The organism is Veillonella rogosae JCM 15642 (assembly GCF_002959775.1).
Lineage (GTDB): Bacteria > Bacillota > Negativicutes > Veillonellales > Veillonellaceae > Veillonella > Veillonella rogosae.
Map to the genome: position 1 here is coordinate 57672 of NZ_PPCX01000006.1, position 40383 is coordinate 98054.

General features: G+C 37.8%; 38 protein-coding genes (1 of these 38 cut by a window edge). All 38 read left to right on the forward strand.

The window, feature by feature from the left end; all coding sequences use genetic code 11:
• On the forward strand, window positions 1-452 hold the 3' portion of the coding sequence (locus tag VRHSUH09_RS03225; RefSeq protein ID WP_105081360.1) for a hypothetical protein. It extends 115 nt beyond the left edge of the window; 452 of the gene's 567 nt are visible here — the last part of the coding sequence; its start codon lies beyond the left edge, outside the window; its stop codon occupies window positions 450-452.
• An 8-nt stretch (window positions 453-460) separates the two neighbouring features.
• The gene (locus VRHSUH09_RS03230; RefSeq protein WP_009372087.1) at window positions 461-973 is read left to right on the forward strand and encodes a biotin transporter BioY; all 513 of its coding nucleotides are present in this window, start codon (window positions 461-463) and stop codon (window positions 971-973) included.
• Between the two features lie 59 nt (window positions 974-1032).
• Window positions 1033-2139, forward strand: coding sequence for a thiolase family protein (locus tag VRHSUH09_RS03235; protein ID WP_105081361.1), 1107 nt, complete (start codon window positions 1033-1035; stop codon window positions 2137-2139).
• Between the two features lies 1 nt (window position 2140).
• Window positions 2141-3436: an AMP-binding protein gene (locus VRHSUH09_RS03240; protein WP_105081362.1), complete on the forward strand. Its 1296-nt coding sequence runs from the start codon at window positions 2141-2143 to the stop codon at window positions 3434-3436.
• Window positions 3437-3462: 26 nt separating this feature from the next.
• Window positions 3463-4461: a nucleoid-associated protein gene (locus VRHSUH09_RS03245; protein WP_054747704.1), complete on the forward strand. Its 999-nt coding sequence runs from the start codon at window positions 3463-3465 to the stop codon at window positions 4459-4461.
• Window positions 4462-4564: 103 nt separating this feature from the next.
• A complete protein-coding gene (gene ybaK, locus VRHSUH09_RS03250) occupies window positions 4565-5056 on the forward strand; it encodes a Cys-tRNA(Pro) deacylase (protein WP_105081363.1) in 492 nt (163 codons plus the stop codon).
• A gap of 9 nt (window positions 5057-5065) precedes the next feature.
• Window positions 5066-5791, forward strand: coding sequence for a ribonuclease H1 domain-containing protein (locus VRHSUH09_RS03255; protein ID WP_105081364.1), 726 nt, complete (start codon window positions 5066-5068; stop codon window positions 5789-5791).
• A gap of 22 nt (window positions 5792-5813) precedes the next feature.
• Window positions 5814-6737 (forward strand): NAD-dependent epimerase/dehydratase family protein, encoded by a 924-nt coding sequence (locus tag VRHSUH09_RS03260; RefSeq protein ID WP_105081365.1) that lies wholly within the window; start codon window positions 5814-5816, stop codon window positions 6735-6737.
• A 20-nt stretch (window positions 6738-6757) separates the two neighbouring features.
• Complete coding sequence (locus tag VRHSUH09_RS03265; RefSeq protein WP_009372056.1) at window positions 6758-7036, forward strand: DUF1294 domain-containing protein; 279 nt, start codon at window positions 6758-6760, stop codon at window positions 7034-7036.
• A gap of 84 nt (window positions 7037-7120) precedes the next feature.
• The gene (locus VRHSUH09_RS03270; protein WP_105081366.1) at window positions 7121-8557 is read left to right on the forward strand and encodes a phosphoglucose isomerase-related protein; all 1437 of its coding nucleotides are present in this window, start codon (window positions 7121-7123) and stop codon (window positions 8555-8557) included.
• A 9-nt stretch (window positions 8558-8566) separates the two neighbouring features.
• Complete coding sequence (gene galE, locus VRHSUH09_RS03275; RefSeq protein WP_105081367.1) at window positions 8567-9556, forward strand: UDP-glucose 4-epimerase GalE; 990 nt, start codon at window positions 8567-8569, stop codon at window positions 9554-9556.
• Between the two features lie 129 nt (window positions 9557-9685).
• The gene (locus tag VRHSUH09_RS03280) at window positions 9686-10438 is read left to right on the forward strand and encodes a hypothetical protein (protein ID WP_105081368.1); all 753 of its coding nucleotides are present in this window, start codon (window positions 9686-9688) and stop codon (window positions 10436-10438) included.
• A complete protein-coding gene (locus VRHSUH09_RS03285) occupies window positions 10420-11685 on the forward strand; it encodes a type II secretion system protein GspD (RefSeq protein ID WP_105081369.1) in 1266 nt (421 codons plus the stop codon). The genes VRHSUH09_RS03280 and VRHSUH09_RS03285 overlap by 19 nt, the downstream gene beginning before the upstream one ends.
• A gap of 28 nt (window positions 11686-11713) precedes the next feature.
• Window positions 11714-13633, forward strand: a complete 1920-nt coding sequence (locus tag VRHSUH09_RS03290) for an ABC-F family ATP-binding cassette domain-containing protein (protein ID WP_105081370.1) — start codon at window positions 11714-11716, stop codon at window positions 13631-13633.
• Window positions 13634-13754: 121 nt separating this feature from the next.
• The gene (locus tag VRHSUH09_RS03295) at window positions 13755-14903 is read left to right on the forward strand and encodes an ABC transporter substrate-binding protein (protein WP_105081371.1); all 1149 of its coding nucleotides are present in this window, start codon (window positions 13755-13757) and stop codon (window positions 14901-14903) included.
• A gap of 14 nt (window positions 14904-14917) precedes the next feature.
• Window positions 14918-15799: a branched-chain amino acid ABC transporter permease gene (locus tag VRHSUH09_RS03300; protein ID WP_009350906.1), complete on the forward strand. Its 882-nt coding sequence runs from the start codon at window positions 14918-14920 to the stop codon at window positions 15797-15799.
• Entirely contained in the window at window positions 15799-16812 is a 1014-nt protein-coding gene (locus tag VRHSUH09_RS03305) for a branched-chain amino acid ABC transporter permease (protein ID WP_105081372.1), read from the forward strand. The genes VRHSUH09_RS03300 and VRHSUH09_RS03305 overlap by 1 nt, the downstream gene beginning before the upstream one ends.
• A gap of 11 nt (window positions 16813-16823) precedes the next feature.
• Window positions 16824-17585: an ABC transporter ATP-binding protein gene (locus VRHSUH09_RS03310; protein WP_054747712.1), complete on the forward strand. Its 762-nt coding sequence runs from the start codon at window positions 16824-16826 to the stop codon at window positions 17583-17585.
• A 1-nt stretch (window position 17586) separates the two neighbouring features.
• A complete protein-coding gene (locus VRHSUH09_RS03315; protein WP_009372121.1) occupies window positions 17587-18297 on the forward strand; it encodes an ABC transporter ATP-binding protein in 711 nt (236 codons plus the stop codon).
• A gap of 418 nt (window positions 18298-18715) precedes the next feature.
• On the forward strand, window positions 18716-19459 hold the full coding sequence (locus tag VRHSUH09_RS03320; RefSeq protein ID WP_105081373.1) for a polysaccharide biosynthesis/export family protein: 744 nt from the start codon (window positions 18716-18718) through the stop codon (window positions 19457-19459).
• Between the two features lie 36 nt (window positions 19460-19495).
• Window positions 19496-21322, forward strand: coding sequence for a polysaccharide biosynthesis protein (locus VRHSUH09_RS03325; RefSeq protein ID WP_105081374.1), 1827 nt, complete (start codon window positions 19496-19498; stop codon window positions 21320-21322).
• A gap of 164 nt (window positions 21323-21486) precedes the next feature.
• Complete coding sequence (locus tag VRHSUH09_RS03330) at window positions 21487-22932, forward strand: GumC family protein (protein WP_054747714.1); 1446 nt, start codon at window positions 21487-21489, stop codon at window positions 22930-22932.
• 1 nt (window position 22933) lies between these two features.
• Window positions 22934-23545, forward strand: a complete 612-nt coding sequence (locus VRHSUH09_RS03335; RefSeq protein WP_054747716.1) for a CpsD/CapB family tyrosine-protein kinase — start codon at window positions 22934-22936, stop codon at window positions 23543-23545.
• 76 nt (window positions 23546-23621) lie between these two features.
• The gene (locus tag VRHSUH09_RS03340) at window positions 23622-24821 is read left to right on the forward strand and encodes a DegT/DnrJ/EryC1/StrS family aminotransferase (protein ID WP_054747719.1); all 1200 of its coding nucleotides are present in this window, start codon (window positions 23622-23624) and stop codon (window positions 24819-24821) included.
• Window positions 24815-25501, forward strand: a complete 687-nt coding sequence (locus VRHSUH09_RS03345) for a sugar transferase (protein ID WP_054747721.1) — start codon at window positions 24815-24817, stop codon at window positions 25499-25501. The genes VRHSUH09_RS03340 and VRHSUH09_RS03345 overlap by 7 nt, the downstream gene beginning before the upstream one ends.
• Window positions 25502-25512: 11 nt before the next feature.
• Complete coding sequence (locus VRHSUH09_RS03350; RefSeq protein WP_105081375.1) at window positions 25513-26379, forward strand: LicD family protein; 867 nt, start codon at window positions 25513-25515, stop codon at window positions 26377-26379.
• A gap of 9 nt (window positions 26380-26388) precedes the next feature.
• Entirely contained in the window at window positions 26389-27111 is a 723-nt protein-coding gene (locus VRHSUH09_RS03355) for an IspD/TarI family cytidylyltransferase (RefSeq protein ID WP_009372083.1), read from the forward strand.
• Window positions 27104-28153: an NAD-dependent epimerase/dehydratase family protein gene (locus VRHSUH09_RS03360; RefSeq protein ID WP_105081376.1), complete on the forward strand. Its 1050-nt coding sequence runs from the start codon at window positions 27104-27106 to the stop codon at window positions 28151-28153. The genes VRHSUH09_RS03355 and VRHSUH09_RS03360 overlap by 8 nt, the downstream gene beginning before the upstream one ends.
• Window positions 28150-29217 (forward strand): glycosyltransferase, encoded by a 1068-nt coding sequence (locus VRHSUH09_RS03365; protein ID WP_105081377.1) that lies wholly within the window; start codon window positions 28150-28152, stop codon window positions 29215-29217. Before VRHSUH09_RS03360 ends, VRHSUH09_RS03365 begins: the two co-directional genes overlap by 4 nt.
• A gap of 19 nt (window positions 29218-29236) precedes the next feature.
• On the forward strand, window positions 29237-30478 hold the full coding sequence (locus VRHSUH09_RS03370; protein WP_105081378.1) for an O-antigen ligase family protein: 1242 nt from the start codon (window positions 29237-29239) through the stop codon (window positions 30476-30478).
• On the forward strand, window positions 30456-31388 hold the full coding sequence (locus VRHSUH09_RS03375) for an ATP-grasp fold amidoligase family protein (protein WP_009350911.1): 933 nt from the start codon (window positions 30456-30458) through the stop codon (window positions 31386-31388). The genes VRHSUH09_RS03370 and VRHSUH09_RS03375 overlap by 23 nt, the downstream gene beginning before the upstream one ends.
• Window positions 31366-32505: a CapA family protein gene (locus VRHSUH09_RS03380; RefSeq protein WP_105081379.1), complete on the forward strand. Its 1140-nt coding sequence runs from the start codon at window positions 31366-31368 to the stop codon at window positions 32503-32505. The genes VRHSUH09_RS03375 and VRHSUH09_RS03380 overlap by 23 nt, the downstream gene beginning before the upstream one ends.
• Window positions 32505-33956, forward strand: a complete 1452-nt coding sequence (locus VRHSUH09_RS03385) for a lipopolysaccharide biosynthesis protein (protein WP_105081380.1) — start codon at window positions 32505-32507, stop codon at window positions 33954-33956. The genes VRHSUH09_RS03380 and VRHSUH09_RS03385 overlap by 1 nt, the downstream gene beginning before the upstream one ends.
• Before the next feature lie 26 nt (window positions 33957-33982).
• Window positions 33983-35080, forward strand: a complete 1098-nt coding sequence (locus tag VRHSUH09_RS03390) for an NAD-dependent epimerase/dehydratase family protein (protein WP_105081381.1) — start codon at window positions 33983-33985, stop codon at window positions 35078-35080.
• Complete coding sequence (locus VRHSUH09_RS03395) at window positions 35081-36247, forward strand: nucleotide sugar dehydrogenase (RefSeq protein WP_105081382.1); 1167 nt, start codon at window positions 35081-35083, stop codon at window positions 36245-36247. It begins immediately after the preceding gene.
• Between the two features lie 36 nt (window positions 36248-36283).
• Window positions 36284-36730 (forward strand): VanZ family protein, encoded by a 447-nt coding sequence (locus VRHSUH09_RS03400; RefSeq protein ID WP_105081383.1) that lies wholly within the window; start codon window positions 36284-36286, stop codon window positions 36728-36730.
• Window positions 36731-36996: 266 nt separating this feature from the next.
• Entirely contained in the window at window positions 36997-37800 is an 804-nt protein-coding gene (locus tag VRHSUH09_RS03405; protein WP_054747736.1) for a CpsB/CapC family capsule biosynthesis tyrosine phosphatase, read from the forward strand.
• Window positions 37801-38044: 244 nt separating this feature from the next.
• Window positions 38045-40195, forward strand: a complete 2151-nt coding sequence (gene nrdD / locus VRHSUH09_RS03410; protein ID WP_105081384.1) for an anaerobic ribonucleoside-triphosphate reductase — start codon at window positions 38045-38047, stop codon at window positions 40193-40195.
• Window positions 40196-40383 lie beyond the last annotated feature (188 nt).

The window sequence follows — 40383 nt, forward strand, 5'->3', positions numbered from 1 at the left end:
TATCTCAAGTTGCTAAAACTACGACTATTGGTATTATGGACAAATCGGGATTCTTGATGGTTGATTTACGTCCAGTGCCGAAACAATTTAGCATTCGCACTACCGTACATCAAGAGGAAATCAGTGGCGCTATATCGTTCTCTAAGAATGATATAGTACAATTCGTGAATGATATTAATGACACGAATCCAATTCATCGAGAGGCTCCTTATGTCGTACCTGGGTGCATGATTCTTGAAACATTGTGGAATTATTGGAATATTAGTAAATCTGCGCTGCAAATGGCGATTTACTTTCATGCCCCTGTCATTGCAGAGGATATGGTGACCTTAGTGGAAGTCCCTGAGGATGCTCATGTAGAAGGTTATGTAGGTGATACATTGGTATTTTCTGCTACTTTTTTTGGTGAAAATGAAGATTCAACATCTTTGAAACAAAGATCTATTAGTTAGAGGTAATTATGGAAGCAAGACGTTTAACAAAAATGGCTTTATTAACAGCCTTATTATGTATTTCAGCATATATTTCTTTTCCTTTGCCATTTAGTCCAGCCATGGTAACGGCATTGACTTTGGTGGCTACATTAACTGGTTTGCTGTTACAACCAAAAGATGCATTTATTGTATTTATCATTTATGTTTTACTTGGTGCTGTAGGTTTACCAGTATTTGTTGGTGGTACAGCTGGTCTTGGTAAATTATTAGGGCCTACAGGGGGCTTTATCTTCTCTTGGCCAATAGCTTATACATTATTAAGTGTATTTAAAGGTTCTAAGAAGAGCTTTTTCTCTTATGCATGGCGTTCTATTGTAATTACAATTCCTGTAGTATACCTATTTGGTGTGGCAGGCTTTATGATAGTTACAAAAACAGAACTTTGGGCAGCGTTGCCAGTAGTAATGTTCCCATTCATTCCAGGGGACATTGTAAAATGTCTCGTTGCTTCTTGGTTAGCAACTAAAATTAAAATTTAGAACCTAATAAAAGGGGCATTCCTAGGGATGCCTCTTTTATTTTAATATAAGGAGTTCATATGTCAGTATATATTCACGACGGCCTTCGCAGCCCTATTGGCGTTTTAAATGGACAATATAAACATATGAGACCTGAAATGTTAGGGGCTCAACTTATTAACGAATTAGTCAGACGGCATGCTATTTCACAAGTAGATGGAATCTTTTGTGGCAACGCAGTTGGCACTGGTGGTAATATTGGTCGTCTTATGGGACTAATGTGTAATTTACCGAATTCTGTTCCTGCTATTACCGTAGATATGCAATGTGCATCAGCTTTAATGAGTATTGAAATGGCCTATACGCACATTGCATCAGGTGTTATGGATGCTGCTATTGCTGGTGGTATTGAAAGCTCCTCCTTACAACCCGATCGAATCTATGCAGCTAGAGATGATCGAGAAGGTTTATATAAGGTAGCTCAATTTACCCCTGAAGATCGGTCTCCTTTAGCTATGCTTGAAGGGGCTGAGCGAACGATACATAAGCATAATATAACGAAGGAAGATTTATATCCCTACATTATTAACAGTCATCGACGTGCTTTTGGAGCTTTAGATAATCCACATTTACAGTCTTATATTATGCCCATTACGCTAGATGGCAAAGTTTGTGTAGACGAATGTATTCGTCCTAAGATGAACGAGAAACTCTTGTCTAGGATGAAGCCTTTATTGGGTCCTAATTCCATTACAAATGCAGGCAATGCTTGTTTAACCCATGATGGAGCGGCATTTGTATACGTATCTAATACAAAGGGACCCTTTAGAATACATAGTGTTATGCCTTGGGCTGGAAATCCTCAGTTTAGTCCAGAAGGAGCATTAGAAAGTACTGAAGCTATTTTAAAGCTGACTGGCTTAACTATGGATGATATAGACGTAGTGGAATGGAACGAAGCCTTTGCCATCATCGATGTGCTTTTTAATAAGGCGTATCCGAATCATATGGAAAAATATAATACGTTAGGCGGTGCGTTGGCGTATGGACATCCGTATGGTTGTTCTGGTGCTATTTTAGTACTTCATTGTATGGCAGCCCTAGAATCGTGTAATGGTAGATATGGTTTATGTGCCATTGCAGGCGCAGGCGGTACAGGTACAGCTTTGATTATGGAGCGTATGTAATATGACAATCATTGAACGCTTGCAACAACATAAAGACTTACAACCATATAAAATTGCTCTCATAGTTGATGAGGAACAGTATACATATGGTCAGCTATATGATGCTATTATCTCTATGGAGTTTAACAATACAAGTAGAATAATTAATTTAGATCAGTTTAATGATGGTCAGAAAAATAAGGTACTCTTAATTCAGAGTCTCTCTTTTGTAGAACAATTATTACAGTGGTTATGGGGGTTATATAAAGGGTATATCTCCATGGTGTGCCATAATGAAATGGATGTGGCTTATATCGATGAGCTAGCTCGGATTATAAGTGTTGAAGGCGTTCCTACATCTGCAGACTTTGGTGTCCTTACCTCTGGAACTACGGGGCGCCCCAAACCTTTGTGGCGCAGTGAGAGCTCGTGGCGAGAGTTCTTTGATATTCAAAACAATATCTTTTATATAAACAAAGATACAAAAATCTTCTTACATGGTAGCTTTAGCTTCACAGGTGTTAGTAATATGGTTGTCGCTGTGCTATGGTCTGGTGGAACCGTTATTACAACGAGTTCGTTGCGTCCAATTCGATGGATACAGCTTATTGATAAATATCATGTGGACCATATATATGCACTGCCAACAAAATTACGATTATTAGTACGTCATTGCAAAAGTAAACTAGACTGTATTAACTATATCATCGGAGGCTCTCAAGTACTGGATCGACAGTTGATGGAACAGTTAGAACTAATATGTCCGAATATGGAGTTTATTCTCTATTATGGTGCATCTGAACTTAACTATATAACATATTGTACAGGTAAAGAGTGGTTAGATAGAGAAGGTACTGTGGGAAGACCCTTTCCATCTGTCAAGATTGCAGAGCAGAACAGCGTTATTTATGTGACTACAAAGCATCATATTGAAGGCATTCCCGATACATATACTGTAAATGATTGTGGCTATATAGATAGCGATGGGTATCTCATGTTTAATGGGCGGCGAGGTGATGTGATCAATAAAGGGGGCTATAAAATTTCTATCCCCGAAATGGAATTATATTTACAATCCTTACAGGGCGTTTCTGAAGTGGCTGTTATTACAATTAATGATGAAATACGCGGGGAAGACTTTGTTGCCTATGTGGTATTAGAGGATAATGCTGAATTAAGTAAAATTATAGAATGCATTCATCATGAAAGACCTTCAGTGGAGTGGCCAAAAGCAATACTAGAAATTCCTATAATACCCCTTACGGAATGCTCAAAAGTTGATAAACGAAAACTAAAAGAATGGTATAATAAAGGGTAATCGTTTTTCTATTAAAAGGAGGCATCATGCAGATTAATAAGGCTGCGCTAGAGATTTTTGACTTTACGTCCTCTTTAGCCGTATATTCTGAACATGAACTAAAGGTTGGCGATCAAGCTATACAAGATTATATTGCTAATCATGTAGCTAAGGCGTTCAAAGACCCAGGTGCTAGAACAGGTACTTTACATGATGCAAGTCCATTTGGTAAACAGCTTGTGGAGTATAAAAAGGGAGACCTCAAGTTTATAGATTTATCTAAGAATTTAGGTGAAAGCTTATTTGCCTATATGAAACAAGCAACGGACTCCGTAGTAATCGATACGATTATTTGTGAAGCTGTTACAGATACGACTTATATTTGTATTCTTTTGTGCCAAGCTCATGATGCTTTCACCCATCAACTATTTAGTGAAGATGATGGTACATTAGCTACAGAACTTGTTTCTCATAAGGCAGTACTACCTATGCCATCTCAAAAATTACGTGCCTTTGCATCTATTAATTTACATGATTTTAGTGTTCGTATTTTTGAACCAAAAGGTGAGTTTGATGGTGAAGTATCCTACATCTTAGCGGATAAGGTATTACAATTAGGTACTAATCAATCCTCCCGAGATACAGTAAAAAAGGTGAAAGCCATTGTAGATAAGGTGGCTCAAGCGCATGAGTCTGATGGCATCATTGAATTGACGACTGCAAAGTCTATGATTGCTAAAAATGCTGAAGTATCAGATACAGTCGATCCTGTTCGTATAGTAGAAGAGGTATTCAAAGCGAATCCGATTCAACAAGAGGCGGCTAAGAAAGAATTAGCTGATGCAGATATGATGCGGCCTTTACCGGTGAACCGTGAGTTTGCTACAAAGGTTGGAGAACATCATAAGATTAAAACCGATACGGGCATTGAAATCTCTTTCCCTGTGGAATATATGAAAAATCGCGAGTTTATTGAAATCAAAACTAATGATGATGGAACGTTGCGCATTGAATTAAAGAATATCAATAAAATTATGAATAAATAAGAATGTTGAGTTAGATATAAATTTATGGCCATATATAATATATAGAAAAATATTATATATTGATTAGATTTATTTGTTACGCTAATATATAAGGTGGGATATAGTGAGTAAAGAAAAACATAAAAAGACTAACGCATTGCGTATCTTAGATACCCATAAGGTACCTTATAGCATTAGTGAGTATGAATGGTCTGAGGATCATGCCGCAGGACTTCATGTAGTAGAGGCACTAGGCCTCGAGGAAAAGGAAGTTTTTAAAACGCTAGTGGGTAAAGGTGATAAAACAGGTTACGTTGTATTCTGTATTCCAGTGGCCGCTGAACTAGATATGAAACAAGCTGCCCGAGTTAGTCATAATAAGTCTGTAGAGCTTGTTCCGGTTAAGGATTTGTTGGGAATTACAGGTTATTTGCGTGGTGGCTGTTCCCCTGTGGGCATGAAAAAAGCATTTCCTACGTACTTTGATGCTACTATGGAGTCTCTAGAGTTTGTATATGTTAGTGCAGGCCTACGTGGTATGCAAATGAAGGTAAATCCAAAAGATTTAGCATCTGTTGTAAATGCTGAATTTATTGAACTTACAATGGATCATTAAGAGGTGTGTATGGCTAAAAAGTTTTATGCAGTTCGCAATGGTCGTGTGCCAGGTGTCTATATGACTTGGGCTGACTGTGAGAAGCAGGTAAAGGGCTTTGGTAGTGCTATCTACAAGTCTTTCCCTACGGAAGCAGAAGCTCTTGCTTTTGTGGAGGACTCAGGCTTATCCTTAAGTGATTTTATGAGTGCTAATAAGAGCGAACCTAAATCTTCTCGAGACGTGAAGTCTAAATCAATAAGCTCTAGATCAGTAAGTTCTAGTTCTAGGACTCAAAGTAAAGTGACAGCAAGTGTTGTGAAACCAGATTTTACTAAGCCAAACCATGTGGTTGCTTATATTGACGGTAGTTATAATAAAGGGACAAACACCGTTGGAGCAGGTGGTGTTATCTTCTTGAATGGGAATAGGGAGACCTTTTCATTTCCATCTACTGATGAACGATATACATCATTTTGGAATGTAGCTGGCGAGTTATTAGCTGCTATGTATGTTATGAAATATGCTGTTGATCGCGGCGTTCCTGAATGTTCACTTTATTATGACTATATGGGCATTGAAATGTGGGCTACGAAGGGGTGGAAACGGAATAATGCGCTTACTCAACAGTACGCAGCATTTTATGACTCCATAAAAGACCGTGTGCGCGTATACTTTCACAAGGTAGCTGCTCATACGGGCGATACATATAATGAAATGGCCGATGCACTAGCTAAACAAGGTGCAGGTATTTAGAAATATAAGAAGGGAGGGTACTATGAATATATGTGTTACAGGTGGGGCCGGATTTATTGGCTCTCATCTTGTGGATCGATTAATTGAATTAGGGCACAATGTGCTTGTTATAGATAATTTGTCTACTGGTATGCGTTCTTTTGTACATGAAGCAGCTCAATTTATTGAGATGGATGTACGAGATCCTAAACTAGTATCTATTTTTGAAGAGTTTAAGCCCTCTATCGTATTTCACGAGGCAGCGCAAACTATGGTTCAATCCTCTATGGAGAACCCTAGTTATGACTGTGATGTGAATCTATTGGGTCTTATTAATGTTTTAGATGCATGTCGTCAGGTGAAAGTTGAACAATTCTTAATGCCTTCGTCCGCCGCTGTTTATGGGGATTTAGCAGTATTGCCGTTAACTGAGGAATTAAGTGGGATGCCGTCTTCCTTTTACGGACTAACAAAGCTTACTGCAGAAGGTTATTTACGTATTTATCGTGAAGCCTTTGGATTAAATACAGTGTGCTTTAGATATGCCAATGTATATGGACCACGTCAAGGTGATGGTGGTGAAGGTGGCGTTATCAGTGTCTTCAACCGTTTAATCGTTGAAGGCCAGCCTTTAACCGTATACGGTGATGGCGAGCAAACTAGAGACTTCATTTATGTAGATGATGTGGTAGATGCTAATATTAAGGCTATGGGGAATAGTCAATGTACAGGTATTTATAATGTATCTACCAATAAGGGAACATCTGTTAATGAGTTGATTACGCGATTCCGTGCTATTAGTGGTGCAGACTTTATGGTGCACTATGAGTCTGAGCGAGTAGGGGATATTAAGCATTCTCGTTTAAGTAATGCCAAGGCAGAACGCGATTTTGGCTTTGTTGCCACAACTACACTAGAGGACGGCTTACAAAAAACATTAGAATATTTTAAAGCTCATCATAAGTAAGGGATACAAGGTTTGGGGATATGAGTGATACACAATTTTGGGTAACTGTAGGTGTCTGGAATCTCATCGTATTTAGTATGTATGGATATGATAAATTATGTGCCATCAAGGGATATGGACGGATTTCAGAGTTTACTTTATTATTTTTAGCATTTTCCTTTGGTGGTGTAGGTGCTTTGTTAGGCATGGTTCTGTGGCGCCATAAGACGTTAAAGGTTAAATTTAAGCTGGCTATTCCTATTGCGTTGCTGTGGTCTGTCTATGCAGTAGGCTTCGGTTATGGTTTGTGGGTAAACTGATTGCATAAACTAATATTTTATTCATTCTTTTATGATATAATGGGTAAAATATTGTACATAAAATGTCAGTGAAGGAGATATTTGATGTTGCGATTACAATCGGGGTTCGAGTTAGATTACGCTAACATATATAATGAAAGTTGCATACAAGAGCGAGATGTAAATAATTTTGAACGAGCTATACAGAATGTGTGGCGTCATACAAATATTTTACGTTCTACCGGCTTTGAAGAAGGCCATGTTTCTAAAGATGGTTTACCTGAACCTGTATTGTTTTATCAGCTTCCATACATTTCGGAAGACGGTATTAATACACCAGATATGTTGAAACGTCTTTACGAATTGCGTGACTATGCTCGTCATAATATTGATACAGTTGTGTCTGTAGGCATTGGCGGCTCTTACTTAGGGAGCAAGGTTATTTTTGATGTTCAATGTGGTGCATTTTGGAATAATCTAAGTACAGAAGAACGCGATGGATATCCACGGATGTACTTTGCTGGGTTTAATGTAGATGGCGACTATTTAGCAGGTCTTATCCGTACCTTAGAGTATCAAGCTCAGAAAAAAGGTCCTGACTATAAGGCGATGCTCGTTATTACATCCAAGTCTGGTTCTACAATCGAACCAATGGCTAACTTCATGATTTTGGAGAAGGCTTTACAAGATCGCAACATTAACTATGAAGTAGTAGCTGTAACAGATGTATCTGATGATGAACATCCTACAATTTTAAGGGCTATGGCTCTAGAAAATAATTGGAAGACATATAGTATTCCATATGGCGTTGGTGGCCGTTTCTCTGTATTTACAGAAGTAGGCTTTGTGACGGCTGCACTTGTGGGCTTTGATATTGAAGGCTTCTTAGCTGGTGCAGCGTCTATGGACGTAGCATGTCAAGAAGAGGATATTTTCAAAAATCCTGCTTTATTAAGTGCTTTATTAAAATATATTGCATCTGAACGGTATGGTCGTATTATTGAGGTGTTTATGCCATATAGTGACGCGCTTCACTCTTTATCCGACTGGTATGTGCAGCTTTTATCTGAATCGCTTGGTAAGATGAGTAATACATGTTTGCCATATGGTCGTACTCCAGTAGCTGCAGTAGGCACTATGGATATGCACGCTCAAGTGCAGGAACATCAAGAGGGGCGCCTTAATAAAGTCGTTCAATTTATTAAGGTTAAAGACTGGAAACATAATCTCATCGTGCCAGATACATATAGTGAATATGAACGTTTACACTCTCTATCTGATGTAGGGATTTGTGATATTTTAAATATTGCCTTAGATGCCAATAGAGAGGCCTTATCTAGTGACAATCGCTTTAACATGACTATAACTGTTCCAACGCTTAATGCATTCCATTTAGGGGAAATTATGTTTATGCATTGTTGGGCGGTTTATTTCGAGTCTATTTTTGCTGGTGTTGATGCCTTTGACCAACCTGGTGTTGAAGTCTATAAACGTCTCATCGGGCCTAAATTAGCTCGTGCAAAGGATACACATAATTCATAAGGGGGAACTATGAATATTTTAGTAACAGGTGGGGCTGGCTATATTGGGAGTCATACTGTACGTGCCTTACAACAAGCAGGTTATACACCAATCATTGTAGATAATTTATCTCGCGGACATGTAGAATCTATTCCTGAAGGGGTTACATTCTACAATATGGATATTGCAGATCCTAAGTTAGTCGATATTATGAAAGACCATAATGTCACTGGTGTTATGCATTTTGCAGCCCACTCTCAAGTTGGAGAATCCATGGTAAATCCAGCTATTTATTATGAAAATAATGTGGTTGGTTCTTATCACCTTATTGAATCTGCTCGTGCTGCAGATGTGAAGCATTTCGTATTCTCTAGTACGGCTGCAGTATATGGTGAGCCTGAGGTGGTACCAATTCGAGAGGATGCTCAATTGCAACCAACGAATGTATATGGTCGCACTAAATTGATGATTGAAGAAATGCTATCTGATTACAGTTCTATTTATGGTTCTACATACGTAGCATTGCGCTACTTCAATGCGGCAGGTGCCGATCCATCTGGTACGATTGGGGAAGACCATCATCCAGAGACTCATTTGATTCCCCTTGTGCTCGATGCAGCTCGTGGTAAAAGAGAACATATAACTGTATTTGGTACTGACTATGATACAGCTGATGGTACATGTGTGCGCGACTATATTCATGTTAATGATTTAGCAGCTGCTCATGTATTAGCTATGGACTATTTACGTAAAGGAGGGGAATCCCAAGTATTTAATCTTGGTAGTGGTAATGGCTTCTCCGTAAAAGAAATCATCGAAACTGCAAAAGAGGTTACAGGCATCGATATTCCTGTTCAATATGGTGAACGTCGTGCTGGTGATCCAGGTACTTTAATTGCTTCTTCTGAAAAAATCAAAAATTTACTAGGTTGGGATCCTAAATTCAGCAATGTAGCTGATGTTATCAAAGATGCTTGGAAATGGCATACATCTCATCCAGATGGCTTTAACAGTAAATAAAATAAGAGCAAATCTTTTTGATTTGTCAATATAATGAATGACTCTATTAGTCACCTAGGTGACTGGTAGAGTCATTTTTTTGTAGGGATTTAGAAGGGGCTCCTAGAAATAGTTCGAAGGAGGTGAATTATGAACTTACAAGACTATATAGAACAGATCAAAGGCTGGATTGGTAGACAATGTTTTCTTGTACGACACTATCGAATTGCGATTTTTATATTCTTTATACTGGCTTTAGCAATGATAGTAGTTGGCATTTTTTACCCTCACGAAGAGGAACATATCAATATTAATTCAGCTCAATCAGAGGGGACTATTGATAATCAAAGGAAGGTAGATGACTCTATTGTTAAAGGACGCTTACTATATGAGGTGAGTAGTGTAGAACGGCATCATCCTTGGCGAGAGGTCTTTAAAGATATTTCTAGTACCGATTTATTAAGCCAAAGTGATGAGATGAAAGATATGGATAATGATTTAGATACTATTAGCGATGATGAAACATCACTTAGTGATAGCAAGAAAATAAGTAATAAAAGAACTTCACGGCAACATAGAAGTACTAAGAATCAAACTATAAAGACTGATAGAAAGAATAAAGATTGGAATAGCAATATGCCCCATGATGATACCAATAACTATAGTAATAAAAGTGTTCACTCAAGAACAGGTATTAATTCTAACGCGTTGGCTCTAGAACAACAGATTGAACTTGTAGGAATTATTGAAGGAAATCAAAAGATTGCTATTTTACGCAGAGGCTCAGAGGAGCAGATGGTTACAATTGGAAGTAGTTGGCAAGGGATATCAGTTTCTACTATTACTGAAAATAGTGTAGAAATTGTCGAAGGAGGTTCATCACGATGGCTAAAAATCGAGTGATCATAAAAATAGTTACACTAATAGCTATACTGACATATTTATTATTAGGAGGACCATTAGTTGTATTAGGAAATACTACAGAAGAAAATGTAACAAATAATATAAGAAATAATATAACTAATAGTGTAACCAATAGCGTTGAGAGTAATAAAGATAAAGAACCAATTACAATATCTGTACGGAACGGATCATTAAGAGAGACTATATTAGGCATTTGTCGAAGTTATGGTATATCAGTTATCGGTGTAGAGTCATTAAAAGGAAATATTACGGCAACCGTAAAAGGGGAGTCTCCAGAAGAGGTTATTAAAGAGCTAGGAAGGATATATCATTTTTCTGTATCAAAGCAACATAATACATTACTTATTGAATCTGAAGAAGCAACACTGGAGAACAGAGAACTCTATGTACTGTCCCCAGAACACTTACCAGCAGAATCTTTGAAAGCTGTAATGGGCACCGTAGTAAAGAATGATAAAATGGCCGTACTTTCAGAACAAAATGAGATTATTATGCATTTAACGAGCGGAGAAAAAAGGCGGATAGAAACCTTAGTCCGTGCTATCGATAAGGAGCCTAAACAAGTACAATTAGAAGCTACGATTATTGCTATGGAGCGATCCTATGCAAAAGAACAAGGTTTTCGTTGGTCTTGGCTCAGTTTGACTGGTCATGGTGAAGATAAGACTAATTCGTATGGGGCTGTTACCTTTGGTAAAACATCAAGTGGAGAAGCTTATAAGTTTTTTGTGAAACCAGAACTAAGTCTTATGGAAAGTTCTGGAAAAGCTGTTCTAATAGCTAAACCATCTATTATGGCCCTCAATGGTCAGACTGCACACATATTAATAGGTGAACGTATCCCTGTTATAGAAGAGTCAGAGGTGAATGGAGAGCGCAAGCGATCTACTCGTTATGAAGAGGTGGGGATTAAGTTAAACTATACTCCTATTATTACTGCAGATGGCGGTGTAGACGCAAAAATACATGCCGAGGTAAGTACACCGATTATGGTTTCGGAAATGAAAGCTTACAAAATTAGTACAAGGCAAGCTCATACTAGAGTACGTTTACAACAAGGGGAAGTCCTTGTTATAGGTGGGCTCATGGATAATCGAGATCAGCACCAAATACAAAAGGTTCCTATATTAGGAGACATCCCTTTGTTAGGTAAATTATTTCGCCATAGCAGAAAAATAAAAGATTCTATAGAGATGTTGGTGTTAGTACGGGCAACTGTGGTATAATAAAGGGTAAATGATTAGGAGGTTGTGAATGGAACGCATTCGAATGATAGGCCTTGGAAAATCATTTGGGGTGCGCCAAGTATTTTCCAATGTGTCCTTTGAAATAAAAGAGGGGGATAGACTCGCTTTAGTTGGGCCTAATGGGGCCGGTAAATCTACCTTGTTGAAATGTATATTAGGTTATGAGGAGCTTGATGAAGGTAATGTAGTTAAGTCTCCTGTGGCAAGCATTGGCTACTTACAACAAGATGTAAATCTTGGTGATGATAGCTTGGCTACTGAAATCGAAAAGGCTTGGGCTGATGTACATGCATTGGAAGAACAACTTAAAGAACTTACGAGCCGATTAGAAACTGAAGAGGCTAGTGAAGCTGATTTACAACGCTTAGATTATTTACAAAATCGTCTAGAATGGCTTGGTGGGTATGACTATGAGCAAAAGACAAAGCGCATTGTTTATGGTTTAGGTTTTACTGATGAAGACCTAGACAAACCAGCTAATGCTTTTTCTGGTGGTCAAAAGACGCGTATTAACTTAGCAAAGGCCTTGGTTCGTCGTCCAGATTTTCTGTTTTTAGACGAACCGACAAACCATTTAGATATGGATATGCTCGAGTGGCTTGAAGGATACTTATCCGCCTATCCTGGTGGCATTCTCATCGTCAGCCATGACCGCTATTTCTTAGACCGTATCGTCACTGGCGTTGTGGAGCTAGATAATCATAAGACTACAACGTATCGTGGCAACTATAGTCGTTATATTCAACAACGTGATGAACGGTTGAAGGCTGATATGGTGGCTTATGAGAAGCAACAAGAGTACATCAAGAAAACAGAGGCTTATATAGATAAATACCGTGCAGGTATCAAGTCTAAAATGGCGCGTGGTCGACAGTCACAACTTAATCGATTAGAGCGTCTTGAGGCACCTGTTACTTCGCATCATTTACAATTTTCCTTCCCTCCAGCAGCTATGAGTGCTGATAAGGTTCTAGTCTTAGATCACTTATCTGTTGGGTATGGTGAAAGTCGCATCATTGATGATATATCTCTCGTTGTTCGTCGCGGTGAGTCTGTGGCTCTTATCGGTCCTAATGGAGCAGGTAAATCGACTCTAGTAAAAACTATTGTAGGCGAACTATTCCCTGAATCTGGTCATGTAGATATTGGCAATCGCGTACAAGTGGGTTACTTCTCACAAGAGCACGAAGAGTTACATGATTCTTGGCAGGTAGTAGACGAGATTATGAATCACTTTAATTACAGTGAAGATAAGGCTCGTAATGTACTTGGTGCATTTCTCTTTAAAGGGGATGATGTGTTTAAACTGGTTGGTGATTTATCCGGTGGTGAAAGAGCGCGTTTGGCATTACTGAAATTATTCCTTCAAGGTGATAATTTCCTTATTTTAGACGAACCGACAAACCATTTAGATATTCCTACGCGAGAAATTGTGGAAGAAGCACTGCAACAATTTGAAGGAACCTGTTTCATTATTTCTCACGATAGATATTTCTTGGATCAAGTTTCTACAAAAACAGTAGTTCTAGATGATGGAAAAATCACTGAGTATCTCGGTAATTACTCATACTACAAGGAAAAGCTAAAGGAGCAAGCAGATTTATTGGCGATAGCTAATGAGCAAAACTTAGAAGCTGATAAGGTTCAGAGCAAATGTGATTCAGCTGACGAGCCAGCACTTTCAGCATTAGAATCTACAGAGGAAAATCAGAAGAAACCGAATGCCTATATGGTGGAAAAACAATTAGCAGAGGTAGAATCTGAAATCGCTCGCCTTGAGGCAACAATGAAGATGTACGAGGTGCAATTAGCGAATCCTGTAGTGCAACAAGATTTAGATGAAATGTCCAAAATCTCTATGCAAATTGAGGAAACTCAAAGTGAGTTAGATTCATTGTATGAGAAGTGGGAAAGATTATCTGAATAGCTTATTTAATGTATATATTATTGGGGAATTAAAATCATTATCTTTTAATTGACAAAGTATTTTAGATTCTCATAATATAGGAATAGATTTAAAGTTTTATGTTTTTAAGGAAGGGTGTAACATGAATAAATCCATGTTGAAAAAAGCAGCCATTTTTGGTCTTGCTGGTGTAATGGCAGTTGCTGCTGGTTGTGGTAGCAATAAAGATGCAGGAAATGCAAATAGCAATGAAGCTAAAATTGCATTATTGACAACAACAACTGGTGGTGCCGCAGCATATGGTGAATCCATTAAAGCTGGTGCAGAATTGGCTGTAAGCGAAATCAACGCTGATGCAAACGCTGTAAAAATTAATTTGTTAGTAGAAGATACTAAAGGTGATAAAAACGAAGCTATCAATGCGATGAACAAAGTAATTGCAAAAGATAAAGTTGTAGCAGTTATCGGTCCTATGCTATCTGGTGAAATGATGGCAGCTGGTCCTGTAGCAAATAAAAGCAAAGTAGTAGCGCTTGGTACATCTACAACTGCTGAAGGTATTACAGATATTGGGGATTATATCTTCCGTAATGCTGTACCAGAATCCTTGGCTGTAGACACAGCTATTAAAGAAGCTCATAAAACATTGGGCTTTAAAACAGCAGCTATTATGTATTCTAACAACAATGACCAAATGGTATCTGTAAACAATACAGCTCGTAAAGCATTGGAATCTGTAGGCGTACAAATCGTTGATACTGAAACATTTGCAGATAAAGATACTGACTTCTCTGCTCAATTGACTAAGATTCAACAAGCTAAACCAGATGTAATTATCGTTGCATCCCTTTACCAAGAAGGTGCCCTTATCATGAAAAAAATGCGTGAAATGGGTATGAATCAACCTGTAGTTGGCTCCAACGGCTTCAACAGCCCACAATTCATTAAAATTGCTGGCGATGCGGCTAACGGCGTTATCGTTGGTACACCTTGGTTCCCTAATAAAGAAGACCAAAAGGTTAAAGACTTCCGTAAAGCTTATGTAGCTAAATATGGTAAAGAACCTGACCAATTCGCAGCACAAGCATACGATGCCGTATATCTTTATGAAGCAGCGTTGAAAAAAGCAGGTTCCACAACTGATCGTGAAAAATTCCGTGAAGCATTGAAAAACATTGCTGACTTTGTTGGTGTAACTGGTCAATTCAAGTTCAACGAAAAACGCGATCCTTCCATGGAAGTTCAAGTATTACAAATTAAAAACGGTCAATTTGACGCATTAACAAAATAAGTTGAGGTAGTATAGTGTTTTTACAACAATTAGTTAACGGGTTAACCCTCGGTAGCTTATATGCTGTACTCGCTATTGGCTTAACACTTGTGTTCGGTGTTTTGAATATTATCAACATGGCTCACGGAGGCATCTTCATGATAGGTGCCTTCGTTGGTCTTTTTATGGTAACAATTTTTAACGTTAACATTTTTGTAGCCCTTATCGTAGCTATGGCAGTAGGTGCTATCCTTGGTTATCTTCTAGAATTTGTGGCCCTTCGTCCACTACGCAAGAAAAAGGTGTCTCACTTGGCACCACTTATTAGTACCATTGGTGTTTCCATCTTTATTGAAAGCTTGGCATTATTGCTTTGGGGTCCTCAAACAAGATCTTTCCCACCAGATTATATTGGTGGTCTTATCGACTTTGGAGCTTTTAAAATTTCCATGGTACAAATCATTGGCTTAGGTGTTTCTATCGTTTTAATGCTCATTTTAAATATAGTTATTAAGAAAACTAAAATTGGTAAGGCTATTCGCGCCGTATCAATGAGTACTGAAACGGCTGCACTTCTAGGTATTAACCCTACGATGATTATTTCTGTTACAGTAATGATTGCCTCTGCACTAGGTGCAGCTGCAGGTGTATTAGTAGGCTTATCCTTCAATGCTATTGAACCTACTATGGGCGTTATCATCGGATTTAAAGGTCTTGCCGTACTTATCTTAGGTGGTCTTGGTAATATTACAGGTGCCATGGTTGGTGGTTTTATTCTTGGTGTAGCAGAGGTATTCTCTGTTGCCTATGGTGCTTCTACATTCCGTGATGCCGTAGCATTTGGTCTCATTATCCTATTATTGTTCTGGCGCCCACAAGGCTTGTTTGGTTCTAAAGATAAAGGGGGGAGACCGTGATGGATTTATTAAACCCGTATTATCTACAGATCGTGATGTTCTTCATCATCAATGCCATCATGGGTATTTCTATTTACTTTACACTTGCCAGTGGTCAGCTCTCTCTTGGGGCAGCAGGCTTTATGAGTGTAGGTGCTTATGTAGGCGCTATGCTTTCTTTGAAAGCTGAATTGCCTATCGTTGTTGGCATTTTAGTAGGTGGCTTAGTTGCAAGTCTTGTAGCAGTTATCATTGGCTTGCCAACAACAAGACTTAAAGGCTTGTACCTAGCTATTTCAACCCTTGGTTTTGGTGAAGTAGTACGCGTTATTTTCTTGAATTTAGATGTTACAAATGGTGCCTTAGGTTTATCTGGCATCCCTTCTATTCCTCAAGAATTGACAAACTATGCCTATGAATTTGATATGGATGGCCTAATGGGCCTTGATGCTGTGACATGGGGGAATTTGATAGCTATCATTATTTTGTTGGCTATTTTAGTTTTGATTATTGCTTTCTGTGTACGCATTAATAATAGTCGTGTTGGTCGAGCTTTTGCGGCAATCAAAGCTGATGATCATGCGGCAGAACTAATGGGGATTAACGTTGTATACTACAAAATGATGGCCTTTATTATTGGTGCATTTATTGCTGGTATCGGTGGTGGTTTGTATGCTCACATTACAAACTTTATTAATCCTACAGATTTCAGCTACCATAAAGTAGTACAAATCTTGTTATTCCCTGTATTTGGTGGCTCTAATGTAGTGTGGGGTTCCGTACTTGGCTCCTTTATTCTTACATTATTGCCAGAAGTATTGCGTTTCTTGTCCGATTATCGAGATATCATTTATGGTGCTTTACTTGTTATCTTGATGGCTGTTCGTCCAGATGGTATTTTAACAGAATCTATGGTGGACAAAATTAGCCGTAAGTTAGGCTTTAAAAAAGCTCCTTATATTCCAGAATCACAAGTATTAACAGAACGCTTTGAAGCATACAAACGCAAACAACAAGAAGAAAAACAAGGATAGGAGGGAACTGAATGCTATTAGAATTAAATGAAGTAAGTAAAAGCTTTGGTGGCGTTGCAGCTCTCACTGGTGTATCCTTTGGTGTTAAACAAGGTGAAGTATTTGGTGTTATCGGTCCAAATGGTGCCGGCAAGACTACACTTTTTAACTTGATTACTGGTGTATTTCCAGCAAGCTCTGGTGAAATCGTTTTTGACGGCATGTCTGTAGTAGGTATTAAGCCGCATAGAACTGTTGAAATGGGGATTGCTCGTACGTTCCAAAATATTCGTCTTTTTGGTAATATGACAGCTCTTGAAACTGTATTAACTGGTATGCATTGTCGTACTGGGTCTGGTTTCTTGTCTAGCTTCTTGAAAACAAAACGTCAACGCATCGAAGAAGAGCGTTGTCGTGGCATTGCTTACGAGTTCTTAAAGCTTGTAGGTCTAGAAGAAGATGCTGAAGAAGTTGCTACATCACTGCCATATGGTAAGCAACGTCGCCTTGAAATTGCTCGTGCTTTAGCAACACATCCACAATTGATCTTGCTCGATGAACCTGCGGCGGGTATGAATGATAGTGAAACTGAAGTTCTTCGCCAACTAATCGGTAAGATTCGTGACTTAGGTATTACTGTTGTAGTTATTGAACATGCCATGGAATTAATGATGAATATCTGTGATCGTATGGTAGTTCTTAATTTTGGTAAGAAAATTGCTGAAGGTACACCTCAAGAAATTCAAAATAACGAGGCTGTAATTGAAGCATACTTAGGTAAAGAGGAGGTGTAATATGTTAAAACTAGAAAATATTGTGGCTGGTTATGGACATATTACAGCCTTAAAAGACGTGAGTTTAGAAGTGCCACAAGGTTCTGTTGTATCTCTTATTGGTGCCAATGGTGCTGGTAAAACTACAACCATGAAAACAATTATGGGCCTTGTAAAACCAACTTCTGGTCGAGTGATCTTTGAAGGTCAGGATATTACTGGTCGTCAAACCCATCAGATTGTACATGGTGGTATTTCCTTAGTGCCTGAAGGGCGTCAAATTTTACAAGATATGAGCGTTTATGAAAACTTAGAAATGGGCGCTTATATTCGTAAAGATAAGGAAATCGAAGAGGATATCAAAAAGGTATTTAAACGATTCCCAATTCTTGACGAGCGTAGCTACCAATTAGGTGGTACGTTATCTGGTGGCCAACAACAAATGCTTGCCATTGGTCGTGCACTTATGGCTCGTCCAAAATTGTTATTATTAGACGAACCATCTATGGGCCTTGCTCCATTGGTAGTTAATGAAATTTTTGAAACTATCAAAGAAATCAGTGCTGAAGGTACAACAGTTCTCTTAGTAGAACAAAATGTGCGTCAAGCATTAAAAATTGCTGATTACGCTTATGTATTAGAAACAGGTAAAATGGTCTTGTCTGGTCCAGCTGATGAAGTGCGCCATAACCCACGTGTTATGGAAGCTTACTTAGGTGGTCGGGTTGAGTAAATTATAGTAAATAATGACCATATTTATCTAAAATTTTAAATAAGGTGTATATACTAATTTTTTAGTATATACACCTTATTTTTTTTTGTTTATCAATAAAAGTGATGAGTGAGCGGTGAAAACGTGAGCCAATAGTGAAATGACTTTACATATATTTAATTATTTTACTAAATTTTAATAAAAAACGGAGTGAATTATCTATGAAATGTGTAAAAAATCACTCATGAAAATGCCGTGAAAACACTGTGTTTACTACATTTATTGTTGAAGGTTTAATGAAGTTCACTCAGAATATCTTAGGTTTATAGAAGTATATTTAAAAAAATGATAAAATAGCTTAACCGATTTTTTAGTATTAACAATACTAATAATCATGTGATGTATTGAACATGTTGAATGTAAAACAAAGAGGTAAAGTATGAATAAAAAACAGTATGTGATGATGGCTGCATTCTTATGTGCAACGACAACCACTATGGCAGCACCAGTAAGTGTAACTACTGAAGAGGGCTATAATACTAAAACTGTACAATTGGAAGGTCATGCACCTTTGGAAACTAGTGCGTCTGTAATTAGCTCTGACAAAGAATATCGCCTACGCCAAGGGGATGAATTAACGATTCAAGTCGTACAACAAGCCGATCTTGGTACTCGTAATGGTAATGACATTATGTATTCAGTTCGTCCAGATGGTTATGTATCTTTCCCTATGGTAGGTGCCGTAAAAGCAGACGGTTTAACTGTTGATGAGTTTACTGCTGAATTGCAACAAGGGTTATCTCGATACATTATTAATCCAGATATTACTGTAAATGTTACAAAACTTGGTGGTGTACGAGTATATGTATTTGGTGAAATTAATCGACCAGGTGCTTATACGCTAACGAAGTCTAGCACAGTAATTGATGCGATTGGCGCAGCAGGTAGCTTTAACTGGGATACAGCGAAGAAGAAAATTTATTTAATTCATCAAGATAACCCAGAAAAACCAATCCCAATTAATCTAAATCGTATCTTACAAACTGGGGATATGACTGAAAATTATATTATGAGAGAGGGCGATGTTCTTTACTTAACTAAAAACAGCCGTATTAACTTTGCTCGTGATATTGCACCAATCTTAACTGGCGCTTATATGGTATCACGCATAGGTAAGGATTAAGGATAAGAATTATCTGTCATATAAGGGGGCGTTCTTTTGCGTTCATATTTATTACCAGCCATATTGTTTATTGCCGACATTGCAACTATTGTTATTGTTGCTTTTGTCAGTCTATTTATTCGATTTGATGGCTACATAGAACCTCAATATATTAACCAAATGGTAGATGCCTTGCCCATCCTACTTGTTTCCTATATGTTGATGTTCTTGCTTATGCATTTGTACACGCGTATTTGGCGTTATGCAGGGATGCGAGAGGTATTGGCAGTATTTGTCGCTACGACAGTAGGTACAGCAATCTTTTACTCCTCTATGTTTGTGTTCGGTAAATCTTTACCAAGATCAATCTATTTTATTACCTGGTTCCTTACAACTGGTGCAGTAGGTATGGGGCGGATGTTGCTACATTATGTGGCGCTTCATTATAGCAGTGGGGATGATGGTGAAAGTGGTCAAGTGAATACGTTGATCATTGGTGCTGGCGATGCAGGGGCGACTATTGCTCGTGAAATAGAGAGATATCATAAGCGATCCCGCCGAATCATTGGCTTTGTTGATGACGATATGTTCAAACATAACCGTCTTATGAATGGCTTTAGAATTTTAGGTAATCGTGAAGATATTCCTATGTTGGCAGCTAAATATAAGATTGAAGAAATCATCATTGCCATGCCGTCGGTTAAGCGCGATGTTATCCGCGAGATTATGGAAATTTGTTCTCCTCTTACATGTAAGATTAATACCTTGCCAGGGGTGTACCAGTTGCTCGATGACGAAGTCCTTGTATCTCATCTACATCCTGTTTCCATTGAAGACTTATTAGAACGTGATGAAATTCACCTCGATACTTCTAAGGTAGAACCATATCTTAAGGATAAAGTAGTTCTTGTTACAGGCGCTGGTGGCTCTATCGGCTCTGAAATTTGTCGCCAAGTACTACGTGTAAAACCTAAAAAATTATTATTACTTGGCCATGGTGAAAACAGTATTTATATTATTCACCAAGAATTGCGCAGTGTTGTACCAGAAGGCACTTTGGTACCTATCATTGCAGATATTCGAGATAAGAATCAATTAGAGCAAATCTTTAAAGCTTATAATCCTGAGGTAGTATTCCATGCTGCAGCTCATAAACATGTACCGCTTATGGAAATTCAGCCGATAGCAGCTGTGCTTAATAACATTTACGGTACCCGAAATGTAGCGGATGTGGCTGGTGCTTATGGGGTTGAACGATTTGTTATGATTTCTACGGATAAAGCTGTTAACCCTACTAGCGTTATGGGGGCCACTAAACGGGTGGCAGAGAAGGTTGTACTAGGTATGAATCATAAATATGATACCAAGTTTATTACTGTTCGTTTTGGTAATGTACTTGGTAGCCGTGGTTCTGTTATTCCCTTATTCCGTAAACAAATTGAAGCAGGCGGTCCTGTAACTGTTACAGATCCAGAAATGACTCGTTATTTCATGACTATTCCAGAAGCAAGCCAACTAGTGCTACAAGCTGGTGCCATGGGTAAGGGCGGCGAAGTATTCCTTTTAGATATGGGCGAACCAGTTAAGATTGTAGATTTAGCTAAAAATATGATTCGTCTTTCTGGTTTTGAACCAAATAAGGATATTCGTATTGAATTTACAGGTTTGCGCCCAGGGGAAAAACTATACGAAGAGTTATTAACTGCTGAAGAAGGTACGAATACAACTACGCATAAGAAAATCTTTGAAGCTGCGTTAGAAGATGTTGACCAAGAATGGCTAGGCCGTGAAATCGAACGCTTTGAAACATGTAAAACTGATATGGATGTAATCAATGTGTTACAGGATATCGTTCCTACATACCATCCAAATCATAATATCTAAATTGTCACTATATTAGTTATTGATTCACGTATATTTCTACATCGTTATATAGCTATTTTATATTTATTTATACTGTGCTTTGCTTCAGAGAGATAGACACAGTTCATAATCCTTAGAGGGAGAGACCCTGTTGTTTGTATACTTTCACAGAAAGGGGTATATGGGTGGAACAAATTATTGATTTAAAAGAGGTAGGTAAAGTCCTCGTTAAAAAGCGCCGTAAAATTATTAATGTTACGGTAGCCTGCATGGTACTAGGTGGTGCCTATGGTTTTCTAGCGCCATCTACATATCAATCTACATCTATGTTGCGCATTAAGCAGGCTCAAGGTTTGAGCAATTCTGTATTATCAAGCTCCAATGGCTATTCTGACGCTATGTCTCGTCAATTGATGAACACAGATGCAGAAATTTTAAAAAGCCGTAATGTAGTAGAACCAGTTATTGCTGCTATTGAAGATCCTGAAGGTACAGGAAAAGCGCCGACATACGAAGAGTTTGTTAAAACGCGCATTGAAACAAAACCATACAAGGAAACTGAGTTGTTACAAGTGAGCGTAACAGGTAAAAGTCCTGAACAAGCTCAAGAAGCTAACAAATTGCTAATTGATAACTTCTTGAAGCGCCTTGCTGAAATTTCTCATGTTGAACAACGTGCTACTCGTGAATTTTTACAAAAACGTGTTGTAACTGCTAAAACTGAATTGGAACAAGCAGAAAAGAAATTACAACAATTCCAAGTTGATAACAAAGTTTACTCCACAGCCGATCAAATGAAAGGCTTAACAGATAAGATTACACTTATCGACCGTGAAAAAGCGCAAAATCAACTTGATTTAGAAACGGCACAAGCTGCACTAGGCAGTATCAATGAACAATTGGGTTCTGCTGGTAAAAGTATTGCTGATAGTGCTACAGTTCAAGCTTACAAAGGTCAATTAGCGGATCTTGAATCCCGTAAGGCTTCTTATGTTGGTAAATATACTGATGAACATCCTGCTATGAAAGAAATTAACCAACAAATTGAAGAAGCTAAGAGTGGTCTAAATGCTGAAATTAATGCTATTGCGTCTCAACAAGCACCTTCTAGTAACTCTGCACAACAAGGTTTGTTAGCTGATAAATTTAGAAATGAAGCCGCTCTTGCAGTAGCTCAAGGTAAACAATCTACATTAGCTGAACTTGATAAAGCAAACGAAGAAGCTATGAAAGGCTTGCCTGAAAAAGAACGTGGCTATATCCAAGCAAAACGTGATGTAGATGTGGCACAAGATATCTACCAAATGTTATCCACTCGCTTAGAAGAAGCAAAGGTAGCAGAGGTGATGGTGCCAAATGAAGTTCAAATCGTAGATGCTCCTACATTGCCAGAAAAGGCAATTGCTCCGCGTAAGGTTCTCATTCTATTAGGCTCTGCAATTTTAGGTCTCATCCTTGGTTGCCTCTACACATTGGGTCAATTCTTCTGCAATCGCAAAGTTCAATCTGTACAAGAAATCAATGATGTTCTTGGCATTGAAAACTTAGGTGTGATTCCAAATCATGAAGAGAAAGAATACGAAGAACCTAGTAATCGTATCGTAGCATTGTTGCGCAAAGTGAGAGGTTAATATGATCAGACTAATTTCTAATGAACGTGGTGATACAGCACTCGTAGAAGCATATCGTACATTGCGTAGCAATTTACAATATGTATGTAATCAACAAAAAGGTAAGCTTATCTGTATTACAGCCGCTACTAGCGGTGAAGGCACTTCTGAAGTAGCCGCTAACACTGCATTAGCTTTATCTAAAAATAATAATAAAGTATTACTGATTGACGGTAATTTACGCAATCCAGTACAACACTTAGCCTTTAATGTGCAAAATAAAGGCCTTACTAATGCAGTAATGATGGATGAAGACTTGACGATTCATCGTAATGTACAACCTCATTTAGATGTATTGACAGCAGGAGAAGTGGTTCAGCATCCTTCTGAAGTAGTAGACTCTAGTAAATTGCCAACAATTTTAGATTATGTACGCGATGAATATGATGTGGTTATCATCGATACGCCACCAGTATTATCCGTTACTGATGCTATTGTATTAGCTGAAAAATCCGATGGTGTTATGCTCGTTGTTAGAAACGAAGTAGCAAGCCCAAAAGATTTGATAGAAGCAAAAAAACGCCTTACTCAAGTAGGTATTCCTCTATTAGGCTCCATCGTAATTGATGCTTAATAATCTTACTTAATTCGTAATCTAATCGATTCATCAAGCGTATCAATATGGTACAGAAAGCATTGAGGTGATGTATATGAAAATTAATTTTTCTCCTCCAGATATTACCGACTTAGAAATCAACGAAGTCATTGAAGCCTTAAAAAGTGGGTGGATTACAACTGGTCCTCGTACTAAAGAGCTAGAGAAAAAGATTGCCGAACAGTTAGGCACACCTAAATCTGTTTGCTTGAATTCTGCGACTGCAGCGCTTGAAATGTCTCTTCGTGTATTAGGTATTGGCCCTGGTGATGAAGTGATTACAAGTGCTTATTCTTATACAGCTAGTGCGAGTCCTGTAGTTCATGTAGGTGCTACCTTAGTGCTTGTAGATACACAAAAGGACTCTTATGAAATGGATTACGATGCAGTAGCTCGTGCCATCACTCCAAAGACAAAGGCTATTATTCCAGTAGATATTGCTGGTGTACCTTGTGACTATGAGCGCTTGCGCTCCATTGTAGAGGACAAGAAATCTCTCTTTACTCCAGCCAATGACATTCAAAAAGCATTAGGTCATATTCCTATCGTAGCAGACTGTGCTCATTCCTTTGGTGCAACCTACAAAGGTGTGCATACAGGTAATGTAGCGGACTTCAGTAGTTTCTCTTTCCATGCAGTAAAAAACTTTACTACTGCCGAAGGTGGCTGCGCTACATGGCGCCATATTGAGGGCTACGATGATGAAACTATTTATAAGCAATTCCAATTGTTGTCTTTGCATGGTCAAGATAAGGATGCTCTTGCTAAAACTAAGGCTGGCGCATGGGAATACGATATTAAAGGCACATATTACAAATGTAATATGACGGATATTATGGCTGCTATTGGTTTAGCGCAATTTGAAAGATATCCAAAACTGTTAGCACGTCGTAAGGAAATTATCGAAGCTTATGATGCAGGTTTAAAAGATCTACCTGTTACAGTATTAAGTCACTATACTGATGAACATCAAAGTAGTGGTCACTTGTACTTAGTTCGCTTAGATGGACGTGACGCAGAATACCGTAACAAGGTAATTGAAGCTATGGCTGAAGCTGGAATTGCAACAAATGTACATTATAAACCAATTCCTATGCATACGGCTTACAAGAATTTAGGCTTTACTATTGATGATTATCCAAATGCTTATGATCAGTTTAAGAATGAGATTACATTGCCACTTCACACGTTGTTAACAGATGAAGAAGTGCAATATATCATTGAAACATTTAAAAGGATTATTACCGAATGCTAGTAAAAAACTTTCACGATCTACCTCAAGAGTTACAGTGTGAAGAGGTGCGTCCGTACTTTGAAATATTAAATCAAAGACGAACAAGTCTTTTATGTAAAAGCATTTTTGACCGTGTTATGGCGGCCGGCATGCTCATTACATTGAGTCCTGTATTTCTTGTATTAGCCATTATGATCAAACGAGATAGTGAAGGTGAGGTTTTCTTCCGCCAAACTCGGGTGACACAATATGGTCGCACCTTTGGTATCTATAAATTCCGTACTATGGTAAAAAATGCGGAATCCCTTGGTGCTCAAGTAACGTCACAAAATGATATGAGGGTTACTAAGGTGGGCAATATGCTGCGCAGTTGTCGTCTTGATGAACTGCCTCAGCTTATCAACATTCTCTTAGGCGATATGAGCTTTGTCGGCACAAGACCTGAGGTACCGCGATATGTTGCAGCCTATACGAATGAGATGAAAGCTACGCTGTTGTTACCTGCTGGTGTAACGAGTGTAGCCAGCATTGCCTATAAAGATGAAGATCAGCTTTTACAAAATGCTCAAAATGTAGATGAAGTTTACATCAATGAGGTGTTACCAGGCAAGATGGCTTGGAATTTGAAGAGTATTAAGGAATTTTCTTTTTTACAAGATATAAAAACGATGATAGATACAGTGCTAGCTGTATTACATTAAGAGAGGTCCCTATGAGTACATCTATGACAAAGGAAATACAAGAGAAAGAGCTAACTATGTTGCTGTACTTTAAAGAGTTCTGCGACAAACATAATTTGCGCTTTTATCTTTGCGGCGGTGGTCTCATTGGGGCTATACGTCATAATGGTTTTATCCCTTGGGATGATGACTTAGATCTCTTTATGCCTCGTCCTGACTATGAAAAATTAGCAGAGTTGTGGCCTAAATATGCTGATACAGAACGTTATACGTATTGTCGTACGGATCGTCATCATATTTATCACGATGCAGGCGCTTCTATTCGAGATAACAACACGACTTTTATTAATCGTCACAGTATGCACGAAGATATTTGTCATGGTTTAGCTTTGGAGATTATGCCAATTGACGGCTGTGCACCTGGCAAAATCAGCCGTGCTTTGCAGTTGATATGGGCTATGACATTTGCACTCTTTAACGCTCAACGATTACCGGATAATAAGGGGCCTATCTATCGTGCCTTAGCAGGATGTATCTATAAAGTCTTTTCTAGTCAGTCCGTGCGCTATCATATTTGGCGTTTTGCAGAAAAGCAGATGACTAAATATGATTTCAATACAAGCAAGGCGTGTACTGAGTTAATCGGTAGTTTAAAGGGCATGAAGTTAAGACATCCGCAAGAGGATTTTGCTTCTGTCGTTTATAAAGACTTTGAAGGACATCAAATACCTGTTATGAAAGGGTATGAGAGATATTTACGTCTCATTTGGGGCGATTATATGCAATTACCACCTGTGGAGCAACGTGTAGCAAAACATGACGCCGCATTTGCTGATTTGCATACGCCTTACAAAGAATATAGAGGCATTTATTATGCCCAAAATAAAGCTCAACCATAAGGAGGGCCTATGAAACGAATAGCAGTAATCTTTGCGGGTGGCGTAGGCGCTCGTATGAAGAACAGCAAGACGCCGAAACAATTTTTAGAATGGAACGGTAGACCTATTTTAATTCAAACCTTGGATGTTTTTGAACAAACAGAGGCTATTGATGGTATTGTTCTAGCCTGCAAAGCAGAATGGATTGATCATACAAAGCAACTAATTGAAAAGGCAAAATTACAAAAGGTTTTGTCCATTGTACCCGGCGGTGAAAGTGCTCTCGGATCCCAATATAATGGGCTAGTTGAGACTAAGCGTTTGTTCCCCGATGAAGATGTGACTGTGTTGATTCATGATGGTGTTCGTCCACTTGTTGATAGTGCTACTATTGAACGAAACATTGAATCTGTTGAATCTAAGGGTTCTGCTATTACTGTTACTCCGGCTATCGAAACGATTATGGTTACTCAAGATGGTTCCATCAATGGAATTTTAAATCGCAATGAATGTCTTATGGCTAAGGCTCCACAGAGCTTTAGATTAGATGATATTTTATCTGTTCATGATCGAGCAAAAGACGATGGAATACATGATTTCATTGATTCTGCATCGATGATGATGCATTATGGTTACACCTTATACCCTGTACTAGGGGAAACTGAAAACATAAAAATTACAACACCATCCGATTATTATATGTTTACGGGTATTATTAAAAACCGTGAATTAGGAGGATTAGAAGATGAGTAATTCCGTTATCCAACGTGAGTTAACGGCTTTAGTACATGAAGAAAAGTACTTTGATTTCCTCCGTCATCAACGCGTTCTTGTAACGGGTGCAACCGGGCTTATTGGCTCTATGTTTATTAAACTACTCATACTTGCTAATGAAGCTTATGGCTTGGATTTAAAAGTGCTTGGTCATGTGCGAAGCCATGATAAAGCACAAACTATTTTTGGTGAGTATTCAGATAATGAATCATTTACTATTATTGATGGCTCATTAGAATCTATCGATACGCCATGTGACTATATCCTGCATGGTGCGGCACCAACACAATCTAAATTTTTTGTAGAACATCCTGTAGAGACAATTCGTACCTCTATTCATGGTACAGAGGCTATGCTTGAGCTGAGTCGTCATAAAAAGGTAAAAAAACTTGTTTACCTATCTAGCATGGAGCAATATGGTGTTCCCTATGAATCAGGTCAAGTGATGACTGAGGAACGCTTAGGTTATCTTGATCACCTAAATGTACGTAGTTCCTATTCTGAAAGTAAACGACTCTGCGAATGTTATTGCAAGTCTTATGCGGTCGAGTATGGCGTTCCCGCTGTTATAGCTCGACTAGCTCAAACCTTTGGACCAGGTGTTCCTGTATCTGATAATCGCGTATTCATGCAGTTCACTAAGAGTGCTCTCAAGCATGAAGATATTGTTCTTCACACAAAAGGCGACTCTATGTCTAATTACTGCTATATTACAGATGCTTTGACAGGTATTTTAACCCTTATGAAATCAGGGGAAGTAGGAGAAGCATACAATATATGTCATGATGAAGAGACTCGCTCTATTGCTAGCATTGCTCATTTAGTGGCAACATATGTAAGTGATGATAAGAGTAAAGTTATCTTTGATATTCCAGAAGATGTGCAAGGGCTCGGTTATGCTCCGACAGTTCACATGTTCTTAAGCTCTAAAAAGTTAAAATCTTTAGGCTGGCAGCCTAAGGTATCAATGGCACAAGCCTATGTAAGACTAGCAGAATATATCCAAGAGGAAGGCTTATGAAAAAGGAAATAATTATTGTCACCATCTCCCTTGGTAATGATGGGGCTGAACGAATTTTAACAGAGTTAGCTCGTCAATGGGTACATGATGGTCACCATATTACGGTTATCCAAACAAGCCCTAATCGATATGGCAACGAATATGCTTTAGAGGAAGGTATTGAGCAAATCCAAATTCATACTACTAGCTCTAATAAAGTAATTCGTTTTATGCAAGAAATAAAAGAATTAATCAAGATCTTGAAGACTAGACCAAATGCTACATGCTTATCGTTCTTGTCTGCATCGAGTTTTATCTTGGCTATTAGTTCTTGGTTTGTAAATAATCGCATCGTCTTTTCTGAACGCAATAATCCGCGTAAGGTGCCTATCGGTTGGCATCAACAAGCGTTGCGTAATTTTGCGTTCCGATTCGCCGATGCACTAGTATTCCAAACAGAAGACGCTCGCTCTTATTTCCCTGAATCTGTCCAAAAGCGTGGTGTTATTATTCCAAATCCTATTAATGGTAAATTGCCACCACCAATTGAGGGAGCGCGTGAGAAGACAATCGTTACAGCCTGTCGATTACATCCTCAAAAAAACTTACCTATGATGATCAATGCTTTTAGTATGTTAGCGGACGAGTTTCCAGAGTATAAACTTGTCATCTATGGTCAAGGTGTTTTAGAAGATGAATTACGAGCTCAAATTAAATCTCTTAATTTAGAGGATAGAATTTTATTACCAGGCTTTGCTAGTAATATTTTAGAAAAAGTAGCACCTTGTTCCATGTTTGTGTCCTCTTCTGACTTTGAAGGTATTTCAAACTCTATGCTAGAGGCCCTTGGCATGGGATTGCCTGCAGTCGTTACAGACTGTCCTGTAGGCGGTGCTCGTATGGTAATTAAAAGTGGAGAGAATGGTATTCTTGTACCTGTAGGTGATACACAGGCTATGTATGAAGCTATGCGCAGTGTCTTGAAAAATCCTGAATTAGCCGCTAAGCTTTCACAAGAAGCCATCAAAGTACGCGATGAGTTCCCATTGTGGAAAATCGCAAAACGTTGGTTAGAAGTTTTATGAGTTGTAAGGAGGAGAACCATTGAAGTTAAATATAACGGCTCTTGCTGACCGCATGATATGGTTCATAACTCTAATCTTTTTAGTGTTGTCGTTGACCATTTCCTTTGCCCTTGGCGAGGCGAACTATGGTGCCTATGTATTATTTGTATGCTTATTTGGGCTCATTATTTTTTATCTTATAAGAGAGCAGGGCGTTATTAAGTTACGGCTCAATTGGATGCATAGTTATATGCTACTCTTTATAGGGGCTTGTTACCTTAGTGCGATTAATGCCATAGATACGTCTGTAGCTATGAGTCGAAGTTTTGACATCGTCAAGATATTCTTTATGCTCATCATCTTATACATGTGCTATCAAGATAAAAAATCGGTGGATACATTATTAAAGATTGGTATGTGGACAGGCTATATAGTTTGTTTTTACACTGTTTATTTTTATGGTTTAGATTATTTTATTACTGTCTTATCATCGTCGGCACGTATTGCCAATGATGCATTAAATGCGAATACAGTAGGTCTTTTGGGCGCTAATGCTATTGTAATGACCTTGTATTACATGTTATATGATCGCCCTCGATGGTGGCATATTATCGCATTACCTACATTAGGTATTCTTGCTGCTACAGGCAGTCGTAAGGCTCTTGTATTCGTTGTAGCAGGTACAGTATTACTTTTTGTTTTTAAAAGCTTACGCAGTGCCAATGTAGTCAATTCGATTGCTAAAATTATTGGTTCTTTACTAGGTCTCACTATCGTAGGTGTTGCTGTATTGCAATTACCGATGTTCGGTGAAGTATTAGATCGTATGTCTAGCATGGTGGAAGCTTTTGCCGGTACTGGCGGTGACTCATCTACTATCATTCGTATGGCTTTAGTGGATATTGGTTGGGATTTATTCTACCAATCTCCTATTACTGGGGTTGGTGTCAATAATCCATCTGTATATACATTCTTCCTATATGGTAAGGAGAATTACTACCTTCACAATAACTACATTGAGTTATTAGCCGGTACTGGTATTATCGGTTTATTGGCGTATTATTCCATGTATTTGTATATAGCATATAACTTAATTCGCTATCGTGATTTCCACAGTAATGAATATGTAATGGTACTCATTCTATTTCTTTCACAAATTGTAATGGATATGGGCATGGTGTCTTATGAAAGTAAGAGTACTTATTTTTATATGATGTTGTTTTATTTAGAGGTGCAAATGCTCCGGAAGGGACGTAAAAATGAAGCTCAGCAAATTGTGTAAAGTTGGTATGTCCTTTTTAACAAAACCTTACTATCGTACTCGAGTTCTGATTAAATCAGGTTATTATGATAACTTATCTGATGAAGATTTTCTAAAGAAGATATTTCCTAAATATATGGGGTATCCCTTAGATTTAGAGAATCCTAAAACTTTCAGTGAAAAATTACAATGGCTAAAAGTCAATTACCGGAATCCTATTCAAACTGTTATGGTTGATAAGCATGAAGCAAAACAGTTTATTGCGGAACGTGTGGGAAATCAATATATTATTCCTACACTTGCTGTATGGGATTCCGTAGAGGATATCGATATCGATGCATTGCCAAATCAATTTGTGTTGAAGTCAACTCATGATAGTGGAGGCATCGTAATTTGTAAAGACAAATCATCTTTTGACTTCGAAGCAGCTAAAGCGAAGTTAAGTGCATCTCTAAAACGTGATTATTCTAAAATTGCTAGAGAATGGCCTTATCAGAATGTACCACGTCGCATTATAGCAGAAGAATATATTTCAGAATTGGGCAGTGATGATTTATTGGACTATAAGATGTTTTCCTTCCATGGAGAACCAAAGCTAACTGTGGTATGTTCAGATCGCTTTTCAAAGACTGGAACGCGTATGAACTTCTATGATATCAATTGGGAGCCTATGGGGATTCATTTTGGTCATTATCCTCCATTACCTAATGAGTTTCCGAAGCCAGCTACTTATGAGGAGATGAAACGTCTCACAGCTGAGCTAAGTAAGGATTGTCCGTTCTTACGTGTTGATTTTTACGAAATAAAAGGGCGCCTATTTATTGGAGAGTTAACATTTTTCCCTGGTGCTGGATTAGAAACGTTTCGTCCTATGTCAAAAGATTATGAATTAGGGGAGTGGTTACATCTTGAAACTGTACATCGGAGCTGATTTCGTTCCTACGGATATTAATAAAAGTTTGTTTGAAGAGGGCAAAGGGGAAGCATTAGTAGGTAAAGAGCTATATGAAATTCTTAAGCAATCTGATTTAAATGTTTTTAATTTAGAAGTGCCTTTAACAGATGCATCTACTCCGATTAATAAATTTGGTAATAATTTAAAGTCTCCTACAAAAACAATCTATGGTTATAAGGCTTTAGAACCTATATTTTTAACATTAGCTAATAATCACTCCTTAGATTATGGTGTAGAAGGATTAACTACTACACTGGAGTTATTAAAAAAGCATGATATTAAAAATGCAGGTGCTGGTGCTAATGTAAAAGCAGCTAAAAAGCCATTTATCTTTGAAAAAGAAGGTATACGTATAGGATTTTATCTATGTGCAGAACATGAGTTTACCGTTGCTTCTTGTCATACAATGGGGGCTAATCCATTTGATGTATTAGAGAGCTTTGATGATGTAGAAGCTTTAAAGAAAACTTGTGATTATGTTATCGTCCTATATCATGGTGGAAAGGAGTTTTATCGCTATCCATCGCCAATGTTACAAAGATATTGCAGAAAATTTGTTGATAAAGGGGCAGACCTTGTAATCTGTCAACATAGTCATTGTATAGGTTCTCGTGAGGACTATGGTAAGGGGACTATTATTTATGGCCAAGGTAACTTTATCTTTAACTCCGAATTCTATATACATCATAAGGAGTTTGTAAAAGATTCCTTATTAATCAGTGTAGAGGCTACAAAGGATACCTTTGTTGTATCTGAAGTGCCAATTCGTAGTACCGAAAGGGGCACCCGTTTGGCTACTGAATCAGAAGCCATTGAAACATTGACAGAATATAAAAAGCGAAGTGAAAACATTAGAGATGCTCATTTTGTTGCTCAAGCATATAAGGATTTTGCTGATACTCATGTAAAGCGATATTTGCGTGAATTTTTAGGTAGATCTTTTGTTATCCGTGCAATAAATGGATTATTTGGACGAAAATTAATGCAACTTATTTTGGGGCCTACAAGTTATTTAGCAATACAAAACTATTTAGAGTGTGAAGCTCATCATGAATTATTCTTAAGAGGCATTAAGAATATTAATAAAAAATAATGGATACTAAAATTGTAGCTGCTGCTAAATGGTCTGTCATAACAGAGGTTTTAGCAAAGCTTATTACACCACTTACAAATATAATATTGGCCCATATGCTTGCGCCGACGGCGTTTGGTATATTGGCAACAATTATGATGGTTATCTCCTTTGCAGAAATGCTTGCTGATGCGGGATTCCAAAAGTTTCTTGTACAGCATGAGTTTGAAAGTGACCAAGAAAAGCAAGAGGCCACAGATGTGGCTTTTATTGCCAATCTAGTATTTTCTTTACTATTATGGGGTGCTATCATAATCGGCCGTGATGAATTGGCTGTACTAGTAGGTAATGATGGTTTAGGCATACCGTTGGCTGTGATGGGGGCAATGATACCTCTATCAGCCTTTAGCAGTGTGCAGATGGCTTTGTATAGACGGGACTTTAATTTTAAGTTTCTTCTAAATATTCGCCTTATAACTATTTTGACACCTATAGTGATATCTATTCCTATGGCGCTCATGGGGTACGATTACTGGTCTTTAATTGCTGGTATGTTAGGGGCTCAGCTATTTACAGCATTAGCCTTATTAAAGAGTAGACGAAATCAAATTCGCTTATTCTTTAGTGGTCGTGTTTTTATGAACATGTTTAGCTATAGTGCATGGTCATTGGCGGAAGCCTTTTCCATTTGGCTTACCGCATGGGTAGATACCTTTATTATCAGTCGATTTCTGGATGCGTACTATTTAGGTATTTATAAGATGCCGATGGCTATTGTAACAACTGTTATGGCTATGGCTACCGCATCGTTAGCGCCAGTGCTTTTTGCAGCGCTAAGTAGAGTACAACATGATCAACAGGCTTTCTCTAATACATTCTTTACATTCCAACGCTATATGGCCTTATTCTTAGTGCCTATAGGAGTAGGTTTATTTGTATTTCAAGATTTTGTTGTCCAACTTTTACTTGGGCCTCAATGGAAATTAGCGGGGATCGTTTTAGGTTCTTGGGCATTGAGCTCAGCTATTATGACTGTTACAGCGAATCTAATTTCTGAAATATTCCGTGCTAAAGGCCTGCCAAATCTATCGTTCTGGACTCAAGTGTTACATTTAGTTGTTTTAATACCAGTTATTTATATTTGTATTCAATATGATTTTACTACCTTTGTGTATGCTCGCTCTATAGTGCGAATGGAAATGCTCGCTGTAGCTATGTTGTTTTTGGCCCTATTCGTCAATATGAGTGCGTTCCGCATACTATCTAATATTAGTGTATATCTCATTACCGCATCGTTAGTTGGGGCACTAGCGTATAGTATTTTACATCTATATGATACGGTGCTGTGGACGATAGCTTGTATGCTGTTATGCGTTCTATTGTATGTGGCTATTTTGTGTATCATTCCATCTGAGCGTACTATTATTACTTCTGGTGTTAATAAAGTTTTAGGTAAATTAAGACGCTCATAATTAACAGAACTATGAAAGGAGTACATATGCTTTCAAAAAATGTAGACTTAAACAACACGGTAATCCTTGTAACGGGAGCCGCTGGATTTGTAGGGGCTAATCTCGTTATGTCCCTCTTATCTGAAGCAGAAGGAACTCAAATTATCGGCATAGATTCTGTTAATGACTACTATGACGTAGCGTTAAAGGATTATCGATTACAACAAATCGATGCGATAAGCAAAGGCAATAAAAATACGTGGATTTTCAAAAAAGGCAATCTTGCTGATAAGGCTTTTATTGATGATATTTTTGCTACTTATAAACCTCGCGTTGTTGTGAATTTAGCGGCTCAAGCCGGTGTTCGCTACTCTATTACAAACCCAGATGCTTATATCGAATCTAATATTATTGGTTTCTATAATATCTTAGAGGCTTGTCGTCATTCTTATGACAATGGTGAAAGTGGTGTAGAACATCTAGTATATGCATCATCTTCTTCCGTATATGGGGCGAATAAACAAATCCCATACTCTACAGATCATAAGGTAGATAACCCAGTATCCTTGTACGCGGCTACAAAAAAATCCAATGAATTGCTAGCTTATTCTTACGCTAAGCTTTATAACATTCCGAGCACTGGGCTTCGATTCTTTACAGTATACGGTCCGGCAGGTCGTCCAGATATGGCATACTTTGGATTCACCAATACTCTGCGCAGTGGTGGCACTATTAAAATCTTTAACTACGGTAACTGCAAACGTGATTTTACCTATATTGATGATATTGTAGAAGGCGTTTCTAAGGTCATGTGTGCTGCACCAGAGCGTCGTAACGGAGCTGATGGATTGCCAGTACCACCTTATGCTATTTATAACATTGGTAATAGTAATCCTGAAAATCTCCTCGATTTTGTACGTATTCTTTCAGAAGAATTAGTATCTGCTGGAGTACTACCAGAAGATTATAATTTTGAGGAACATAAAGAATTAGTCCCTATGCAACCAGGGGATGTACCTGTTACATATGCGGATACGAGCGCCTTAGAAGAAGATTTTGGCTTCAAACCAAATACAACGTTGCGAGAAGGTTTAAGACGTTTTGCTGTATGGTATAAAGATTTCTATATGACGGAGGGCAAATAAATGAAAATTGCAATTGCTGGTACAGGCTATGTAGGCCTTTCTAATGGCGTATTATTAGCACAACATAATGAAGTAGTAGCCCTCGATATTGTTTCTGAAAAAGTGGATATGTTAAATCGCAAGGAAGCACCTATTGTAGATGCGGAATTGCAGGAATATTTAGGCACTAAAGAATTAAACTTTAAAGCCACATTAGATCCTGTGGAAGCGTTTAAAGGTGCGGATTATGTAATTATTTCTACACCTACCAACTATGATCCACAAAAGAACTTCTTTGATACATCTTCTGTTGAGCAAGTCATTAAAACCGTTTTAGAAATTAATCCTGATGCGGTAATGATTATTAAATCAACTGTACCAGTAGGTTATACTGTACAAATGCGTGAAGAGTTTAAAACAGAGAATTTAATTTTCTCCCCAGAATTCTTGCGAGAAGGTAAAGCACTATACGATAACTTGTATCCATCTCGTATTGTTGTAGGTGAAGACTCTGATCGTGCTCGTCGCTTTGGTCAACTATTAGCTGATGGTGCTATTAAAGAAAATGTACCACAGTTATATACTGATTCCACAGAAGCAGAAGCTATTAAATTATTTGCTAATACGTATTTAGCATTGCGTGTGGCATACTTTAATGAGCTTGACTCCTATGCGGAGGTACGGGGCCTTAGCACAAGCCAAATCATTAATGGTGTATGTTTAGACCCTCGTATTGGGGACTTTTATAATAACCCATCCTTCGGCTATGGTGGGTATTGCTTGCCAAAGGATACAAAACAGTTATTAGCTAACTACAATGATGTACCACAAAATTTAATCTCCGCTATTGTTGATGCGAATAGAACACGTAAAGACCATGTGGCGGATGCTATTATTGCTAAAAATCCTAAAATTGTTGGCATCTATCGCTTGACGATGAAAATGAACTCTGATAACTTTAGAGCATCAGCTATTCAAGGTGTTATGAAGCGTATCAAGGCTAAAGGTATTGCTGTTGTAGTTTATGAACCAACTCTTGATGCCGAAGACTTCTTCAATTCACCAGTGATTCGTAACTTTGAGGATTTTAAACGCGTCAGCGATGTTATTGTAGCTAATCGTTGGGATCCATCTTTAGAAGATGTGAAAGATAAGGTTTATACGAGAGATATTTTTGACCGCGATTAATTTAGCTATATGTATTGTGACGTTTAGGAGAGTAGTATGAAACGTTGGATACTATATATCGTGTTGGGTTTAATTGTGTTTTTTATATGGGATAATTCATTACAAAACGGAGGCTCCTCTGATGGGTTTAGCCTTATTTTTGCAGAGAAGTTAGCTCCCCTTGCACATAATCTAGGCTTTCACGGAAATATATGGGCTTTAAATAGGATTGTTCGAAAATTAGCACATCTCACGGAGTTTACAATCCTTGGTGGCGTTTTATATGCAATCTTACGTCGTTATATTGAGTATGGAACCGTATTTAAAACGATTGGTCTAGGGATGTCTATAGCTATTCTTGATGAATTTATACAAAGATTTTCACCAGGTCGGAGCTCTCAATTTTCCGATGTTGTCATTGATACAATAGGTGTTGTTATTGGCATATTCTTAGTAAAGTTAGTCTATAGAATAGGTCAGAAAAAAAGCATATGTAAAAAATAAACTGTTGCTAATATACAACATGAGTATAAAACGCCTCATAATCACAAAGATTATGAGGCGTTTTTAATGAAATTAAGATGAAAATTTAAATAAATTATTAAATGAACACATTATAATTTATCTATTTTTATATAAAAACCACTATACAAGCGACTTTTACCCTGTTATAATCATGAATATAAAATGAAACTTAAATGAGATAAAGATGAATTTTATAAAAGAGGACGATTTCTGTAAGGGATTATCGTAAGTAGAAGGGAAAAATTATGAATCGCGTGGTTGATTTACATGGTTGCATTTTGCCAGCTGTGTTAGGTTCTCAAGGGCCACAAACAATGGCAGAATCAGTAAAAATGATTAAGTCCTTGTGTGATCAAGGCATTACAGATATTTTTAGTACTCCTGATGTGACAGTATCTATGGATAAGAAGACATGGAATACTATGGAGTCTTTAGTAAATGATGTGAAACTTGCTGTAGGAGAACAACAGGTAGATATAACTATTCATAGTGGTGCTCGTGTTCTGCTCTGTGATGAAATGGTTGAATATATTGCTGCTCATCGCAATCAATATCTTTTAGGGAATAGCCATTTTATGTTAGTAGCATTACCTCAAAATAGCAAGGTTTATCATGTTAATGCATGGCTGGTAAGCTTACTTGATATGGGCATTGTTCCTATTATTAGTGAAGTAGAATCTTACCGACAATTGTTTACTAAACCAGAACAACTATTAGAGTGGGTAGATAAAGGCATTTTGATTCAATGCAATATGGCATCTTTTAATCACAACAATGCTAATTACCAAAGAGCTATTGAATTGTATCGCAATGGTTTGATTCATTTCTTTGGTACTGGTTATAGTAGTGAAAGTGATGTACAAGCACATCAAGGTTATGTAGAAGCAATTTCTAAATTGGATAGTACATATAAAAAAGATTTACTCCCAAATATTCATCTTAATGAGCGTGATCTTTTGGCTAATCGCACATTCTATCCAGCTGTTCCATCAAGTTGGGTCGGTCAAAAGTCCAATTTCTTGACACGTCTATTTGGCTTCGCATTATAATTTATATAGGTTCTTTTACCCATGCTATACTGGCCTGGGTAAAAGAACCTATTTTTACTTTATATTGTATTTGGGGTTGAAAACAACCACCATATATAGTATACTGAGGAGGCAGTAGAAATAGAGAGTTTTCTAATAATTCTTTACATTTTTACATATAAATTTATAAAAAGTATGGTTTACCATACTTTTTTCTATGTCTTAACATATTTTTCAGCGGTAACAAAATGGGGAGGTTGCCAATATGTTGCAGGTCATCAAACGGGATGGTACAAAGGTACCTTTCGACAAACACAAAATTGCTTTAGCTATTGAAAAGGCTGAGCATAGTAGTACAGGGTTGTACGAAGAGGGGTTAGCACAGCGTATTGCAGATGAAATAGAAGAATATGCTCAAAAGCTCCAAAAAGATATGACAATTTATGCTATTGAAGATCAAGTGTATTATAAGTTGATTGAGTATCATAATCCTGCAACGGCACGTGCCTATGAAGGTTACAAAGCTGTGCAAGCTTTTAAACGTCGTCAAAATACTACAGATGATGATGTAATTGGTTTGTTAGATCGCAGTAATGTTAGTGTTCTTGATGAGAATTCTAATAAGGACGCAGCGATTGTATCTACTCAACGTGATTTAATTGCTGGCGAGGTATCTAAGGATATTGCGCGTCGTAAATTAATTCCTACGGATATTTTAGAGGCTCATGATAGTGGTGCCATTCATTTCCATGATATGGACTATATTATTCAGCCCATGTTTAACTGTTGCTTAATCAATTTGGCAGACATGCTTACAAATGGTACGGTAATCAATGGTAAGAAAATTGATACACCTAAATCGTTCCAAGTGGCATGTACAGTTACAACGCAAATCATTGCTCAAGTTGCATCTGGTCAATATGGTGGTCAAAGTATTAATGGCATTGACCGTATTTTGGCGCCATTTGTACGTAAGTCTTATGAGAAAATCCTTAATAATGTTATTGAAGAACAAGTTGAGATTTATGGCATGGAGCCTAATATGGAAAAGGCTCGTGAAATTGCTTGGAACCGTACGCGCAAAGAGGTTAAGGATGGAATTCAAACTATCCAGTATCAAATTAATACATTGATGACTACAAATGGTCAATCTCCATTTGTTACATTATTTATGTATTTCCAACCTGATTACGAATACGCTAAGGAAGCAGCTCTCATTACTGAAGAGATTTTACGTCAACGTATTAAAGGCGTAAAAAATGAAGCTGATGTATATATTACACCAGCTTTCCCTAAGTTGATTTATGTTCTTGATGAACATAATGTAACACCAGATAGCCCATACTATTACTTAACTGAATTGGCTGCACAATGTACAGCTAAACGGATGTACCCAGATTATATTTCCGCTAAAAAAATGAAGGAAAACTATGAAGGGAATGTATTTAGTCCAATGGGCTGTCGTTCCTTCTTATCTCCTTGGAAGGATGAAAAAGGAAACTACAAATTTGATGGACGCTTTAACATGGGCGTTGTAAGCTTAAACTTGCCACAAATTGGTATTTTGGCTCGCGGTAGTGAAGAAAAATATTTTGAAATTTTAGATAAACGTCTTGAATTAGCAGAAAAAGCATTGTTATTACGCTACAATCTTTTAAAAGATGTAGTGAGTGATGTGTCTCCAATTCACTGGCAACATGGTGCCATTGCACGCCTTAAGAAAGGTGAAAAAATTGGTCGTTTCTTATCTGGCGGATATGCAACAATTTCTCTTGGCTATATCGGTATCTATGAAGCTACTCGCTTGATTACAGGTGAGTCTAATACAGGCGAAAAAGGCCGTGTATTTGCTATGAAAATCATGGATCGTCTAAATGCCGCTATTGATTTATGGCATGATAAACACAACCTTGGTTTTGGCTTATATGGTACGCCTGCTGAAAGCTTAACAAATCGATTCTCTTCTTTAGATCGTGCCCGTTTTGGTGTTATTGAAGATATTACAGATAAAGGGTATTACACTAATAGCTATCACGTAAATGTTCGTGAAGAGATTAATGTATTTGATAAATTTGCCTTTGAATCTGAGTTCCAAAAGAAATCTACAGGCGGCTGTATTTCCTATGCGGAAATTCCGAATATGACTAATAATATTCCAGCTATTTTAACCATGATTCAATATATTTACGATCACATTTCTTATGCTGAGTTTAATACGAAATCCGACTACTGTCATGAATGTGGTTTTGATGGCGAAATCAAGGTAAATGAACATAACGAATGGGAATGCCCGCGCTGTCACAATACGAATCGCGAAAAATTAACTGTTATTCGCCGTACATGTGGCTACCTTGGGGAAAACTTCTGGAATGAAGGCCGTACTAAAGAAATCAAAGATCGGGTAATGCACATTTAAAATTATTAGAATTATAGTTATCATAAATACATGGTAAAAGCTGTGCCTAAGGCACAGCTTTTACTGTATTTGTACGCCGAATAGGCATGACTAAACCCCCAGTTAAACTGGGGGTCGGTAAAAAATTCTTAGAGAAAAGGAAAGAACCTCCTAGTGATAGAATGAAGTTGGTCTGGCAACCACAACAT

What these genes read in the sequence shown, in the direction of transcription:
- VRHSUH09_RS03230 (WP_009372087.1), top strand. Translation starts at nt 461, where the DNA reads ATGGAAGCAAGACGTTTAACAAAAATGGCTTTATTAACAGCCTTATTA.
- VRHSUH09_RS03235 (WP_105081361.1), top strand. Translation starts at nt 1,033, where the DNA reads ATGTCAGTATATATTCACGACGGCCTTCGCAGCCCTATTGGCGTTTTA.
- VRHSUH09_RS03240 (WP_105081362.1), top strand. Translation starts at nt 2,141, where the DNA reads ATGACAATCATTGAACGCTTGCAACAACATAAAGACTTACAACCATAT.
- VRHSUH09_RS03245 (WP_054747704.1), top strand. Translation starts at nt 3,463, where the DNA reads ATGCAGATTAATAAGGCTGCGCTAGAGATTTTTGACTTTACGTCCTCT.
- VRHSUH09_RS03255 (WP_105081364.1), top strand. Translation starts at nt 5,066, where the DNA reads ATGGCTAAAAAGTTTTATGCAGTTCGCAATGGTCGTGTGCCAGGTGTC.
- VRHSUH09_RS03260 (WP_105081365.1), top strand. Translation starts at nt 5,814, where the DNA reads ATGAATATATGTGTTACAGGTGGGGCCGGATTTATTGGCTCTCATCTT.
- VRHSUH09_RS03265 (WP_009372056.1), top strand. Translation starts at nt 6,758, where the DNA reads ATGAGTGATACACAATTTTGGGTAACTGTAGGTGTCTGGAATCTCATC.
- VRHSUH09_RS03270 (WP_105081366.1), top strand. Translation starts at nt 7,121, where the DNA reads ATGTTGCGATTACAATCGGGGTTCGAGTTAGATTACGCTAACATATAT.
- galE (WP_105081367.1), top strand. Translation starts at nt 8,567, where the DNA reads ATGAATATTTTAGTAACAGGTGGGGCTGGCTATATTGGGAGTCATACT.
- VRHSUH09_RS03280 (WP_105081368.1), top strand. Translation starts at nt 9,686, where the DNA reads ATGAACTTACAAGACTATATAGAACAGATCAAAGGCTGGATTGGTAGA.
- VRHSUH09_RS03285 (WP_105081369.1), top strand. Translation starts at nt 10,420, where the DNA reads ATGGCTAAAAATCGAGTGATCATAAAAATAGTTACACTAATAGCTATA.
- VRHSUH09_RS03290 (WP_105081370.1), top strand. Translation starts at nt 11,714, where the DNA reads ATGGAACGCATTCGAATGATAGGCCTTGGAAAATCATTTGGGGTGCGC.
- VRHSUH09_RS03295 (WP_105081371.1), top strand. Translation starts at nt 13,755, where the DNA reads ATGAATAAATCCATGTTGAAAAAAGCAGCCATTTTTGGTCTTGCTGGT.
- VRHSUH09_RS03305 (WP_105081372.1), top strand. Translation starts at nt 15,799, where the DNA reads ATGGATTTATTAAACCCGTATTATCTACAGATCGTGATGTTCTTCATC.
- VRHSUH09_RS03310 (WP_054747712.1), top strand. Translation starts at nt 16,824, where the DNA reads ATGCTATTAGAATTAAATGAAGTAAGTAAAAGCTTTGGTGGCGTTGCA.
- VRHSUH09_RS03315 (WP_009372121.1), top strand. Translation starts at nt 17,587, where the DNA reads ATGTTAAAACTAGAAAATATTGTGGCTGGTTATGGACATATTACAGCC.
- VRHSUH09_RS03320 (WP_105081373.1), top strand. Translation starts at nt 18,716, where the DNA reads ATGAATAAAAAACAGTATGTGATGATGGCTGCATTCTTATGTGCAACG.
- VRHSUH09_RS03335 (WP_054747716.1), top strand. Translation starts at nt 22,934, where the DNA reads ATGATCAGACTAATTTCTAATGAACGTGGTGATACAGCACTCGTAGAA.
- VRHSUH09_RS03340 (WP_054747719.1), top strand. Translation starts at nt 23,622, where the DNA reads ATGAAAATTAATTTTTCTCCTCCAGATATTACCGACTTAGAAATCAAC.
- VRHSUH09_RS03345 (WP_054747721.1), top strand. Translation starts at nt 24,815, where the DNA reads ATGCTAGTAAAAAACTTTCACGATCTACCTCAAGAGTTACAGTGTGAA.
- VRHSUH09_RS03350 (WP_105081375.1), top strand. Translation starts at nt 25,513, where the DNA reads ATGAGTACATCTATGACAAAGGAAATACAAGAGAAAGAGCTAACTATG.
- VRHSUH09_RS03355 (WP_009372083.1), top strand. Translation starts at nt 26,389, where the DNA reads ATGAAACGAATAGCAGTAATCTTTGCGGGTGGCGTAGGCGCTCGTATG.
- VRHSUH09_RS03360 (WP_105081376.1), top strand. Translation starts at nt 27,104, where the DNA reads ATGAGTAATTCCGTTATCCAACGTGAGTTAACGGCTTTAGTACATGAA.
- VRHSUH09_RS03365 (WP_105081377.1), top strand. Translation starts at nt 28,150, where the DNA reads ATGAAAAAGGAAATAATTATTGTCACCATCTCCCTTGGTAATGATGGG.
- VRHSUH09_RS03375 (WP_009350911.1), top strand. Translation starts at nt 30,456, where the DNA reads ATGAAGCTCAGCAAATTGTGTAAAGTTGGTATGTCCTTTTTAACAAAA.
- VRHSUH09_RS03385 (WP_105081380.1), top strand. Translation starts at nt 32,505, where the DNA reads ATGGATACTAAAATTGTAGCTGCTGCTAAATGGTCTGTCATAACAGAG.
- VRHSUH09_RS03390 (WP_105081381.1), top strand. Translation starts at nt 33,983, where the DNA reads ATGCTTTCAAAAAATGTAGACTTAAACAACACGGTAATCCTTGTAACG.
- VRHSUH09_RS03395 (WP_105081382.1), top strand. Translation starts at nt 35,081, where the DNA reads ATGAAAATTGCAATTGCTGGTACAGGCTATGTAGGCCTTTCTAATGGC.
- VRHSUH09_RS03400 (WP_105081383.1), top strand. Translation starts at nt 36,284, where the DNA reads ATGAAACGTTGGATACTATATATCGTGTTGGGTTTAATTGTGTTTTTT.
- VRHSUH09_RS03405 (WP_054747736.1), top strand. Translation starts at nt 36,997, where the DNA reads ATGAATCGCGTGGTTGATTTACATGGTTGCATTTTGCCAGCTGTGTTA.
- nrdD (WP_105081384.1), top strand. Translation starts at nt 38,045, where the DNA reads ATGTTGCAGGTCATCAAACGGGATGGTACAAAGGTACCTTTCGACAAA.